The organism is Kangiella taiwanensis, from assembly GCF_020005165.1.
In the GTDB taxonomy this organism is placed as follows: domain Bacteria; phylum Pseudomonadota; class Gammaproteobacteria; order Enterobacterales; family Kangiellaceae; genus Kangiella; species Kangiella taiwanensis.
This window is the reverse complement of the sequence record NZ_JAHCLT010000002.1, coordinates 230,686-288,356: the sequence shown is the minus strand read 5'-3', so window position 1 is coordinate 288,356 and position 57,671 is coordinate 230,686. Positions and strand designations below refer to the sequence as shown.

The following is a 57,671-nucleotide window of genomic DNA, read 5'->3' as shown; positions in this document are numbered from 1 at the left end:
TGTATTTGATATCGAAACAATCCCAGACGTCGAGGCAGGACGCTTATTGAATGACTTCCAAGGCTTGAGTGACGAGGATGTGGTTTCGGCCATGGAGCACTTACGAGTACAGCAGTCGGGTACCACCTTTCAGCCACTCTATTTACACAAAGTGGTGGCCATCTCAGCGGTATTCCGCCATGGCGATAAAGTCAAAGTGTGGTCGTTAGGCGAAGAAGATGCCGATGAGAAAGAGATTGTTCAACGCTTTTTCGATGGCATCGAGCGTTTTGCGCCGACTATTGTCTCTTGGAATGGCTCGGGCTTTGACTTGCCTGTGTTGCACTACCGAGCGATGAAGAATAACGTTACCGCCCAGAAATACTGGGATACAGGCGAAATTGATAATCAATTTAAGTGGAATAATTACATCAGCCGTTATCATAATCGCCATATCGATTTGATGGACCTGTTGGCGTTATACAACCCGCGGGCGAATGCGCCTTTGGATAAAATCGCTTCAATGTTAGGCTACCCCGGCAAGATGGGGATGAGCGGTGCCAAAGTATGGGAAACCTACAACGAAGGCAATCTCAAAGCGATCCGGGACTACTGTGAAACCGATGTTTTAAATACCTACCTGGTGTATTTACGTTTTGAGGTGATGCGTGGCAACTTAACCGCCGAAGAGCTGGAAGCTGAAGAAAGCTTTTTGAAGCAGTATCTGAAAGAAGAAAACCAGCCTCACTTTAACGAGTTTTTAACAGCTTGGGCTGGCGAATAGTTCAAGCTGTTCTTATTAGTAGTAATTATATTTTAGCGACAATTTAAGCAATAGAGACCGAATTTAATGGCAAGAAGACGACGTAGAAAACCGCTACCGAAAGATCCCGTACGCGCAGAAATTCATGCTTTTTCTCATGAAGGCAGGGGAATTGCCTCCGTAGATGGCAAAACAGTGTTTGTTGATAACGCACTCCTTGGCGAAGAAGTATCATTTATTTACACCGAAAAGCGCGGCAAGTTTGATGAAGGCGTCGCCGAAGAAGTTCATCGCGCCTCTGATGATCGTGTGACACCGCCGTGTGTTCATGCGGATATCTGTGGTGGGTGTAGCTTGCAGCATATGAGCAACCCTGCACAGATTGCTCACAAACAATCGGTTTTGGTGGAGCAACTTAAGCATTTTGGGCAATACGACTTAGATCGTGATGATTACGAACTGGTTGAGCCGATGCAAGCTGACGTTCTGGGTTATCGTCGTAAAGCACGCCTTGGCGTTAAGTTTGTGCCGAAAAAGGGTGGTGCACTGGTAGGTTTCCGCGAAAAACGTAGCAGCTTCTTAGCAACGATTGATTCGTGCGAAGTCTTAGATCCTAGGGTCGGCCAGTTAATTACGCCACTAAAAGAGATGATTTCAGAGCTCGATACCAACAATAAAACGGCACAACTTGAAGTTGCCATGGGTGACGACCAAGTCGCGCTTGTTGTGCGACATTTAGAACCGCTCACCGAGAAAGACCATGATATGTGGGTCGAGTTTGGTAAAGAGCATGGTTTGTATATTTACCTACAACCTAAAGGCCCTAAAACGGTTCATAAAATTTATGGCCCTGAAGAGAAAGAGTGGCTCAGTTACAAACTTGATGATTATGGTGTGGAATTACTATTCCATCCAATGGACTTCACACAAGTTAACGCCAGCATTAATCAGCAAATGGTTAAGCGGGCTATCGACTGGCTAGAGCCAAGCAAAGACGATCGTATTCTTGACCTATTTTGTGGCCTGGGTAACTTCACTATCCCACTCGCCACTCAAGTGCAAAACGTTGTTGGCGTCGAAGGCAGCGAAGACATGGTTGAGCGTGGCGGCATGAACGCCAAACACAACAAGCTCGACAACGTCAAATTCTACGCCACAGACCTACAAGCAGACTTCACGCAGGAAGACTGGGCGCAAGAAGGCTTTAACAAAGTTTTAATTGACCCACCTCGAAGCGGTGCATTAGACGTGGTACAAAACATCGCACGCTTTAATCCTGAGCGCATCGTCTATGTTTCTTGTAATCCAGCGACGTTGGCTCGTGATAGTGGTGAATTAAAGGAAAGAGGGTATAAATTAGTAAAAGCTGGAGTGATGGATATGTTTCCTCATACGGCGCATACAGAATCTATCGCTCTTTTCGAAAGAGAAAAGCGCTAAATTCGCTTGATACTTTGTTAAATTGATATTTTGAGTGCTCATTTAGTATTACTAAACTCCGCCCCTCAAAATATCAATTTGCCGCGTCTCAAACGAATTTATCATCTTTTCTTATCGGTCATTATCTTTTCAATGTATAGAACATAGCTAAAGCAGTTTTATATCCCTTTCAGTCAACCTCCGTTATTCCGTGGTTTAGCCACGGACTAAAATCGCATGGAGCGATTTTGAACAGCGAAGCTGGCCTTTGGTGAAATGCAGTATGTATTTCATAATCCAGAGGTTTTTTTAAAGGGAAGTCATAGCCCTGGAGGCATTTCATTTTTTGAGACTACGTCTTCCTTGATTATTAGTCACCGATAAACCACAAAGTTTTAGTTATATCTTTTATTGATTTTAGTGAAGTCCCTTTGGTTATCAAGCAGTGAGACTCGTCTCGAATTACACGAAGGAATACCGGTGTTCCATTGTTTTTATCTTTTAAATGAAACTCCATGTAACTAACTCCATGTTCCTTTCGGGCCACTGCCAACTTCTCGCCTGTTTCATTGACTGCATCTGTAAAAAGCTGAATATTGCAACTCTGATTAATAGTTAACTCTAAGGTGCTCTTATCTTGATAATTACAATAAAGGTTTGCACCGTCGATAAAGGAGTTATTCTTGCTAGGTATTATCATCATACAAGTTTCTGGCAACTCAATTTTCCTGTCGAAAATAAACATCTCGGTTGACATAGCGCTAAATGGTAAAAGAGTTATTAATATAAAAAGAATTTTTTTCATTCTATTCCTTAATGGTCTTTATTTCTTACACCAGATGCTAAAACTTTAAAATCAAGAAACTGATATATACAAGACTTAAAGTATAAAACATTAGCAAATGTAGCTTCGATTAGCTATGGCGCACTACCGGCACTTTCTACGGACGTAATCGAGGGAATGTTGTAGTATTTTGATTTCAAACTTTGAAGTCATTCCTACCTTTCGAGGCTACGCAAGGCATAGCAATTATAATATATCACCTGAGGCTTGACCTAATTACCCCTTAAAGTTAGCCGAGTGAGGCAAAGTTATAGCGTAATTTGGGCAGGGATAGCCCAAATTAGTCAAATCGAGACAGGACGTCGAGTTTGACGGCGCGTGAGTAACTTTGATGAGCGAGGGGAGTGCGAAGCACCTAACGTCCGGGGGGCCTTTCTTTTGGTTACTTTTCTTGGGCATGCAAGAAAAGTGACAAAGACATTTTAGTCACTGGATCCCGCGGTAAGCGACCGAAGGAGTTACCCCTGCATCATTGGGAAACAGAATAACCACTAAACCTTCCCAATAATGACAAATCCTGAAATATCCACTCACTCACTTCCAATAAATTTTTATACTGCTACTATGTTTAATTCATGGATTATGGAGATACCTTTTGTGGGTGTCGTAGCCTAAGAGTCTGATAAAACTCATAAAAAGAACGATTTGTAGCTATGAAGCGTAAAGAACACGACATATTTGAGATTGTTGAGTCTGGGAACTTTGATTTTGAGCAGTGGTTAGCGCTGAATGATTTGTCGTTGGCGGATAATGCGCTTAAGAAATTGCGTAAGGCTGTGAATCTTGCTGAGAAGAATATCTCGAAGACGCCGGTAATTAAGCTGAATACGTTGGCTGCTGGTCTTGAGTTGGCTGAGGTCTTGACGCACTTTAATGCGGATAATGAGACGTTAACGGCGTCGGTTCTGTTACCTGCGGTAATTAGCGGTACTATTGATACGGAAACCTTGAAAAAGCACTGTGGCGCGAGTATTGCTGAGTTGGTGCATGGCGCTGGTCAAATGGAGGCCATGCGCAGTTTACAACAGTCGTCTGGTGCGGAGAACGATGAGCAACAAGTAGAGAGCTTGCGCAAGATGCTGTTGGCGATGGTCAATGATGCGCGGGTAGTATTACTCAAGTTGGCTGACCGTGTGGTGACCTTGCGTCATATCAAAGATGCGAGCTCCGATCTTCAAATGTTGTTCGCTAAGGAAACTAAAGATATCTTCGCGCCTTTGGCGAATCGTTTAGGCATTGGACAGCTTAAATGGGAACTTGAAGATCTCGCTTTTCGATACCTTGAGCCTGATGCTTATAAAAAAATCGCCAAAAGTTTGCGCGAGAAGCGAGTGGCTCGTGAGCAATACATTCAAGATGTTTTAGATTTGTTGAATGAAAAGCTAGCTGAAGAGTCAATCAAGGCTGATGTTACTGGACGAGTGAAGCACATTTATTCGATTTGGAAAAAGATGACCCGTAAAAAGGTTAGTTTCGAAGAAATTTATGATGTGCGCGCGGTTCGAATCTTAGTCGATAAAGTTCAAGATTGTTACGCGACTTTGGGTATTGTTCATGGCAGTTGGCAGCATATACCTAAAGAGTTTGATGACTATGTGGCGACGCCGAAGGAGAACGGTTACCGCTCGATCCATACTGCGGTAGTAGGGCCTGAAGGGAAAGTGCTTGAGGTTCAAATTCGTACTCATCAAATGCATGATGAGGCGGAAAAGGGCATTGCGGCGCATTGGGCCTACAAAGAAGGCACAAACCTTAATAAAGTTGGCGTCGATGAAAAAATTGAGTGGATGCGTCAATTACTAGAGTGGCAGAGCGAGCTGGCTGATACCGCGAGCGACGATTTGATGCAGGAGTTCCAAAGCTCGGTGTCGGAGGATCGTATTTTTGTGTTCACGCCGCAGGGCAAAGTGATCGACTTGCCTTCTGGTAGTACCCCGATTGATTTCGCGTATCGTATCCATACCTCAATTGGTCACCGCTGTATTGGAGCAAAAGTAAAAGGGCGGATCGTGCCTTTGACGCATAAGCTTAGTACGGGTGAAGTGGTAGAAATCATGACTAAGACAGAAGAGCTGCCCAGTCGTGACTGGTTAATCCCTTACAATGAGTATATTGGTAGCACTCGAACGCGTCATAAGATCAGTCAGTTTTTTAATAAGCTCGATAAAGAAGATAATCTTAATGCCGGTAAAGCTTTATTGGAGCGTGAGTTAAGTCGTGCTCATCTTTCCGATACGGATCATCGAGAACTTGCCCAGCGATTGCACCTTGCTAGCGAGCAGGAGTTATATATTAAAGTCGGCTCAGGTGATCTAGGTATCATGCAGGCTCTGAATCGCGCAAAAGAATTTAAAGAGGAAAAAGAGCCTCGCCGAGACATTAAACCAACGCTTCGTAAAAAAACGAAACGTCAGTCGTACAATGATATTTCAGTGTCTGGTGTGGGCGATCTGTTAACTCAAATCGCAAAGTGTTGTAAGCCAGTTCCCGGTGAGGATATTGTGGGCTACATTACTCAGGGACGTGGTATTGTGATACATCGTGAAACCTGTACTCACGTTAAAAAAGCTCATCGCGATCGACCAGAGCGACTCATCCCAGTGAGCTGGGAAGCCGAAGCGAGCAATGCTTATGCTGTTGATTTACGTATCATGGCTATGGATAGAAAGTCTTTACTTAAAGACATTACAACAGTACTCGCGAATGAACAGGCAAGTATTACCGATCTTTCTACGCATAAGCGAAATGAGCAAGTTGAGTTATGGGTCGAAGTGGAGCTGAGTAAGGTCGATGACTTGAATCGTGTCATGATGATGATCAAGCAGCTACCAAGTATTTTTTCGATAGAGCGAAAGACGAACTAATTGATGAAGCATACCGAACGCTTACTGGATATTATGCGCACACTGCGTGACCCCGAAAAGGGATGTCCTTGGGATAAAAAACAGACATTTGAAACTATCGTGCCTCACACTTTGGAAGAGGCTTATGAAGTCGCTGATGCCATTGAAAACGGCAATATGGCTGAACTCGAAGGTGAGTTGGGCGACTTGCTGTTTCAGGTGGTGTTTTATGCTCAGCTAGGCCAAGAGCAAGAGCTATTTGATTTTGAGTCGATTGCTCGGGCCATGAGCGATAAGTTGGTGCGTCGTCACCCTCATGTGTTTTCTGATATGTCGCTTGAATCCGACGAGGCGATTAAGCAAAACTGGGAAAAACTCAAACAACAGGAGCGTCAGAGCAAAAATCAGGCGAATGTTAGTTTGCTTGATGATTTACCACGAAGCTTCCCAGCGCTGTCATTAGCACAAAAGATGCAAAAACGGGTTGGGCGACACGGTTTTGATTGGCCAGATATCGACGGCGTTGTAGCCAAACTGGAAGAAGAGGTTGCGGAACTCAAAGAAGCGATTGCCAAGCAGGACCAAATGCATATAGAAGAAGAGTTGGGCGATGTGTTGTTTAGTTGTGTTAATTTGTCACGCCATTTAAAGGTCGATCCTGAATCAGCACTGCGCAAAAGTTGCCGAAAGTTTGAGCTACGATTTAGAGCGTTAGAAAAGATTATTACAAAACAAGAACTGACCGTTGATACAGCCAGTTTAGAGCAATTAGAAGCTGCGTGGCAGCAAGCAAAAATAGACGTGTGAATCTGGTCATTTCGCTTTTTTTGCAATGATACGATCAAGGTGGTTAGCGAACTTCATGCGGTCGCCATGATCAAGAGGAGGCGGGCCACCACTTTGGATGCCGCTAGAGCGTAGGGTTTCCATAAAGTCCCGCATGGTTAAGCGAGCCTTAATATTCTCTTTGGTAAATAACTCACCACGAGGGCTTAATGCTGTACAGCCTTTACTGATAACTTCGTCAGCGAGCGGGATATCGGCGGTGATGACGAGATCACCCGAACTGGCGCGGCGCACGATTTCGTTATCAGCGACATCAAAACCTGATGCTACTTGTAATGACTTAATAAAAGGTGAAGGTGGGACTTTGATATATTGATTAGCAATAAGGCAAGTGTGGATCTCAGCTCGTTGTGCTGCTCGAAATAGAATATCTTTGATAACCACTGGGCAGGCATCTGCATCAACCCATATTTTCATGCGCAACTCTCGCGAACCAACCAAAAGAGGCATCATATAGAATACCCTGTGTTTTGTCTTGGCTGGGTTTGAATTAAATAGAAAAACTCCTCGCCAATCATCGGACCTTTTTGATATACTGTTTTCCCGTCCTGGGAGTCCTTTCTTCTCAAAGACATACGTATGTAATAACGTCACTTATGCAGTGACTAAGTGCTTTTTGATTTATATAAAGCATTGATTTTCAAAGAATTAGGTATCATAAATCGTAGAGTGACTTGTATGGCATGCCCATAGGCAAGTGATTTGCGGTTTGTATTTTGATATGAGCTGTTTTTACAGCAGCTTTTTAAAACGCTCAAGTAGTTGGATTAGGCTTATGACCAAGTATGTATTTGTAACCGGTGGTGTTGTTTCTTCTTTAGGTAAAGGTATTGCGGCGGCTTCGATGGCAGCCCTGCTGGAATCTCGCGGTCTAAAAGTGACCATGATGAAGCTTGATCCATATATTAACGTTGACCCTGGCACCATGAGCCCTTTCCAACATGGTGAGGTTTTCGTGACGGACGATGGTGCTGAGACTGACCTTGATCTTGGTCACTACGAGCGTTTTGTTCGAAACAGCATGAGCCAACGTAACAACTTTACGACAGGCCGTGTCTATTCTGATGTATTGCGCAAAGAGCGCCGCGGTGACTACCTTGGCGGTACGGTACAGGTGATCCCGCACATTACCGACGAAATTAAGAATAAAGTAAAAATCGGTGCTGAAGGCTACGACGTAGCGATGGTGGAAGTCGGTGGTACGGTTGGTGACATTGAGTCACTACCGTTTATGGAAGCAATTCGTCAGCTTCGTTTTGAAGTGGGCAAAGAAAACGCTATGTTTGTGCACCTGACGTTATTGCCATACATCGCGGTCGCAGGCGAACTAAAAACCAAACCAACGCAGCACTCCGTGAAAGAATTACGTTCGATTGGTATTCAGCCAGACATGCTGATTTGTCGTTCTGACAGAGCAATCCCACCGGGTGAAAAAGCGAAAATTGCATTATTCACCAACGTTAAGGAAAAAGCGGTTGTGTCGCTACAAGACGTCGATAGCATTTACCGTATTCCTTCAGTGTTGTTGAACCAGAAAGTCGATCAAATTATTTGTGAGCGCTTCAAAATTGATGCTCCAGCAGCAAATTTAGCAGAGTGGGAAGACGTTCTATATCGAGAAGCAAACCCTAATGGTGAAGTCGATATCGCCATGGTGGGTAAGTACATGGATTTAACCGAAGCCTACAAATCATTGACTGAAGCTTTGAAACACGCTGGCCTACACAATCGTCAGCAAATCAATATCCATTACGTAGATTCGCAAGACGTGGAAAAGCGTGGCACGGACATGCTGAAAGAGATGGACGCCATATTGATTCCAGGTGGATTTGGTGAACGTGGTGTTGAAGGCAAAATCGCTACGGCGAAGTTTGCACGTGAGAACAATATTCCTTACTTGGGTATTTGCTTAGGTATGCAGGTCGCTGTGATTGAGTACGCTCGACACAAAGCAGGTTTAGAAAATGCCAATAGTACAGAGTTTAACGGTGCGACGGAAAACCCTGTAGTAGGCTTGATTACTGAGTGGATTAACCGCGACGGATCAACTGAAGAGCGCACTGATGACTCTGATTTAGGCGGAACCATGCGACTGGGCGCGCAACCTGCAAACGTGAGGCCAGGAACTAAAGCCCACGATATCTATCAAAGTGATGTGATTAACGAGCGTCACCGTCACCGTTACGAAGTTAACAATAACTTACTTCCAAAGCTTGAGGAGGCTGGCCTTGTGGTATCATGTACTTCAAGTGAGAAAGAGTTGGTGGAGATGGTTGAGCTGAAAGATCACCGTTGGTATGTGGCATGTCAGTTCCACCCAGAGTTCCGCTCTACGCCACGTGATGGTCACCCGTTATTCAGCGCATTCATCGCTGCGGCAAAAGATTACCGCGCTGAGAAAAGCAACGGCTAAGCCGCGGCGCAACATTGGCATAAGCCAAAGGCAGGTATATGAAGTTATTAAATTGGGAAGTGGGTATCGATCAACCGTTTTTCTTGATTTGCGGTCCCTGTGTGATTGAGAGTGAACAGCTCGCTATCGACACTGCTGGCTACTTAAAGGAAATGACGGATCGTTTAGGCATCCCATTTATTTACAAATCGTCGTTCGACAAAGCAAATCGCTCGTCGAGCAAAAGTTTTCGTGGGCCGGGCTTAGAAAAGGGTTTAGAAATCCTACAAAAGGTTAAGGATCAAGTTGGCGTTCCTGTCTTGACGGACGTTCACGAAGATACGCCAATTAAAGAAGTGTCGTCGGTGGTTGATGTGATGCAGACGCCAGCCTTTCTATGCCGTCAGACCAATTTTATTCGTAAGGTTTGTGAGCCGGGGACACCTGTTAACATCAAAAAAGGCCAGTTTTTGTCTCCTTGGGACATGAACAATGTGGTCGAAAAAGCGCGTGAAACGGGTAATGAGCACATCATGGTTTGTGAACGTGGCGCCTCTTTTGGTTATAACAACCTCGTATCGGATATGCGTTCGCTATCAATCATGCGCGAAACAGGCTGTCCGGTGGTGTATGACGCGACTCATTCGGCACAGTTACCAGGTGGGCAGGGTTCATCATCAGGCGGCTTACGTGAAGTGATCCCAGTATTAGCGCGTGCGGCTATCGCGGCGGGCGTGTCTGGTGTCTTCATGGAAAGTCATCCTGATCCAAGCGTTGCCAAATGTGATGGTCCAAACTCTTTCCCGATGTACCGCATTGAGGAAACCCTGAAGGTCATGAAAGAGTTGGACACCATTGTTAAAAAAGCAGGTTTTGCCGAGGACTCCATTACTGACTTTGGTAGTGGTGACCTGCTGTAACCGTATTTTGTTATTTTTTTGTTTTTATTGTGTTCTGAACACTATTTACTTTGAAGATTGAGGGTGTGATTTTGAAGATCAAAAATGTTATTGGACGTGAAGTTCTAGATTCTCGTGGTAACCCAACAGTAGAAGCCGAAGTTATTTTGGAAAACGGCGTTAAAGCAATCGCTTGTTCTCCATCTGGAGCATCTACTGGTTCTCGTGAAGCGTTGGAACTTCGTGACGGTGATGCGTCGCGTTACTTAGGTAAAGGCGTATTGAAAGCTGTTGAGTTCGTTAACAATGACATTAAAAACGCATTGGTGGGAAAAGATGCTTCAGATCAAGCTGCTATCGATCAAGTTATGCTTGACCTAGATGGTACCGAAAACAAAGAAAAGTTAGGTGCTAACTCAATTTTAGCCGTGTCTTTGGCAAACGCTAAAGCCGCAGCACAAGCTTCAGGTAAGTCGCTATACCAGCACATTAACCGTGACGGTAAGTTCGCTATGCCAGTGCCAATGATGAACATTATCAACGGTGGTGAGCACGCCGATAACAACGTTGATATTCAAGAGTTCATGGTCATGCCTGTGGGAGCTCCGACTTTCTCAGAAGGTTTGCGTATGGGCGCTGAAATCTTCCATAGTCTGCGTAAAGTATTGCAAAACAAAGGGCTGAACACAGCTGTTGGTGATGAAGGTGGCTTTGCTCCTGATTTGGGTTCGAACGAAGAAGCGATCCAGGCAATCGTCGAAGCGGTGGACAATGCAGGCTATAAGTTAGGTGATGATGTCGCTCTAGCGCTAGACATCGCATCAAGTGAATTCTATAAGGACGGTAAGTACCACTTGGCTTCTGAAAATAAAGTTCTAAGCTCAGAAGAGTTTGCTGACTATCTGGCTGACTGGGTTGAACGTTATCCTATCGTATCGATTGAAGATGGTATGGACGAAGGCGACTGGGACGGTTGGAAAGCATTGACCGATAAAATTGGTACTAAGTGTCAGCTAGTCGGTGATGATTTGTTTGTGACTAACACCAAGATTTTGCAAGAAGGTATTGATAAAGGTATCGCTAATTCGATTCTGATTAAAGTGAATCAGATTGGCACCTTGACAGAAACATTAGCGGCTATCGATATGGCGCATAACGCAGGTTACACGGCGGTGATTTCACACCGTAGTGGTGAAACTGAAGACACGACAATTGCTGATTTAGCAGTTGCGACAGCTGCCGGTCAAATTAAAACAGGTTCATTGTGCCGTTCGGATCGCGTTGCTAAGTATAACCAGTTGTTACGTATCGAAGGCGAGCTAAATGGTCAGGCACCTTACCCTGGTACTGGCGCATTTAAGTTTCAAAAATAGTCTATAAAACTTAATTTCTGCGTTATACAGCCAGTGAAAAGGTACTCATGTACTTGGGATACACTCCGTTTGTTCACTGGCTGAAAGCCTTGAACTTAAGCTTTCTAGCTCTATTTAGACGTGATTATAAATTACAAGCTTTGCTCTTGTGTTGTAATTAAAACTGCTTTTCGGGTATTGTTTATTTTATGAAATGGGTGGCTCTAATATTGGTCGTAATTTTTACGACGCTTCAATACCGAATCTGGTTCGGCGAGTCCTCATTTCGTGAAATAAAGCAACAGCTTGAAAAAGTAGACAATATCCGTAAAGAAAACAAAGAGTTAGAACTCAGAAATCAAAAGATTGTTGCTGAAATTACTGACCTCCGAGACGGTAAAGATGCTATTGAGGAGCGCGCCCGCTATCAGTTAGGAATGATTAAAGAGGGCGAAGTGTTTATCCGGATTCTAGAGAGCCGTTAGTCGAGAAGCTTATGTCATCAAATCGTATATGGGCTGTCATTCCAGCCGCAGGTATTGGCTCACGGATGAATTCTGATATTCCCAAGCAGTACCTTAAGATTGAAGACAAGACCATTCTTGAGTACAGCATCAATCACTTCCTTGAGCACTCAAAAATCCATAAAGTCGTTGTTGCACTTAATCCTAGTGACGATTATTGGGCAAAGCTCCCTTTTACCGATAACCCTCGTGTCTTGACTACTAACGGGGGGCAGAACCGAGTTGACTCTGTCTTGTCGGCCTTGCAGCTTATTCGTGATATTGAAGGGACTGAGCATGACTGGGTTATGGTGCATGATGCCGCTCGACCTTGCTTAAGCTCACGCCATATTGATGATCTGGTTCACGCCAAAGAGTCATCTCCTGACGGCGCTATTTTGGCGATTGGTGCAATCGACACGGTAAAACAAGCGAATCAACAGCAAGTAATCGACAAAACCATTGATAGGGACACTATTTGGTTAGCGCAAACGCCACAGTTCTTTCCACTTATTAGCTTAAGCAATGCCATCGAGAAAGCCTTAGCAGCTAAAGCTGTTGTGACTGACGAAGCATCTGCGATGGAATTTGCCGGTTATCACCCCTCGCTGGTTATAGGATCACGTAAAAACCTGAAAGTTACAGAGCAAGAGGATTTATTGCTGGCATCAATTTGGCTAAACCATGGCTTGGATTAACTTCAATAGAGCCTTTATAACCAAAATGTCATAAAGGCGTGTTGACAAGGTTGAGTTATCAGGTTTTAATGCACTCATATGAATACATTACTAAGCGAATTACATCACCACCACCATCACGCAAACGTGTTGGCGGTGAGCTATTGTCTTTAATAATGTCATTCAGTTAAAGAATTCAAAAGCCCCGCCATTGAGCGGGGCTTTTTTTTGCCCTTAAAGAAGTGTTCAAGGCAAAGCAAGCATTAATGAAAGAGTAGAGTTAGAGTAAAAACATGAATTTAATCAGTCAATTACATCATCATCACCATCATACACTGCGCGAGCGACGGTGGGATGAGTTGTATTTGACGAAATAACTCTCAGCAAAGAATTCCAAACCCGTTGCTCCGAAAGGACAGCGGGTTTTTTCGTTTTTAGACTTTTACATTTTTATATATTGATATTCAGGAGATACACAATGACTTTGAAAATGGTAATTCCAAAAGGCAAGCTTTACGATAAGGTTGCAGAGCTTTTGTCAGAAGTGGGTTTAACGTTAGTTGGTGATAGCCGTAATTATCGACCAACGCTGTACGGTTGTGATATTGAGGTTAAGTTACTGAAAAGCCAGAACATTCCAGAAATGGTAGCGTTAGGGCAGCATGACATTGGCTTTGCCGGTATGGACTGGATTATTGAGCAGGAAGCCGATGTCGAGGTACTCGAGGACCTAGGTTTTAACCCTGTGAAACTGGTCTCGTGTATTCCTGAGGAGTGGAATTGGGAAGAAGTGAAGCAAAGAAATATTATTGTGGCTTCAGAATACAAAAAAATCGCGAACGACTACCTGTCTAAGTTGGGCGTGCCATTTAAGTTGTTGCGTGCATACGGCGCCACAGAAGTTTTTCCGCCGGAAGATGCTGATATGATTATCGACAACACCAGCACAGGCTCTACCATTCGAGCAAACCGTTTAAAGATTGTCGATACGGTTATTGAAAGTTCGACTCAATTTATTGCCAACAAAGAAACGTTACAAGACCCAGCGAAAAAAGAGCAGATTGATAACTTATTGTTGCTGATGCGTGGCGTGATGAATGGGCGTAAGCGTGTTTTGCTTGAAATGAACTGTGGTAAAGAGACCATTGATAGTGTAGTGAACTTATTACCTGCCATGAGAGCGCCGACGGTGAGTGAGCTGTATAACGCCGATGGATTTGCAATTAAAGCAGCGATTGAGCGCAAGTTAATTAAAGACTTATTGCCAAAGTTAATTAGCGCTGGTGCTACGGATATTCTTGAAACACCGATTCGGAAAGCGCTATGAAGCCTTTATACCAAAACTCCCTGAACAACCAGGCTGCGGGTGGAAGCGTAAGGCGGCCTCTCAAGCTAGACTTCAACGAGCGTTCAGATTGTCGACCTCTTTGGCTAAGCGAAGAAACACTGTCTACAGAGTGTTTGTGGAAGTACCCTGATAAACAGGGGTTGCAAACCCAAGCCAGTCAATTCTACGGTGTGTCTGAAAAGCAGTTACTCTTGACTAATGGTGGCGATGAATCGATTGAGTTGTTATTTAAGTTAGCCTGCTTGCAGCAACGTAAATTGATTTTGCCACTGCCTGCTTTTAGTCAATACCTTGTTGGAAAAGACACTTGGAAAAGCGATATTGAATTAATTGAGCCTTTGGACGATATGCGCATTGATTTAACTTCGGCGCTCGATTGTTTAAGCGACAAATCAATATTAATTTTAACCAGCCCTAATAATCCCACTGGTGAGTTGATTCCTTATGATGAGCTGGTTAAAGCCTGTGAGTTAGCTAAGTCTAAAGACGCGGTTGTGTTTCTTGATGAGGCTTATATCGAGTTTGCCTGCAACATGACAGACGTTACGCTTGAGCTGATTCAGCGCTTTGACAACCTAGTGATTTTACGAACCTTATCAAAGGCCTTCGGTTTGGCAGGAATACGCTGTGGTTATTTACTGGGACAGCAAGCTATGATTTCGCAGTTCACATCATTAGCCATGCCTTTTAACTTGCCTTCTCCGACAATTGAGGTTGCGAAAAAAGCGTTTAGCGAAAGTGCTCGATTGGAAGTCAGCAATTATGCGCAAACTATTGCCCAAAATCGTGAGCAAATTACATCGTTACTCACTGAATCTGGCTTAAAGGTCGTAGACAGTAGTGCCAACTTTGTTTTTGTACAAGGAAGCGACGCTAAGCTGCGCTTAATTAAAGCGGCATGTCAGAAACGCAATATTATCATCAAAACCACGCTATCAGGTTTAAGTGCAAAGCGCGTAGATATCAATGCGATTCGAATCACCATTCCTTTTTACATTAGACCATTGCTCAATGCTCTGTGTTTGGCGCTTAAGCCAGAGTTATTGTGCTTCGATATGGACGGTGTATTGATTGATACCAGCCAAAGTTATGACGAGGCGATTAAGGCAACGGTGAAAGAGTTAAGTGGTGAGTCTGTGACTCAACATGACATTGAGCGCTTGCGAGGTCAGGGTGGCTATAACAACGACTGGGTGTTAGCTCAGGCCTTAACCAATGAACAGTTAGCTGGTTCTGAAAACGTTGACTTTGACAAAGTGGTTGATGTCTTTCAGGGCTTTTACCAAGGTAGCGCTTCACAGGAAGGTTTTAAAGCCATAGAAAAGGCTTTTATGAGTAGAGACTTTGCGACGCGTTTATTTATTACAGGTACTAAAACACTGAAAACAGCCATTGTTACTGGACGCCCGAAAGACGAGGCGATTGAAGGTGCTGAGTTGGTTGGTGCTAAGAACTGCCTGATTATTAGTGACGATGATGTGACTGAGTCCAAACCTAATCCAGAAGGTGTTCAAAAAGCATTGCGCTATTTCGGTAAAGAGAACTGCTGGATGATGGGCGATACGCCTGACGATATGGCTGCTGCGAATGGTGCCGGAGCATTGGCTATTGGTATCGGTAGTGAGAGTTTGTACGACTTTGGGGCTGATCTTGCGCTGGAGTCGGTTAATGAATTAGAGGAGTTGTTATGAGTAATACCATCACCTTAAATCGTGAAACGAAAGAGACCACTATTGAGCTGGGGCTCAATATTAATGGACAACAGAATGTCTCGATAGATACAGGGCTCCCGTTCTTTGACCACATGCTCAATCAATTGGCAACGCACGCCGGCTGGGATTTAACGCTAAAGTCGACAGGTGATTTGGAGGTTGATGATCACCACTTGATTGAAGATGTGGCTATTTGTTTAGGGCAGGCTTTCAATCAAGCATGGCGTCAGCAAGGAAAGATTGTTCGCTATGGTCAGCGCTTATTACCCATGGACGCAAGCTTGCTAATCGTGGCTGTGGATGTCTGTGGACGTGCTTACTCGATCACTGATTTGCCTTTTACAAGGGAAAGTTTAGGCGGTATCGGTACTGAAATGTGGAATCACTTCTTTTATACCTTTGCGATAAATAGCGCCATCACTCTGCACATTAAAACGGAGTACTTTGACAATAATCACCACTTAGTAGAAGCCAGCTTTAAAGGCTTGGCATTTGCTTTAAGAGAAGCGTTACAGGTGAGCGAGCGTGATAACAGTACCAAGGGGATGTTATGAGTGCTGGGTTAAATGGCTCTGTCGAACCTAAAGTGGTTGGCGTTATAAATACCAAAGCAGGGAACTTGTTTAGCTTGTACGCCTGTTTAAAGCGTATTGGCTATACCACTGTACAAATCAATCAACCGAGTGATCTTGAGGTTAATCAGGTCGATGCATTGGTTATTCCGGGACAAGGGCGTTTTGGGCAGGTCATGAAGCAATTGAGTGCCACAGGTCTGGATGCAGAAATTATCGATTGGGTTAAGCAGGATAAGCCACTGCTGGGGATTTGTGTTGGACTTCAGGTGCTCTTTAACCAGTCTGAAGAAGATCCCGGTATTCCTGGGTTAGGTATTTTCCAAGGCAAGGTTGAGCGCTTAAATAGCCCGAAGCAACCGATGGTAGGCTGGTCAAAGCTTAGCTCGGGTATGAGCGACCTGAATGAGAAGATTGTTTATTTCGTCAATAGTTACGGCATTAAAGAGTCTAAGGTAACGGCGGCCACGGTGACTTATGGCGAGCAGTTTGTGGCTGCTATTAATCAAGGCAACATTTGGGCATTTCAGTTTCACCCTGAAAAGTCAGGTGATACCGGCGAGGAGGTCATTAAGCAATGTCTGAGCAGCTAGAGCAAGTTAATAATGGTCTAATCCCAAGAGTGATCGTTTGTCTTGATGTGGCTAATGGTCGCGTGGTCAAAGGCGTTAACTTTAAAGGATTGACCGACATGGGCGATCCAGTGGAGTTGGCGTTGAGATATCAAGAGCAGGGAGCTGATGAAATTGTATTCCTCGATATTAAGGCCACTTTGGAAAATCGTGCTAATGCGCTGGATACGGTTCGTCGAGTAGCGCAAAACTTATCGATTCCATTCACGGTGGGCGGCGGCCTTAATAGTTATGCTGATGTTGAGCAGTTTTTGAATGCCGGTGCTGACAAGGTGGCATTGAACTCGGCAGCGGTCAAAACGCCTACTCTAATTAATGAGATCGCTGAAGGTTTCGGTTCACAGTGTGTGGTTGTGGCTATCGATGTGAATAAGGATGAAACCGATGATTACGCGGTTTACGTCAGCGGTGGTCATGTTCGAACCGAGGTTAATGCTTTTGATTGGTTTAGAGAAGTTGAGAAACGTGGCGCAGGTGAAATTCTTCTGACCGCGATGCACCGTGATGGAACTGGTATCGGCTTTGATAATGAGTTGATGTCGCGTGTGGCGAAAGAACGCAACATTCAAGTCATTGCGTCCGGTGGTGCCTCCAACGAGCAGCATTTTGTCGATACTTTTATGGCGGGGAGTGATGCAGCTTTAGCGGCCGGCATGTTCCACCGAGGAGAGTATAGCGTGCAAGATGTGAAGAAAGCCCTTAAACAACAACAGATTTTAACGCGATAGCGTAACTAGGAGTTTTTAATGTTAATTCCAAGTATTGATTTACTCGACGGTAAAGCCGTTCAGTTAGAGCAGGGCAACCCTGATAGAAAAATTATTGAAGAAGAAGATGTTTTTGGTTTACTGGAGCGCTTCTCTTTGTATGGCGAAGTAGCGATTATCGATCTTGATGCTGCTTTAGGTCGTGGTAGCAACAAAGACTTAATTAAGCAGTTAATTAAAAAATACCCATGCCGTGTCGGTGGTGGTATTCGAGATTATGACACGGCTCGTGAATATTTGTCAGCAGGCGCGAAGAAAGTGATTTTGGGCACTTCATGTCGCTCTGAGTTTGTTAAGAAATTACCCAGCTCGCAACTGATTTTTGCGATTGATGCGAAGGGTGATGACTGGGTGACTCATGGCTGGCAGTCTACTGACACGGTTAAGGTATTGGAGCTCATCGAAGAGATACAAGGCAACTGCTCTGAGTTTTTATACACTCAGGTACAGAAAGAAGGATTGCTACAAGGTATTGATGAAGAGCGCGTTAGGAGTGTTGTTAAAACCTCAAAAATACCGGTGACGGTTGCTGGCGGAATTACAACTTTAGACGACGTCAAAACCATTAATAGCCTCGGAGCTAACAGTCAGATAGGCATGTCGGTGTATACCGGAAAGCTAAAGCTGGATGATGCATTGTTTAGCTGTTTGGACTTTGATAAAGCTGAACTGATGCCAACGGTGGTGCAAGATGTTGGTACGAACCAAGTATTAATGCTGGCCTACTCGACAAAAGAGTCTTTGCAAGAAGCCATCAACAAAAAGGCTGGTGTCTATTATAGCCGCTCTCGCCAAGAGTTGTGGCAAAAAGGGTTAACCAGCGGTAACACTCAAGCTCTTGTTAATATCGATTATGATTGTGACGGAGATACTTTACTGTTTAAAGTGAAACAGCAAGGCAACGCTTGTCACTTTGAGCGTTATAGCTGTTTCGCATCACAGTCGCCGCAATTTGATTTGAATCGCTTAAACCAAGTATTTGATAAGCGACTGCAAGAACTAGACGCAGGCGAACCTCAGTCATTTTCACAAAAGCTGTTCAGTAGCGAAGCTTTGCAAATCGAAAAGCTTAATGAAGAGTGTCAAGAATTGATCGAAGCGCAAGATAATGATGAAGTACGCTGGGAAGCGGCGGACTTAATATTCTTTGCCTTAGTGAATGCGAAAGCAAAGGGTGTAGCGCCAGCGGAAATTATTAGTGAACTGGGAGCTCGAAATGCAGGATAGTGTGACCTCTATTATCGATTGCAAAAAATGGCAACGCGAACAAAGCAACAGTCAAAGCAATGTTGACGTTACGGTGCGCGAGTTACTGGGTCGAATAGAGCAAGAGGGTGACGCTGCTGTAGATGAGATGAGCCAGCAGTTTGATGGCTTTGCGCCAACCTGGATTGAGTTAAAGTCACCTGAGGACTATGAACTTGAGCCTGAACTGTTGCAAGCAATAAAGGATGCGGCCAGCCGTATTGAGGGGTTTGCTCAATTTCAACGCGATAAACTGATTGATAGTACTTACGTTGATGACTGCGGTGAGTTTGGTTTTCGTTACCAAGCGATTGAACGAATTGGAGCCTATATTCCTGGCGGGCGTTTTCCGTTGATTTCAACGGCGCTTATGACCCTCATCCCTGCTAGGTTAGCAGGCTGTCAGGAACGTATTGCGTGTTCTCCTTCGGATCACCCCGCTATTTTAGCGGCAGCAAGTCTCGCGGGAGCGACGGGCTTCTTGAAGCTGGGTGGTGCGCAAGCGATAGGAGCCATGGCCTATGGTTACGACTCAATGAAGCCGGTACAAATGGTCGTGGGGCCGGGTAATCAGTATGTCAACGCAGCCAAACAGCTATTAAGTCAAACCATTCAGATTGACGTGGCGGCTGGACCTAGTGAATTACTGATTTTAGCGGATGAAACGGTCAATCAGGAGTGGGTTATTGCCGATATGGCGGCACAGGCCGAGCATGACCCACAAGCACAAAGTTTGTTGGTTTCGGATAGTTCTGAACTACTGAATAGTGTTGAGGCTTCTCTGGCTAACGATTCAGAGTTGAAGCAATTGCTGGATAAGGAGCAGATCATTTTGCTTAAGGCTGACAACATTGAGCACATGATCGCTTTTAGTAATCAATATGCGCCTGAGCACCTTTTGTTGGCTGATCGTCGAGTTGATCAATCGCTATTGACCAATTTCGGATCTTTGTTTGTTGGCGAAAACAGTGCTGTGGCCTATGGCGATTACTGCTCTGGACCTAACCACACATTACCCACCATGGGTACGGCAAATCGCTCCAGTGGGTTGAGTGTTTTGAGCTTTCTTAAAGTGCAGTCGGTACAAGCCGTGCATGAAGTTGGCCGAAAGAAACTGTCCGCCATGGGAGAAAAAATAGCGGAGGCAGAGCAATTGGTTTGGCATAAACAGTCAATGGCGGTAAGATCTTAAAAATGATGTTTTACGGATCGATATATGTTCAGAATTGGTCATGGCTATGATGTCCATAAATTTGGTGGTGACAAACCGTTAATTTTAGGCGGTGTGTTGTTTGAGGGTGAGCAAGGCCTGCTTGCCCACTCGGATGGCGATGTTGTGCTTCATGCGGTGTGCGATGCTTTGCTTGGCGCAATCGCCAAAGGCGATATCGGGCATCACTTTCCTGATACCAGCGACGAATTTGCAGGTGCTGACAGCAAAGAGTTACTGAAATCCGTTATGGCTTTAGTCTCTAAAGAAGGTTATCAGTTGGGAAATCTTGACGTGACCATCGTTGCACAAGCACCAAAAATGGCGGATAAGATCGAAGGGATGCGAGGTGTTTTATGCGCTGCCTGTGATGCAGATTTCCATCAAGTGAATGTCAAAGCCACAACCACAGAAAAGCTAGGTTTTGTCGGCCGCAAAGAAGGTATCGCGGTTCATGCGGTCTGCCTGCTACAGAGCGCTTCATGAGCGACTTATCGCAAACTCAATGCTATGAGTGGGAGCGACTTCATGGCGATCCTCTGGGTAGTGCAACCTTCAAGTCAAAACCTCAAGATTTTGTCGTCGAAGAAACCTTACGCTTTGAGCTTTCTGGCGAAGGTGCTCATCATTATCTTTATATCGAAAAGCAGAACATCAATACTGACATTGTCGTCAAAAAACTGATGCGCTTTGCTGAGGTCAAGCCCACCGATGTCGGGTATGCTGGTAAAAAAGATCGCTTTGCTGTGGCCAGACAATGGTACAGTGTGCAGTTGCCCTTATTGCAAGAGATTGATTGGAACGAGTTTAACGATGACGAAGTGAAGGTACTCAGCGTCACTCGCCATGATAAGAAATTACGGATCGGCGCTGTTAAGTCGAATCACTTCCAGATTAAACTACGTGACCTTAGCTGTGCCAAAGAAGACTTTCAGCAGCGACTTGGGCTAGTGTCACAGTGCGGTTTCCCTAACTATTTTGGTGAGCAACGCTTTGGCAACGACGGCGCTAACTTAAGCCGTGGTATCGATCTCTTGCTCAAGAATAAGAGACTCAAAAACCGTAATCTGCAAGGTTTGCTGTTTTCAGCGGTGAGGTCTTTTTTGTATAACCATGTGGTTTCTGAGCGAATCAACAAAGGCCTAGCGCAAACATTACTCGAAGGTGACTTCGTTATGCTTAGCGGTTCTGAGAAAGGCTTTGTGGTAGATGATCTAACAGCGGAGCAACAGCGTTTTAAAGAAAACGATGTCCTTTTGACCGCACCACTGGCTGGCTCACGTTCGCAGACCAAGAATGAGGCGTTAACCTTTGAAATGGACAGCTTGGCTGATTACCAAGTGCTTATTGAGAAACTCAGCAATAAGCGATTCAATGAAGAGCGTCGAACTATGCTGTGTTTTCCTCAAAATGTCATAGCAGACTGGCATAATGATACTGACCTTACGCTGTCTTTTGATTTGCCAAAAGGTGCCTTCGCAACCAGCTTTTTGCGTGAGCTGGTAACGTTGAATGAAAATAAGCCGGCTTATACCATGGCCGGTGAGTAAATCCTCTTAACGATTAAATAAGATATGAAAATACTTTTAAGCAATGATGATGGACATTTTGCACCAGGAATTAGCACACTGTTTGACCACTTATCGAAAATAGCTGAAGTCACAACGGTGGCTCCTGACCGTAACCGTAGTGGCGCCAGCAATTCATTGACCTTAGACAAACCGATTCGTGTTAATGAAACCGAGCGAGGCTTCTACTCGGTTACCGGAACGCCGACAGACTGTGTTCACCTTGGCACACACCATCTGATGCCTGAACCACCCGATATGGTGGTGGCAGGGATTAACACCGGTGCTAACTTAGGTGATGACACTTTATACTCTGGCACCGTCGCTGCAGCGATGGAAGGGCGGGCTTTAGGCTACCCAGCGGTGGCTGTTTCTTTGGTTGGCCATAATTGCGAGCACTATGTTACGGCTGCTAAGGTTGCTGTGGATATTATCAAAGGCTTGCAAACACATCCGATGGAACAGAATCGTGTGTTGAATATTAATGTTCCAGATGTGCCATACGATGAATTGAAAGGAATTAAATTAACGCGCTTGGGAAATCGCCACCGTGCTGATACTATAATTCCCGATAAAGATCCAAAAGGTCGTCCTATTTATTGGTTGGGACCGCTGCCAGAAGGCCAGGATGTGGGGGAAGGCACTGATTTTCATGCGGTTTTAAACGGTTATGTTTCTGTAACACCGATCAATGTCGATTTAACGGCATACAATAGTTTTGACGAGCTTGAGGACTTTTTAAAAACTATCGATAACTAATACAGATAATAAATATATGAATGCAACACACATTTCGGGAATTGGCATGACCTCTGCGCGCACGCGCACGCGCCTTGTTGAACGCTTGCGTGCCGAAGGCATTAAGAATGAAGAGCTCTTAAAAATCATAGAGTTAACGCCTAGACACCTGTTTATTGATGAAGGCTTGTCTCATCGAGCTTATGAAGACACAGCGCTGCCAATCGGAATGGGGCAGACCATTTCGCAACCCTATATCGTGGCTCGCATGACCGAAATGTTGATGGAAACGGGTAGCATGAATAAAGTGCTCGAAATCGGCACCGGTTGTGGCTACCAAACGTCAATTCTGTCTAAAGTTGCTAAGACGGTATTCACTGTAGAGCGCATTCGAGCGTTACACATGCAGGCGCGCAAAACTTTAACTGGGATTGGGCAGCATAATATTCAGTATTTATTCGCGGACGGATTCAATGGCTGGCATCAATATGCGCCGTTTGATGGCATTATCGTTACCGCAGCCCCGCCGAGTATTCCTGAGAAGTTAGTGAGTCAGCTGGCCGATGGTGGTCGCATGATGATTCCTGTGGGTACGACAGAAGCGTCTCAGGATTTAGTTCTGGTTCAGCGTAAAGGAACTAAGATAGAGGAAACCTTTATTGAGAAAGTAAAGTTTGTGCCTTTAGTTAGCGGTGTTGCTCGATGAAAATCTTCACGAAAATGTACGATGCTTGCTTGCGTTGGGCTCGTCACCAATATGCGGTATATATTCTAGGTTTTGTTAGTTTTATTGAGTCCATCTTTTTCCCTATCCCCACAGCTGTAATGCTGGCGCCAATGGCGTTAGCAAAGCCAAGCCGTGCGCTATGGCTGGCTTTCGTGGCGACGGTAACTTCGGTGCTGGGTGGCGTCGCAGCTTACTTAATCGGAGCCTTTGCTTTTGAATCCTGGGTATTGCCTTGGATTGTTGAACTAGGTTATCAAGAAACCTATAACCGTGCGCTGGACTGGTTTGCGGAATACGGCGTTTGGGTGGTATTAGTGGCGGGCTTTTCGCCTGTTCCTTATAAAATTTTCACGTTAACAGCGGGCGCTCTGGGTATGGCGTTCATCCCGTTTTTAATTGCATCTATTGTGGCGAGAAGTGCTCAGTTTTTTCTCATCGGCGGATTAGTGAAGTGGGGTGGGGAACAAATGGAGCATAAATTGCGTCAATATGTAGAGTGGATTGGTTGGGGCGTGCTTATTTTGGGTGTTTTAGCCTACATTATTTACAACATCGCCAATTAATGGCTAAATAGTCTTACTTTTCAAAAGGTTGAATTACAGCTTACTGCAATAGGGATAGCTTGTTAATGCAAAAAGAAACAAAAGACATACTGAAGCGTTCAGCGATTCGTTCTTTGTGGATCGTGGCGATTGTCTTAGCACTATACTTTTTGCAAGGGTGTGGTAACCCGAGGTTAGCGCCAGTAGAGGAGCGGCAGGCCACAGGTAATGGCGCGCAACTCCATAGCTTCTACCCACCTACAGAAGTGGATAACAGTCAGCAGTTCTACGTGGTACAGCCAGCCGACACTTTGTATTCCATTGCTTTTCGCTATGGCTTTGACTATAAAACCCTAGCTGAAGCTAACAATATTGATGCAACCTTTACCATTTACCCTGGCCAGAAGCTGGATTTAGAAAAAGCTAGACAGTTTGAAAGTCAGCGTAATATCGATACGTCACAAATCGCACAGGCCGACGATACTTCAAACAGTGTAGCTGCGAGCCGACGAGGTGTGCAGGAAGTGAGCCGTGAAGCGATTAAGACGGTTGAGCGCCCTGTAACTAAGCCTGACGCGACTAAAACACCAGCAACAAAAACAGAGCCAAAGCGTCAGCCGCGCACTCAACCCAAGTCTCAGCCTAAATCCCAGCCGAAAAAAACTGAAACCGTAAAGCAGAAACCAAAAGCGAAACCTGCAACCACTCAAACCTTTACCAGCCGCCCAGTGAAGTATTGGATGTGGCCCAATATGGGGAAAGTGATTGCCCGTTTTTCTGGTGGCAAAGGCTCTCGGGGCATTGATATCGCGGGTAACATGGGTGAGCCGGTTCGAGCCGCTGCGCCAGGGCTTGTGGTTTACTCGGGGCGTGGCTTACGAGGTTACGGCAACTTAATTATTGTAAAGCACAATAACGACTTCATCAGTGCTTATGCACATAACAAGCGCTTGCTCGTGAAAGAAAACGAGATCATCAAAGCTGGACAAAAAATTGCTGAAATAGGTAATACCGACTCAGATATCCCAAAACTTCACTTCGAAATTCGCTTCAAAGGTAAGCCCGTTGATCCGTTGAGGTATCTGCCTAAGCGGTAATCTCAATTCTTTTGTTGAGTACTGAGCACTGATTCTATGTCTTTTATATATACAGACTTTTTCAGAAAGACCTTTTCATTAACCTTTATAGTATCTCCCTTTTGCAGACTTTCATTGAGTCTATACTTTCCAATATAGCTCTCTTCAGCAAAGTAATAAGGCTCTAACAGGTAATTCTTCAATTCTTCCAAATTAACCCCCGCCACTTCACCTACAATGAGCTCGGCAATAAAAAGCTCGCCCATCGAGTCTCTGGCTAACGGGTAGTACCTATGTAATATCCAGCCATCTTTATCCTTCAAAGCTTCAATCAGTGCTATTTGGGACTGATAGTAAGGCTCGCACCATTCACCGGAAACAGAATAAACGCTATAAATATTTTGTTCTAACCCTTCAAGATGCTTCTTACTAAAAAAACGAGACTCCTGTATCCCGCAACTATTTGAGTGTTCAATTCGTTTAATGAGTGAGCCTTTGTATTTAAATAATGGTAAGACTTTATCAAAATTTTCCTCTTGTCCATTAAATGAAGCTTCGTGTTTTTGATAAAAATTTGTACTCATATGCTTTGCTATAAAGACAGCTCTGATATTCGGTTGGTGTTTTTCTACATAGCGGGGCGGCTTTGCAAAATAATAGGCTACAACTGATAGAGCTGTTATAAAAAGTCCTAAAAGTACAATCTGTAGAGTTTGTTGTTTCAATTAAACCTACTTTATTACCTTAATCGCCAACGCATGAATATCCGTTTGCATCATGTCGCCTAGGGCGTCGTAGATCATGCGGTGTTGCTGAATCATGCGCTTGCCTTCTAAAGCGTCACTTTTGATGATAACGGTAAAGTGGCCTAGACCGCCTTTGGCGCCTGCGTGACCGATGTGTTTGTGGCTATCGTCAATAATCTCAAGTTGCTCAGGCTGTAGAGCGTCTGCAATCAGTTGCTGCATCTTTTCGATGCGGGCTGTGTTGTCTGGTGCTTGTTGTGTCATTTCTTGTCCAATCTAGTCTTGTCGGGCTTAGGGTAATACTTTCTTGTAAGGCTTCACGGTAACACTGTCGTAAACGCCTGCTTCGATGTAAGGATCGGCATCAGCCCAGTTTTTGGCTGCTTCGAGTGATTCGAACTCGGCTACAATTAAACTGCCAGTAAAGCCTGCTTCACCTGGATCATTGGCATCAATGGCTGGTAAAGGTCCTGCCATGATCAATCGACCTTCGTTCTTCAGTGCTTCTAAACGTTCAATATGTACTGGTCGCGCTTTAGCACGCAATGGCAGGGAGTTTTCAACGTCTACGGAATAAATCATGTAAAGCATTATGGTAGTCTCATTTCAGTATTAGTTAGATGATTCTTCTTCTAAATGCAAATGTTCTTTGAGCATGACGATACTGATAATCAGTAGGCCAAACAGTAACACAAACATGCTAATCAATTTAAAGTAGAACCAGAAGTCGGTGCTAAAGTTGAAAGCAATGTATAGGTTTAAACCGCCATACATTGCTAACACGATAACCCACATCCAGTTAACTTTTGCCAACAGGTTTTTTGGTGCCGTATCCTTAATCAAGCCGCTCGATTTTGTGAGATCTTGAATAACATATTTTCCTGAGGCTAGTTGCCTAATCAAGATAAATAAGGCACCAGCCCATACAGCGATACTGGTTTTCCATTTGATAAAGTCATCATCATCGAAATAGTAGGCGAGGGCAACCAGTGCTAAGCCCACAAAGAAAAGAGCTATGTGGCTTTTTTTAACTTCCTTCTGAGTAAAGTAGTGTACGATCATCTGCACTAAGGTTAATCCACTCCAGATAGCCGCCGCTAAAATGAGGTTCTTGGTGATGAGATATGCGGCAATAAAACCGACAATCGGATAGTTTTCTTTAAAAAACGTCATATAAATACCTGTTAAAATGCATGCTAAGTTTACCTTATCGCAAAAGGTAGGCAAACTAGCGGTAGCAATATTTTGATGACTTTGATGAGTGAGTACTATGTTACGTGATTTGCACAGCCATACCACAGCTTCAGACGGCAGCTTGTCGCCCGAAGAGCTTATACTGCTCGCGCAAGAGCGAGGTGTGGATCAGCTGGCTATCACGGATCATGACTCTGTGGGTTCTATTGCAGAGGCGTTAGAGGTTGCTAAGGAGTATTCGGTAACTGTTATTCCAGGTGTCGAAATCTCCGCTTCTTGGGGTAGTAAAGGGCAAGATACAGTACACATTGTTGGACTTCAGGTTGATCATACTAGCCCAAGTTTGCAGCGTTTCTTGGGTAGTATCCAAGAGAAACGACGAGAGCGAGCTTTGGATATGGGCAAAAAACTTGAAGCGGCTGGTGTCAAAGGGGCGCAGCCGGATATTGAGTACTTTATTGATAGTCAGCCGATGGTCTGTCGAACGCATTTAGCGCAATACCTTTTGGAGCGAGGCGTGGTGAAAAACTTTGGCGATGCCTTTAAGAAGTATTTGGCAAAAGGTGGCAAAGCTTACGTTAAAGATGAATGGTTTGATTTAGAAGATGCTATCGCTATGATTCGAAAGGCTGGTGGGATCCCGGTGCTAGCACATCCTACCCGATACGGTATGGGCTCGAATAAACTCAAACGGTTAATTGAAGAGTTTAAATCAGTGGGTGGGCAAGCTTTAGAAACGTGTTACCCTAATATTCACCCAGGACAGAAAAATTTGTTAGTGGACTGGTGTCGTCAGTTTGAACTGTATGCTTCGCAGGGTTCAGATTTCCATTCGCCTGATAAGCCATGGGCATTGCTAGGGAAGTTTGCCCCTATTCCAGAAAAAGCGACACCGGTTTGGGAATCTCATTCGTGGAGCAATTGCTAATAATAATTGACTAATAATATGACGCAACTTATTGAAATTCATAACGAAACACCTCAGCCAAGATTAATTAGCCAGGTGGTGGCTAAAATTCGCCAAGGGGCTTTGGTAGCTTACCCGACAGATTCAGGCTATGCATTAGGCTGCCATATTGGTGATAAGAATGCCTTGGATCGAATTCGTCGTATTCGTAATTTAGACAAGTCGCACAACTTTACATTGGTCTGTCGTGATTTATCTGAATTAGCGACTTACGCGCGGGTGGATAATGCAGCATTTCGCTTAATCAAAAATAACACGCCTGGGCCTTACACGTTTATCTTGAGGGCTACTGGTGAAGTACCCAATAGGCTAAAGCATCCAAAGAAGAAAACGATAGGAATTCGTGTTCCAGAAACACCGATTACTCAGGCGTTACTGGACGATTTGGGCGAGCCATTGATGAGTTCTAGTTTGATATTGCCTCAGCAGGAAGAAGGGCAGATCCTAGAGCCGTATGAAATTCATGAGCTGCTTAACGGGCGTGTGGATGTGGTCATTGATGGTGGCTACTGTGGACACGAGCCAACGACCGTGATTGATTTGACCTCTGGGTATCCAGAGGTCGTTCGTGAAGGCGCTGGCGATAGCTCTGCCTTTGAGTAACATCTCAACTGATAAATACCGCGGTCAAGCCGCGGTATAACAGTTTCTCTTAACACTTCTCACCGCTAAATTCTTCGTTCATAGCCTTCTTAAGATCTTCGTCGCTAACATCTTTAACGCGATGAGCAATTGACCAGTTGTGACCAAAAGGGTCAACAAAAGCTGCATAACGATCGCCCCAGAAGGTATCTTGTGGTTCCATTTTTGAAGTTGCGCCAGCGTCTATTGCTTGCTTGAATGCTTCATCACAGCTTTCGACGTAACGATGGATGGTGACTGGACTGCCGCCAAGGGATTTTGGCGACATTGACTTTCCCTCTGGGTTAAACTCAGGAAAGTCATCTACAAGGAAAATATAACCATCGTCGATCTTTAAGCAGGCATGCATGATCTTTTCACCATTGGGGCCTGGGACTCGCTGTAACTCTTCAGCACCAAACGCCTTTTGATAAAAAGCGATGGCTTCTTCGCATGGGTCACAGACCAAGTGTGCTATAGGTGCTTTTAATTCAACTTTTTGATCACTCATTAAATATACTCCTTTATCATTTAGTTTGACGATCAGAGCTCTACGATAGGGGTAAAACCACCCCAAAACATGCGCATACCATCAAACGGCAAGTTTTTCGGATCCATCATGTCGGCGAGCCGCGGATCCTTCATGACCTTTTCGTTGATTTCATCGCGTGCTTGACGTGATTCATAAAGAATATAAGAGAAGATAACCGTTTCACCTTCTTCAAGTTTCACGCTTTGACCAAACGAGGTGACTTTCCCATCGGGTACATCGTCAGCTTTAGCTTCGACGACCTTCAGGGCACCGTACTCTTTCCAAACCTTGCCAGCGCGTTGCGCCATTTCAATGTATTCGTCCAATTTATCTTTAGGTACCGGTAATACATATCCATCAATATAAAATGACATAGTCGATCTCCTTATTTCTCATGTTGGGGAAAGGGGTTTTGCCATGCAGGCAATTGCATCATGTTGTCATGCCAGCGCTTAATTTCAGTAAATTCTTCAAGGGGAATCTTCGCTTCTTCTGCGTAAGGCAGCATAGCGCCGACTGAAAAGTCAGCCAGCGTTAAAGTGTTACCTACTAAATAGTCTTTGCCTCTGAGGTGCTGATTAAGAATTTCAGCGTAGTGTTTAAACTCTTTTTCGTTTTGCTCAATGGCTTCAAGGCTCGGTTCTCCAAAGCCATACTTAGGCTTAATAATGTGCTCAAAATAATAAACGCCAATCGCTGGAAGGAAATGATCCATATCCCAACTGAGCCAGCGCATCACATCGACTTGGCGATGATCCGTCGGCCATAAGTCTGATTTAGCTTCACGAGCGAAGTGGCACATAATTGCTATGGATTCCCAGATATTTCCTTGAGAAGTCTCTAGAAGCGGGACTTTTCCGTTAGGGTTCTTTGATAAAAACTCAGCAGTTTTGTGTTCGCCTTGACCAAGGTCGACTCGGACAAACTCAATAGGAATGTGTAAATGCTTTGCTACAGCGCAGGTTTTATAGCAGTTAGCGGTTTCCTCGTAATACAGCTTCATGCTGACTCCTTATTGTCTGTGGGGGCCTCATTAAGTGAGGTTTGCACGGCTTTCCAAGCAGGGTAGGCCTCCTTGAGCTTTTGACGACCTTGTTTGGTTAATTGCCAAGCTCTGACGCGAGCATCTTCAGTGGTCGCAGGCGTAATCCAACCTTTTTTCTCCATCACGGCAGCGCCTCGCGTCATGGTCGTACGTTCTAATACCAAAAACTCCGCCAACTCGGTGACGGGAGTAGGGCCTTTGAGCTTTAGCGTTGCTAACACTGAAAACTGAGTTGCTCTTAAGCCATGCGGCCGAAGTTTTTCCTCATACAGCCGGGTGATCGCACGAGCTTTGCGGCGTGCTTCTAAACAGTAGCAATCCTTAGTCTCGTAGAACTCAGGATAAGATTGGTCTTTGGCATTGCTCATAAATTAAGTGTATATACACGTAGCTGTGTTTGTCAAGAATTGTTTGTTTTATGAACAATAGATGATAGCCAGTCGACGTTTGCCTTAATTTCAGCGTCACAAAATACAGAAATATAGCGTTTTGGAATGTTCTCGTTATAATGGACGGTCTGAATAAATTTATATAAAAAGCTACTTCAAGGATTTCCATTGAGTTCGATATCTGTTGGCCAAAAGCGCGTTCTATCCGGCATGCGTCCTACGGGACCATTACACTTAGGGCATTACCATGGGGTTTTAAAGAATTGGGCACAAATGCAGCATGAGTATGAGTGCTTCTTCATGGTGGCTGATTGGCATGCCTTGACCACTAACTACGACGATACCTCGCAAATCGAAGGGTACGTATGGGATACGGTGATCGACTGGTTAGCGGCGGGTATTAATCCAAGCTCATCGACTATTTTTGTGCAGTCAAAGGTGCCTGAGCATGCTGAACTTCACCTATTGATGTCGATGACCACGCCATTAGGCTGGTTAGAGCGGGTTCCGACCTATAAAGAGCAACAAGAAAAGCTGCAAAACAAAGACTTATCGACCTACGGATTTTTAGGCTATCCTTTGTTACAGGCTGCTGATATTCTGGTTTACCGCGCGGGCAATGTTCCGGTGGGCGCGGATCAGGTGCCGCACGTAGAAATGACACGGGAAGCAGCTCGTCGATTTAACCATTTTTATGGTAAAGAGCCTGGCTTTGAGGAAAAGGTAGCGGAAGCCATCAAGAAGATGGGCAAGAAAAACGCTAAGTTATACAAAAGCTTACGCAAAAAGTTCCAAGAAGAGGGCGATCAGTCTTCGCTGGAAACAGCGCAAGCCTTGGTCGAAAGCCAAGCCAATATTTCACTGAATGACCGTGAGCGTTTGTACGGTTATTTGGATGGTGCAGGTAAAGTTATTCTGCCTGAGCCTAAAGCGCTACTGACACCGGTATCCAAAATGCCAGGACTTGATGGGCAAAAGATGTCCAAATCGTATGGCAATGCGATTTCGATGCGTGAGCCGCGTGAGTCAGTAGAGAAGAAAATCCGCACCATGCCAACGGATCCCGCGCGTGTCCGTCGCGATGATCCTGGCAACCCAGAGAAGTGCCCTGTGTGGGAATTTCATAAAATCTACTCGTCCGATGAAGTTAAAGAGTGGGTTCAAAAAGGTTGTACGTCAGCCGGAATCGGTTGTGTCGAGTGTAAACAGCCCGTTATAGATGGGGTTTGCGCAGAGCAGCAGCAGTTCCTAGAGCGTGCAAAAGAATACGAAGAAAGCCCTGAAATCGTGCGAAACATTGTTTCTGAAGGTTGTGACAGAGCGCGTGACGTAGCGCGTGAAACGATGGATGATGTTCGTCAGGCCATGGGCTTATCTTATAAATAAGATATACAACGATCACTGAGACCAATAGATGACTGAGCAAACAGGTGAAGTAGACAACGAGCAGCAGACCCAACAGGAGCATCCTGGGTCTGACCATGTTCAGGAAGAAATGCCGTTTGCCTTAGTTGATGGTGAAAAGGTCGAAGAATTTCCCCAGGATTTATATATTCCTCCAGATGCATTAGAAGTTTTCTTGGAAGCTTTTGAGGGGCCTCTGGATTTACTGCTTTATTTAATTAAACGCCAAAATGTAGATATCCGTGACATTCCCATTGCCCACATTACCGAGCAATACATGGAATATGTGGAGTTAATGAAAGCTTTTCAGTTGGAGTTAGCCGCAGAATATTTGGTGATGGCGGCGATGCTGGCAGAAATTAAAAGTCGCGTGTTGCTACCTCGACCACCTGCGGAAGATGAGGATGAGGATGATCCTCGTGCGGATTTAATCCGCCGGCTGCAAGAGTATGAGCAGTTTAAGAAGGCTGCGGAAGATATGGATGAGTTACCGCGTATGGGGCGTGATGTGTATCAGGTTAGTGCCAAAAAGCCGGATATGAACATCATAAAGCCAGAGCCTGAAGTCGACATGAAAGAGTTATTAATTGCTCTTCGCGATGTCTTAAAGCGTGCGGAAATGTTTTCAAGCCACCAAGTTAAATTTGAGGCATTGTCAGTTCGTGAACGCATGGGTAAAGTGTTGGAGCGAATTTCAGCACAATCGTTTACTGACTTCGCTAAACTGTTTGACCCAGAAGAAGGGCGTGCTGGTGTTGTGGTAACGTTTTTAGCGATTATGGAACTAGCAAAAGAATCTCTGCTCGAGATTATTCAAAGTGAAGGCTATGGTCCGATTCATGTGCGTGCTAAAACTAGCGGCAGCATGGAGGGAGAGGATGACATTGAAGAAGCATTGGCAGAAGTAGAAACGACAAGCGATCAAGCATGAGTATGAATATAGAAAAAATTAAGTGCATTATTGAAGCTGCGCTACTGGCTGCAGGAAGTTCGTTATCGAAAGAGCGCATGGTGGAGTTGTTCGCCGAAGAAGAAAAGGTCAAAACATCTGATATTACTAAAGCGTTAGATGCCCTAATTCAAGAGACAGAAGGCCGCGGTGTTGAGCTGGTAGAGGTTGCCACAGGCTATCGCTATCAGGCGCGTCAGGACTACGCAGAGTGGATTGCTCGGTTATGGGAAGAGCGTCCTTCACGCTATTCTAGAGCATTGCTAGAAACTTTATCACTCATAGCCTATCGTCAGCCGACAACCCGTAGTGATATTGAACAGGTTCGTGGTGTTGGCGTAAGTTCGTCTATTATCAAAACCTTATTAGAGCGTGAATGGATTCGTGTGGTGGGGCATCGAGATGTGCCTGGCAAGCCTGCGTTATACGCAACAACCAAATACTTTTTAGACTATTTTGGATTAAAGAGCTTGGACGAGTTGCCTTCTTTAGCTGAAATTAAAGATCTGGATAACTTAAATCCAGAGCTCAAATTTGATGGTGATGAAGAAGCGGCTAATAGCTCAGAAAGTGAACAAGAAGTCGACGCTGATGATACTAACCATGCGGAGCAAGAAGCTGAAGAAGAAACTGGTGAGGAGCACTATAGCGATGAACAGTCGAGTGTAGAGGTTTCTGAGGGTGCGGGCTCTGATGAGGATGATGCGCCTCAAGAGCATATTGACGATGAATCTGACGGAGCAGAAGAAGATAGCAACGCTCAAGAGGCAGAAGTAGGCTCTAGTGAAGGTGAAGAAGAAAGTGACGCCAGCCTCAAGCCGACAGAGCTTCATTAACTTTGATGCTGAATAGTAATATTTGCTAAGCCTATCTAAGTATTTACCCCACACTTTTAATACAATAGGCACAACAATAAGAAAAACACTCCGTATGATTAACGCCACAAATTGGGGGTTGGCTTGAGTATATTAGACAAGATTCGCTCTTCCTTATCATCAGGACGCACAGACAGTGCTGATGATGAGTCAAGTAATGTCGAAAGGCGAAGAAAAAAGCGTGTTAATGCCCGTCCGGGCACAAAAATGTTAATCATTGACGACTCGAAAACCATATGTACTTTGCTTAAAAAAATGTTGGTTCAGAATCAGTATGAGGTTGGAATCGCCCTCGATGGTGAAACTGGACTCAGGTTAGCCAAAGAGCACCAGCCCGATCTGATCTTTCTCGATATTGTTTTACCGGGAATTAATGGTTTCCAAGTCCTTCGGCAATTACGTAAGGATCCCAAAACTCAGCACATCCCGGTCATCATGATCAGTGGCAACGTTTTGGCGACGGAAAAATATTATGCGGAACGTATAGGAGCCGATGACTTTATGAAGAAACCTTTCTCACGTTATGAGGTGTTCCACCGTATCGAGAACTTTATTGGCCTAGATAAGCGTATCAGGCGCATCGTTTCATAAAGACCTTATCCAAAAATAAGTGCAGTTATCCTCGACTGCACGCCTCTAAACCCCTAAAATTGCCTTATTACTGATACTAAATAACCTTTTATGACCAACCAAAGAGCTAACAAGTCCGAAAAGTTGCAAAAAATTCTCGCTAATGCTGGCTTAGGTTCACGCCGAGAGATTGAGAAATGGATTGCGGACGGCAGAGTCAGTGTTAATGGCTCAATCGCGGATTTAGGCGAGCGTGCTACCGATAAAGATACTATCCGAGTTGACGGCCGAGTGATTAAGATCAAGCCATCAGAGGAAGTCTATACACGGATCATCGCATATCATAAGCCATTGGGTGAAGTGTCGACTCAGAAAGATCCTGAGGGGCGTCCGACCGTATTTGAAAAACTTCCTCGAACTAGCTTTGGCCGTTGGATCAGTATTGGTCGCTTAGATATTAATACGACAGGTCTTTTACTGTTTACGAATAATGGCGAATTGGCGCACCGTCTGATGCATCCTTCTTATCAGGTTGAACGAAAATATGCCGTGCGCATTCATGGTGAAGTGACCGACGAGATGCTGAAAAACCTAAGAGAGGGTGTACTGATTGATGGCGATATGTGTCAGTTTAACTACATCCAACCTGGCGGTGGAGAAGGGGCTAATCAGTGGTATGAGGTTGGTTTGTCGGAAGGCAAAAACCGAGAGGTCAGAAAGTTGTGGCAATCACAAGACGTCGACGTCTCAAGGCTTATTCGTATAGAGTATGGGCCGGTAGATCTGCCAAAAAGCTTGAGCCGTGGCCGCTGGATGGATTTGAGTGAAGAACAAATTCAGAAAGTCGCTGATTTAGTTAAGCTTGATGTGAAACCACGCAAAAGCCAGCCTAAGCCTAAAAGCAGTAAGCGTAAAAATATTTGGAAAAAAGGGTAGTTTGACTATCGTTTAGTCATCAAACTGTCACATTACCTAGGTGTGGCTGTGATGCAGATTTGCTATATTTGATAAGTCATTTTTGATTCGGCTATCGTATATGGACAAGGCTTCTACCCAACCGTCACAATCTGCTAACTCAGTAGCAGACATAAAGGCGTTAACTTTTGAAAAGCTTGAGGGAATGAACCTGACTAACCCGAGTCACTACTTGAACCGAGAGTTGAGCCTACTCGCTTTCAATTGGCGAGTATTACAGCAAGCTCTTGACCTCAGTATTCCACTACTGGAACGTATTCGCTTTATCTTCATTTGCAGTAACAACCTTGATGAATTCTTTGAAGTTCGTGTCGCTGGGCTACGCCATGACTTGGCTCGAGGTGATACCAAGCCGAGTCTGAATGGCGCGTCAACTGAGCAAGTCTTAAGAGATATTAACGAACGTGCCCATGCGTTAGTTGATGAGCAATACCGGATTTTTAATGAAGAGCTATTGCCTAAATTGGCTGAGGAGTCGATCCAATTTCTACCGTCACATGAGTGGAATGATGAGCAATATAAGTGGTTAAAAAAATACTTTAAGCAACAAGTCATGCCTGTGATTAGTCCGATCAGCCTTGATTTAACTCATCCTTTCCCACGACTCGTTAACAAGAGTTTGCATTTCCTACTGCACCTACACGGTAATGATGCCTTTGGTCGAGATCTTGAGTATGCGGTATTACACATGCCTCGATCGTTGCCCAGAATTATTGAGCTTCCAGAAAAAGTGGGTGGTTCGAAAGAGCACAACTTTGTTTATTTGTCGTCGATTATTTCAGAATTTGCTGAAGACTTGTTTCCTGGGATGGATATTCATGGCTGTTATCAATTCCGTCTAACGCGAGATAGTGATTTACTACTCGAAGAAAATTCTATTGAAGATTTGGCAAGTGCTTTAAAGCGTGAACTTCAGTCGAGAAACTTCGGTGCTGCTGTACGGTTGGAAGTGGGGAAGTCTTGCCCCAACAAGATCGTTAATTTCCTTTTGCAAAAGTGTAATTTAACGCCTGATGAGCTTTACCGTGTCGATGGACCGGTCAATTTAAACCGTCTTATGTCCTTGCCGGAGTTAGTTGATAGACCAGATCTGAGGTTTAGTGGTTTTACTCCGAAAGTACCAGGTGAGATTGCTCGCCGAGGTGTGTTTGAGGTCATGGCTGAGCGTGATATTTTGTTGCATCACCCTTATCAAAGCTTCCAGCCCGTGGTGGACCTAGTCCGGCAAGCGGCTAGTGACCCATACGTCTTAGCGATTAAACAGACGCTGTATCGTACAGGAAGCCAGTCAGCCATTGTCGAGGCGTTAATTGAGGCTTCTCATGCCGGTAAGGAAGTAACAGCTGTCGTTGAGTTAAGAGCTCGTTTTGATGAGGCTGATAATATTGAGCTTGCCCAAAAACTCCAAGAGGCTGGGGTGTTGGTGGTTTATGGTGTCGTGGGTTACAAGACGCACGCTAAAATGACTCTGGTGGTTAAAAAAGAAGAAAAAAGTAAAAAGCTCACACGATTTGTTCATTTAGGCACGGGTAACTATCATGCAGGAAATGCTCGGCTTTATACCGACTACAGTTTATTAACCTCGAACCCCGAGATGTGTGAAGATGTGCATAAGGTCTTCCAGCAGCTGACAGGAATGGGCAAGGTTTATGAGCTCAACCAGTTATGGCATGCACCATTTACCTTGCATAAGAACATACTCGCAGCCATTGACGGAGAGACAAAAAACGCTTTAGCAGGGAAGGAAGGGCGAATGATCATAAAGCTCAACTCCCTTACTGACCAGTCCCTTATTGAAGCGTTATACCGAGCGTCAATTGCTGGAGTTAAGATTGACTTGATCATTCGAGGGGTATGCTGCTTGTCGCCTGGTATTAAAGGCGTGTCTGAGAATATTCGAGTCCGTTCAATTATTGGGCGTTTCCTTGAGCATTCACGGGTGTACTATTTCTATAATGATGGTGAGAAAAATTTATATGCAGCTTCTGCTGATTGGATGGAGCGTAACCTTTACCATCGTGTTGAAACGTGCTTCCCAATCCTACAGGCAGACATAAAAAAACGCATGCTAGACGAACTGTCATTGATGCTTAAGGATACCCAGCAAAGCTGGATATTACAGGCTGATGGCGAATATCGTCTGGAACCGTCAAAAAACACTAAGCCTAAAGTTCAGCAACAATTGCTTGAGCGTCTTTCGCGTTAGAAACGCATTACACTACACCTCTTTTAAGTAACTATATCGTCGCGCGCTTACGAATCTAGAGTATGTATTGTTAGCCTGATACCGTGATACTCAAGGTAAGCGGCCTCGCGATTAAGCTCGGCTATCACAAGCTGGTGCTCTTCGGCCCAAGAGCTAGGGATGTTGATGGTTAACCCATGGTTGACATCAGCTTTGAATGTTAATGTCTGAATATTGTGTGTGTCACGTTTGACATTAAACAGAATCGCCAAACGCAATATTTGGACCACAGAAAGTAAGGCGGATTGCGGGTCGTACTTATTGTCCAACTGCTCAACAAAAAGCTTTTTCTTTTGATTGGCTATGATGGCAGCTAAAGAGTCCTTCGTTTGTTGGCTAAACCCCGGCATGTCTGCGTATTGAACAATATAGGCACTATGCATTCTTAGCTTCGAAAAGCTGATGGATAAACCGATTTCGTGCAACTGACAAGCCCAATCAAGATAGTTCTTGTAGATAGGATCGTATATTCCCCATAGATCAGCCGTTTGGTCGAATATCAGTTGTGCGCTTTGCTGAACCTGATGAGCGTGCTCTTGATCGACGTTAAACCGTTTCATTAAACTAAAAGCTGTTTGGTGACGTATATCATTCCCTTTGAGTTCTTCAGCTAACTCTAACAAAATGCCTTCCCGTAGGGATGCATCAGCGATATGCATTTTATCAATATCAAGTGTTTCAAAAAGGCCGTAAAGAATAGCTACGCCGCAAGCAAATGTACTTTTACGACTTTCGGTTAAACCAGAAAAACTGACATGATCGAAATGACCAATTTCAATCAGTTTTTGTTTCAAGAACTTTAAATGCTCAAAGGTAATAAAGCCTTGAGCGAGATTTAAGTTGGTTAAAACTTTATAGATCGATTCGATACTGCCAGATGAGCCTAGGCAATGTTCCCAGTTACCAGCGCGATAGAACTTTTTAACCTCAGAGACTTCAATAGCCGTATTAATCACGGCTTGATTAAAGTTTTGTTCGTTGATGACGTCATTTGGGAAGAATTTTTTGGTTGTTACACATCCAAGTCCGAGGCTATCTAACACTTCGGATTCAAACTGTTCACCTAATATAATCTCTGTACTACCCCCGCCAATATCAATCACTAAAGCACGCTTGAGGTCGGGATGATTGTGCGACACACCGTCATAGATCAAGCGAGCCTCTTCGCGACCGGGTAAAATATCAATGCTGTGATTGAGTATTTGCTCAGCTTGCTTAACAAACGTTGAGGCGTTAACGGCTTTGCGCAGCGTAAATGTGCCGACGACAGTAACAAATTGACGATCAATATCTTGAATACGCTCAGCAAAGAGCTGTAAGCAGTTTAGTCCGCGCTGAATAGCTTCGTCGGAAAGAATATCGTTCTGGTCTAGTCCTGCGGCTAGCTGAACCTTTTCTTTTAAGCGACTGATGACGCGAAGTGTGTGCCCATCAAACTCTGCAACAGCTAAGTGAAAGCTATTGGAGCCAAGATCTATTGCAGCAAACTGTACTGGGACAGCTGACTCTACTGTGGAGTCAGCCGTTGTTGCTTTATGTAAACTGAGGTTCTTCAAGCATGCTTCCTTGTATCGAGCTTAAGCTTTTTTGATGAAATCTCTAGCGTCAATGGCTTGTCCGTTAGCTGCTTTCGACGCGTCATCCATTAACCACAAGTAGGCAGGCATGATGTCTTCAGGTGTTGGTAATGTTTCAGGATCTTCGCCAGGATAAGCGTTTGCTCGCATTTTGGTCCGAGTTGCGCCTGGGTTAATGCTATTCACACGGACATTGCTAGTCTCAAGCTCGTCAGCTAATGTCTGCATCATGCCTTCATTTGCAAATTTAGAGGCTGCGTATGCACCCCAGTAGGCTCTTCCTTGGCGACCTACACCTGAAGAGGTGAATACTAACGATGAGCTTTTCGATTTTTTCAGTAGAGGGATGCAGTATTTTGTCAGTAAAAAGGGTGCATTAACGTTGATCTGCATGACTCGCATCCAAGTTTCGTCATCAAAGTGCTCATAAGGGCTTAATAGTCCCAAATCACCGGCATTGTGTAGCAATCCGTCTAAGCGACCAAATTCTTTCTCGATAACTTCCGCGACCTTTTGGTAGGTCTCAGGGTTATTGTCTTGTAAATTTACAGGTAAGTAGGCGGGTTGCGGATAACCTAACGCCTCAATTTCATCATAGACTTTCTCTAGTTTACGCGTATCTCGGGACAATAGAACCACCGTTGCCCCGTTATTTGCATACTCAAGAGCGACTTCTTTGCCGATTCCGTCTGTTGCTCCAGTGACCAAAATGATTTTATCTTGAAGAAAGTTGTCGTTAGGTTGGTAGTTTTGCATGAAAAAGTCTTAAAATGGTTGGATTATTCAGTAAAGTTATTTTACCTTACTTACCTATAAACTGGTAGACAAGCGAAAAATTAGGAAATTCCATGGGCAAGCGAATCGCAGTTGTTGAAGACGAACCATTGTTACAACAAAACTATAGCATGGCTTTAAAAAAGTCCGGCTACGAAGTCGTAGTTTACGAAACGAAGCAAGAAGCAGAAACGGCTTTTGCTAATCGTCTACCTGATTTAGTTTTATTGGATATTGGCCTGGGAAATGAGCATGAAGCAGGGTTTGAGATCTGCCGTAGTTTGCGCCAAAAATCGACCCAGTTACCCATCATCTTTTTGACGGCCTTAGACAGTGATTTAGACATTATCTCTGGATTACGCTTAGGTGCTGATGATTATTTGACCAAGGATATCAGCTTACCGCATCTCTTGGCCCGAATTTCAGCACTATTTCGTCGCTTAGACTCTTTGCAGACCGCTCCTAATGCGAATGCCATTCATGAAGTAGGTTCTCTTGAGATTGATAACGAGCGCTTAAGTGTGAAATGGAACGGCCAGTTAGTCGATTTAACGGTCAGTGAGTTTTGGATCGTCAACGCGTTAGTGTCTCGTCCGGGTCATGTTAAAAACCGTGAGCAATTGATGCAGGCGGTAAAAGCTGTTGTCGATGATAGTACCATTACGTCTCACATTAAGCGCATCCGCCAAAAGTTTCAGCGTATCGACAAAGAGTTCGATTCTATTGAGACGGTTTATGGGATGGGTTATCGCTGGAATCAAGCTTAGTTGGTATAGTCTTTACTGATGAAATCTTTATCTCTCAAATGGCGCATTTTATTGATCAGCTGTGTATTTTTGCTGATCCCGCTAGCGAGTTGGTTGATTGACAGTAAGTTTGAGAGCGACTTAGAGAGAGATAATTTCCAGCAAACCATTCAACAGGCAAATAACCTACGCAGTTTCTTTGAACAGTTAATTCAGCATGATAATAATTTTAGACAAAAGCTTGATACTAATGGTGTGAAGCCTAGTTTACAGGTCGCGCTCCGTGAAACGGGTATTCTAGTCGATGGTTTTTCAGACGAATGGTATCCCTATCATGGTTTTAGTACTAGCATCCAGAACTTTGGTCAAAAGGCTGAGCTGAATTTGGTTGAAGACCAGCAGCACTTTTTTCTGCTACTTAAGGTCGAGGATGATGACATCATTTATCGGAAAAGGCTCGATATGACCGGGCTATCGGATAAGGTTGAGTTACAGCTTGATGGTTATCGACTACAGTTTTCACCGCAATCGCCAGGTCGTGTTTCTGCGTTACGCCAAACCAGTAACGGTTTTATAGACATCAATTCGGTGTATGCGGTTTGGCAGGAGTCAACGCGAGGATATCAACTTGAAGTCCGACTGCCACGTGATCTAGTAGGGACAATGTTCAGTGCAGAAATTCATGATGTAGATAACGGCAATGCTGGTCCAGAGCTACAGGGCTTGTATTCATTTACAAATTTCGAACAAGTTACGCTTAATAGCATGTTGAATGTCGGGGCCCTATCTCGCCTGAGTGCAGATGATTATCGAGTCATGGTAACGAATCTGTCTGGTGATATTGTCTATAGCTATGGCCAGCCTCATCAGGATATTAAAGGACATTGGCGTAATAAACTTTGGTTAAATGACCTAAGTCCGATAGAAACCAGAGGAAGTAAGGTCAGCTTATCCAGCGAAGAGTTAGACAAAACATTGCAAGGCCAAGCTCAGGAGCAATTAATCAGTGAAGGAAAGCTTACGGCATATTCAAGAATACTTGAACCATTGTATGATGGAGAGCAAGTCGTTGGGGCTTTGATTTTAGAGTCATCAGCAATCAACCAAAAGTTATACCTACGTGATTTCTGGTTACGCATGTTGCTCTTAATGCTGCTATTCTGGGTATTGATGGTGTGGTGGTTATACCGCTCCAGTAAAGACTACAGTCGCCGTATTGTTGAGCTTCGAGATATTACCGAGGAGGCTGTCTCGGAACAGGGCCAAATTCGCCATGTCATCGAACGAGAAGAATACTATGATGATGAAGTCGCCGATCTGACAAACACTTTCTCACATCTGACAACTCGCTTGAAGCAGCATCACGATTATCAGGAAAAACTAGTCGCAAGACTTAACCATGAACTGCGCACACCCATCGCGATTATTCGCAGCTCGTTAGATAACTTAAGCATTGAAAACTTATCGGAACTTGATGCACAGATGCTACAGACTGCACAGTCGGGTGCGAGTCGCATGAGTCAAACTTTGAGTCGTCTCAGTGAAGCAACTCGATTAGAGCAGGCGATTAAGAGCGCTGACAAACACACGTTCGATATGATATCAGTGCTGCGTGACTTGACTAGGGCATATGCGACTAACTGGCCAGAGCATCGCTTCGAATTTATATCAGAATTAAGTGACGTCGAATTGAAGGGATCTCGTGATCTTTTTGTGCAAATGGTGGATAAATTAATCACAAATGCTGTTGATTTCGATGATAAATCTAACCCGATAAAGCTTGAGCTTAAGACTGAAGAGTCTCGGCTGGTATTTGAAGTCAGCAACCGTGGCCCCGTGATTGATAAGAAAGCGCTTAAGTCAGTATTTAGCTTAATGCATTCCAGTAGAAAAAACTCAGGTGGGCACTTGGGGCTAGGTCTGTATCTTGCAAAACTTATTGCTAACTATCATAACGGGCATATCGTTGCGAGAAATCATGCTGACCAAGGTGGGGTAAGCATTGTCATTAGCTGGAAAAATAAATATTTTACCGATTGAGCTTTCTGAATTATTATGGTGTTAGGAAGCCTTTATGGAAAAAGACAAAAGAATCACACACCACCAAGAGCTGTTACTGGAAGTTTCGCGAGATCTTCTGAATAGCGACTCAGTACAGCAGACTGCTGACATTATCGTTAAAGCTTTATACTCGAGTATTAAAAGCTTTGACTGTGCCTTTTTTCGCTTCGAACCTGCGCATAATCAACTGATCTGCATCTCCTATGCTAGTAATGACTCAAAGCAAAGCTTTAAACTAAAGCCAATTATGATAGGCGCTGGTGTGGTCGGGCATGCGGCTATGAACCAGGAGTCGATATTAGTGGCGCATAGCTCAGATTGTGATTACTGGCTCCAGTATTTAGATAATACCTGCTCTGAATTAACTGTACCTGTTGTTTACAACAAACAGCTGATAGGGGTTATAGATCTTGAAGATGAAAGGCAAGGGTACTTTTCAACATCACATCAATCGTTAGTAGAGGCAGTCGCTGATTTAGTTTCAGCACATTTAAGTACACAGATTCAAACAGAAAAGCTTCAGGGCCAATTCAGTCAATTACAACACCACAGCCAAGGTATTAATGAGAAAGAGAGCCAACAGCGTCTTATTCTTGATAACATTGTTGATCCTGTATTTGTATTGGATGGGGCATGTAAAATTATCGATATGAATGACAGTGCATCGCTGCTACTTGGAGCTTCTAAGAATGAACTTACTGGTCAAAAGATTCAGCTCTATGAAACTGCTGCAGATGGTAGTAATACCTTACCTTTTTATAAAAAAACGTCTTTTCAGTCACCAACCATCCTTAATGTTGTTTATACCTCTGTATCAGGCATCCCAAAAGAATACGAGTTAGCCATCAATAAACAAAGTGACAATAGATTTATCACCTCGGCAAGAGAAACTCAGTACAGAGAGGATTCTTTTCTAGAGCTTAAAAGCAGTCGAGAGTTTTTAAGAGAAGTCTTAAAAACCACTCCAGATATAGTTTATAGCTTTGACTTAGAACGTGATCAGTTTGTTTTAGGGCAGAGAAGACTATCAAAAATGCTTGGCTACCCAGAGCGCCACTTTTCTGGCTGGAAAGATATTCTTTCCTTAGTTCACCCTGATGATCTCCCTAGCTTGTTAGAAAGAGGGGAGAATATACTTAACTCCTCCAAAGGTGATGTGGTTTTTTCAGAAGCGCGATTAAAGCATAAGACCGGGAAGTATCTTTACTTACAAAATTACGCGGTGGTCTTTCGAAGAGCTGACGATGGAACTCCTATTTCTGAAATCGGCACGGTGAGGAATATCACCGAGCGCAGGGAATTGAAGAAAGAGATCCGTCGGAGAGATCATTATTATAAGTCATTAGTCGAGAATGCATTCGATGGTATTGCTTTATACAATGCAAAAGGTTTTTTGAACTTTGCTTCTGTAAGCGCCCAAAAACTATTAGAGTACGAAGAAAATGAAATCTTGGGGAAGAGTGGCTTAGAGTTTATACATCCAGACGATCTCCCTATAGCCCGCTCGGCTTGGGAACGGGTTATGTCTAGCCCTGGTAATGTCGTGCGGATACCTGAATATCGTATTCTTAAAAAAAGTGGTAGCCCTGTTTGGGTGGAAAACACTCTTGTGAACCTATCACAAGACAGGCACGTCCAAGGGGTGGTTAGTAACTTCAGAGATATAAGCCTCAGAAAGCTGTCCGAAATGTCTTTGCATCGTTTGTCTAACTTCGATCAGTTAACTGAACTGCCGAACCGTAACTCGTTAGTCAGGTATTTAGAGCAAACACTTTCTGTAAAGAATTATAATTTTAAATCGTTATCACTAATCTACTTCGATATTGTGAAGCTGCATTTAGTGAACAATGCCCACGGGAACACTGTTGGCGATGAAGTGATCAAACAGGTTTCAAATACTTTAGGCAGTTATAGCGATGCTTTTGCTTTTCTATCCAGAGCAGGAGATGACGAGTTTGCTGCAATAGTTCTTGATACCGATAACCTGAGTATCACTAAAACTATTGAAAAAATCATGTCATCTTATAACAACATGACTTCGGTAATGGGGCATGAAGTTAAAATCAATCTTAGAGCAGGTATCGTTTCATACCCTCAGGATGCTAATAATGCAGAAGAGCTTTTAGTTTTAGCCGAAAATACGGTTAAACAATTAAAAAGAGGAACAGAACCTTTTTCTTTTTACCACCAAAGTGAAACGGTTAATGCGAAAGAGCGTTTTAAAATTGAAAAAGATATTATTCACGCCATTGCTCTTGACCAGTTCACTTTAGCCTACCAACCGGTACTGTCTCCATACACTGGGAAAATACATTATTTTGAGGCACTACTGAGATGGAAGCATCCTGAGCTTGGTTATATTCCCCCTGATAAAATCATCAATATTGCCGAAGAAAGTAATTTAATACACTCGCTAACCGATTGGGTCTTAGAGTCAGCTATCAAGCAGGTCAAAAGCTGGAAAGAGCATGGTTATTATTTGAAAGTCGCTATAAATATCTCTCCTAAAGATTTTTTGCGAGATAATCTAGTTTCTACATTACAGTCACTACAAAATAAGTACGATGTTTCATCTCAACATATTGGAATCGAAGTCACTGAGAGTGCAGCGATGATTGATACTGGCAAGTCCAAAGCAATTTTAACTGAGCTAAAAAATATGGGGATTACTACGGCGCTGGATGACTTTGGTACAGGATACTCCTCTATCAGTCTTTTGGCTAACCTACCTGTCGCTAAGGTGAAAATTGACAAATCATTCGTTGATAGCTTAGGCAAAGAAGAGCCTTCTCATGAGAATGGCGTTGATAACAATGTCATTGTTGAAAACATTCTTAGACTTGCAAAAAGTTTTAACCTGACCTCTGTAGTAGAGGGGGTGGAGACGATGGAGCAAATAAAGTTATTAATGAGCTACGGCTGTGATTATGTGCAAGGCTATCTATATTCAAAGCCTTTATTTCCTAATGAGCTTTTGAAATACCTTGAAACGCACAAAGCTAACCAAATTTCTGAGCAAGCATAGACATAAGCTCCCTAGGCTGCTCTAAAGTTAGATCTGCCTCCCAACGATCAGTATCATCATCTGGTGTGATGTAACCCCACTTGGCAAGCACCGTTTTCATACCTGCAGCGCGACCAGCAGCGATATCTCTTTCAGCATCACCGACATAAATGCATTGTGTTGGTATTAATCCTGCTTCTTTGCAGGCTGCAAATAGCGGGGCGGGATTAGGTTTTCTTGGTTCAATAGTATCTCCGCTGACCACGGTAGATGCTTCTTTGTCTAAGCCTAGCGCATTCAGTAATGGCTTTGTCAGGAATTCCGGCTTATTCGTCACAATACCCCATTGAATGTTTGCCGTTTTGAGTTTGTGGAGGAACTCCGCTAAACCGTCAAAAAGCTTTGTTCGAACAGCGATGTTCTCACCATAAATATGAAGATACTGTTCCCGCATCGCGTTAAAGTTGGTGTCGTGAGTGTCAATACCAAAACCAATACGCAACATAGCAATGGCGCCGTGAGACACATAAGGACGTATTTCAGAGTAAGGCAAAGGCGCTAGTTGATGCAGCTCTCTCTGAATATTTAACGCTAGGGCCATGTCAGGAGCGGTATCAAGTAGCGTGCCATCCAGATCGAATAACACGCCTTTTATGGTCGGCTTCATCATGCGTGCTAGTGTGAGTTTGGAGTTGTATGGACGATATAGTTGACGTCGACGTTGTCGCTCATCCAATACTTTTTAGTTAATGGGTTGTAGTGCATACCCTCGATGCTTTTGAATTCTAAACCATTCGGGCGGCTCCACGACTCCAGTTCCGAAGGACGAATAAACTTCTTAAAGTCGTGAGTACCTTTGGGCAACATTTGTAGCAAGTATTCCGCACCGACAATCGCGAATAAAAAGCTTTTCGGGTTGCGGTTGATCGTTGAAAAGAAAACGTGGCCGTCTGGCTTAACCAATTTACGACAGGCTTCAATAATGGAGCTTGGCTCTGGCACGTGTTCAAGCATTTCTAAGCAGGTGACAACGTCGAACTGACCTGCATGGTTTTCGGCAAACTCTTCAGCTGTGCTTTGCAAGTAATCAACTTCAACGCCTGACTCTAATTTATGCAATTTAGCGACTTGTAACGGCATTTCACCCATATCAATCCCTGTGACCGTTGCGCCTTCTTTGGCGAGTGACTCGGTTAAGATGCCGCCGCCACAACCGACGTCGAGCATTTTTTTGCCGTGCAGGTTACCCACGCGATCCATAATAAATTTAAGACGAAGGGGGTTAATATCATGAAGGGGTTTAAAGTCACCTTCTTTATCCCACCAACGCGACGCCATTTGTTCAAATTTATTGATTTCATGAGGGTCGACGTTTGCTTGAGTACTGTTTTTTGATTCTGACATGTGATTTGTCCTACGACGGTTGAATCTTAGCGCGCCATGACTTGGCCATATTGAGTAACTTTTCAAGGTTAAGCTGAGTCAGCTTTCCATCGGCTACTTGGAGTTTTCCGTTTACCCACACATGGCTGACTTGCTCTCGACCAGCAGTATAAACGATTTGAGAGACAGGGTCATACATTGGTTGGGCTTGAAGCGTATCTAAATGAATCGATGCAAGATCTGCGGCTTTTCCCACCTCAATCGAGCCGCAGGTTTCTCCAAGACCCAGCGCCTCAGCGCCACCCATCGTTGCGGCATACAAAGTATCTTTTGCCGTGCAAGCTTGAGCTGACCCAGTATAAACCTTGCTCAGTAAAGAAGCCGTTTTCATCTCTGAAAACATGTTAAGGTCGTTATTACTGGCATTACCATCTGTACCCAGAGCAACATTCACTTCCGCGGTTAACAAGTCCTGTATAGGACTGATACCACTGGCAAGCTTCATGTTCGATTGCGGACAGTGAACCACTGAAACGCCATGGTTAGCGATGGTTTCGATTTCGTTACGTTGAAGCTGCGTCATATGCACGGCAATCAGGTTCGGGTTTACCAAATCCAATTCTTGAAGTCGCTTCAAAGGACGCTTACCGTATTGTTTCATACTTTCTTTAACTTCATGAGCGGTTTCATGAATGTGCATGTGCACTGGAATAGAAAGCTCGTTACTCAATGTCGCAATTTTCTTCAGTGGCTCGTCTGAAACGGTGTAAGGGGCATGAGGGGCAAAGGCAAAACTCAGTAAATCGCTGTGCTTATAATCATCACGCAGGCTTAAACCCTTTTTGATGTAAGCCTCCCAGCCAGAGCCCCAGACAGAAGGAAAATCGAATACCAGCATACCGACGCTAGCCCGCATGCCGATGTTTTGGGCAACTTTCGCGGTCATGTTGGGCTGAAAGTACATATCATTGAAGCAGGTGGTGCCAGATAAAAGCATCTCTGCTACTGCAAGTGTCACGCCATCTTCACAAAACTTGTCGTCTACCCATTTTTTTTCCGCAGGCCAAATATGATTTTCGAGCCACATCATGAGTGGCAGATCATCAGACAGACCTTTAAACAAGCTCATGGCAGCATGGGTATGAGAGTTCACGAAGCCCGGGATGAGTACTTGCCCAGGTAGCTTGAGGTGTTGATCGCTTGAGTAAGCTTCCAGTAGCTGTTCGGTGGGTTCTATAGCGACGATTTTGTCCTTATGAATAGCAACGGAGTAGTTGCGAAAAGGCTCGAGTTTACGCTTGCCTTTGTAGCTTACGGGTATTACCCACTCTGGGCTAATAATCTGATCAACAGACTGTAATGATGGCTGATTTGTGCTTTGGTTCAAAGCATTCTCACTTGTTATATCAATGAGTTAACTGCGGCTATTATACCTGACAAAAGATTAATTCATAACCAATCAAATATTTATTCAAAGATCGTTCAAAAAACATACGGATTAAGAGATAAAAATTAGCGAAAAAAAGAGGCCTGTGTTAGAATTATCTGCTTAAATCGAAGCATAATGTCTTTGAGTTTCTAACTATAACTATCAGAATTTAAAGGGTTTTTCAGAATGGGTGAACTTGCCAAAGAGATCCTGCCGGTCAATATTGAAGATGAGCTAAAGGCGTCTTATTTAGACTACGCCATGAGCGTGATTGTCGGCCGTGCACTACCAGATGTTAGGGATGGGTTAAAGCCAGTACACAGACGTGTTTTGTACGCCATGAATGTACTGGGTAATGACTTTAACAAACCATACAAAAAGTCGGCTCGTGTGGTCGGTGACGTGATTGGTAAATACCACCCACACGGTGATTCTGCGGTTTATGACACCATTGTTCGTATGGCTCAGCCGTTCTCGCTTCGTTACATGTTAGTCGATGGCCAAGGTAACTTCGGTTCGATTGACGGTGACTCTGCTGCTGCGATGCGTTATACGGAAGTGCGTATGATGAAGCTGGCGCATCAGCTTCTCGCCGATTTAGAAAAAGAAACAGTCGACTTCGAAGACAACTATGATGGTTCTGAATCAGAGCCAACGGTGCTTCCAACACGAATTCCCAACTTATTAGTCAACGGTTCATCCGGTATCGCGGTTGGTATGGCGACTAATATTCCGCCGCATAACTTGAACGAAGTTATCGACGGTTGTTTGGCGCTGATTGAGAATCCTGATATCACGATTTCAGAGTTGATGGAGTACGTCAAAGGCCCTGACTTCCCGACAGCTGCTATCATTAATGGTCGTGCGGGTATCATCGACGCTTACAATACTGGTCGTGGCAAGATTTACTTGCGTGCCCGAAGCCATATTGAAACTGATGAGAAAAATGGCAAAGACTCTATCGTTGTGACTGAGTTGCCGTATCAGGTTAATAAAGCCCGCCTGATCGAAAAAATTGCTGAATTAGTTAAAGACAAAAAGATAGAAGGTATCACAGGTTTACGTGACGAATCTGATAAAGACGGCATGCGTATGGTGATTGAATTGCGTAAAGGTGAAGTACCAGAAGTTGTACTGAATAATCTATACGCACAGTCTCAGATGCAGAATGTTTTCGGTATTAACATGGTTGCGTTGGATAACGGTCAGCCTCGTTTGTTTAACCTGAAAGATGCTTTAGATGCCTTTGTGACTCACCGTCGTGAAGTAGTGACTCGTCGTACGATTTACGACTTACGCAAAGCACGTGAAAAAGCTCATGTGTTAGAAGGTTTGGCGATTGCGCTTGCTAACATTGACGATGTGATTGAGCTGATCAAAAAGTCGCCGACGCCAAAAGAAGCGAAAGAAGAATTGATGGATCGCCAGTGGGCGCCGGGTCAGGTTGCTGACATGTTGGCACGTGCTGGTACTGAAGCTTGCCGCCCTGAGCATCTACCTGCTGAGTTTGGTTTCCATGATGGCTATTACAAGCTCTCAGAAGAACAAGCGAAAGCTATATTAGAACTACGTTTGCATAAACTGACAGGTCTTGAACACGATAAAATTATCAGTGAATACAAAGACTTGCTTGGCTTGATTGAAGAGCTTTTACAAATTCTTATGAGCAAAGAGCGTTTGCTTGAAGTGATTTGTGAAGAGCTTGAAGAAGTCAAAGAAACTTTTGGTGATGAGCGTCGTTCTGAAATTTTAGACAGCAAACTAGATTTAACCATTGCTGACTTAATCACTGAAGAAGATGTGGTAGTAACGCTTTCTCATGAGGGCTATGTTAAATACCAGTCTTTATCAGACTACAAAGCCCAACGACGTGGCGGTCGTGGTAAATCAGCCACAAAAATGAAGGACGAGGACTTTATCGATCGACTGCTAGTTGCCTCAACGCACGACACTATTCTGTGTTTCTCGTCGCGCGGCAAAGTGTACTGGTTAAAAGTCTTTGAACTGCCAAATGCTGGTCGCGGTTCTCGCGGTAAACCAATCGTCAATGTATTGCCACTAGAAAAAGATGAGAAGATTAGTGCGATCCTTCCTATCCGTGAGTTCTCAGAAGAGCGTTTTGTCTTTATGGCGACAGCGAATGGTACTGTGAAGAAGACATCTTTGGAGCAGTTCTCACGTCCACGTTCGAACGGTATTATCGCGCTGACTATTGCTGATGATGATGAGCTGATTGGTGTTGCGGAAACGTCTGGTGAAGATGAAATCATGCTCTTTAGTGACGCGGGTAAGGTAATTCGCTTTGGGGAAGATGCGGTTCGGGCAATGGGCCGAACGGCGCGAGGCGTACGAGGTATGAAGTTACCAGAAGACGCTAAAGTGATTCAGATGCTGGTGGCAGAAGAAGATTGCTCAATTTTAACGGCAACGGTAAACGGTTACGGCAAGCGTACCGCTGTTGAAGATCACCCGCTACGTGGTCGTGGTGGTCAGGGCGTCATTTCTATCCAGATGAGTGATCGAAATGGTGAAGTCGTCTCAGCTGTGCCTGTGATTGACGGCGACGAAGTGATGCTAATTAGTAAAGGTGGCACACTTATCCGCACAGGCGTCGATGATATTCGTGTCATGGGTCGTAACACGCAAGGCGTGCGCTTGATTCGCTTGGATGATGGCGAGACACTAGTGGGCTTGCAGCGTATCGTTGAACTTGATGTCGACGATGATGAGTTAGAAGACGACGTTGAATCTGAAAGTGTTGAGTCGGCCAGCGTCGAGTCGGATGACGAATCAACAGAAGATTAATTGATAGAAGATTAGGCTATTAGACCTGACAAGAATATTTCGGTAGTCTGGCGCTCAAGGTTATTGTGTTTCTAGATTATTTGAATGGAGAGTGAAATGACTCGTGCATTTAATTTCAGTGCCGGGCCTGCTGCAATACCAACAGAAGTATTAGAGCGAGCGCAAAAAGAGTTATTAAATTGGAACGGTTACGGTTGCTCAGTCATGGAGCTCGGGCACCGTACACCTGACTTTCAGGGGATATTGGATAACACTGAAGCCAAGTTGCGTCAGCTTCTAGATATTCCTGACAATTATAAAGTTTTGTTTATGCACGGCAGTGCATCGCATCAATTCTCTATGGTTCCGATGAACTTTCTGGCGCCAGGTGAAACTGCAAACTATCTTGACATGGATCATTGGTCCAAAATGTGCATTAAGGAAGCGCAGCGCTTTAATGATATGCATATTCAGCAAGGAATCCGAACCAACTCTGATGGTCTACTGGAGCTTGTTCCTGAAGATGAGTGGGAGCTTAAGGATGAAGGTAAATACCTTCATTTTACGTCTAACGAAACCATTGTCGGCGTACAGTTCCAAGACGATCCTGACCGATTTGCAGGAAAGTTAGTCAGCGACATGTGTTCCGATATCTTGTCTCGACCGATTGATATCGAGAAGTATGCGTTAATCTACGCAGGTGCCCAGAAAAACATCGGGCCATCTGGCATGACGATTGTGATTGTTCGTGAAGATTTGTTTGATAGCTTTCAAACAGAGCGAGTTCCTGCTTTATTCCAATACCCTCATGTGTCAGCTAAGGGCTCCATGCCGAATACACCGCCTAGTTTCGGTATTTATTTTGCTGGTCTGGTGTTTGAGTGGTTGTTAGAGCAGGGGGGGATTGAAGAAATGCACCAGCGTAATCTTAAGAAAGCACATATGCTGTATGATTATGTTGATCAATCAGACTTCTATCATTCTCCTGTAGCAAAAGGCTCGCGCTCTTTTATGAATGTCGCTATTCAGATGAAAGATCGCAAACATGAAGAGCAGTTTTTAAGTGAAGCTCGAGAGAACCACTTAATTGCATTAAAAGGTCATAAAACCTTTGGCGGCCTCAGGGCGAGTATCTACAACGCTATGTCTATTGAAGGCGTTGAAACTTTGATTCGTTTTATGGATCAGTTTGAACAGAAGTTAAAGTAAGCTCTCTGCCACTTTATAACAGTTTCTACCTGCTGACTTGGCTTCGTACAAAGCCTGGTCAGCATGGTGAATTAAGTTATTAATCTTAAAATCATTTTCTGGGAAAGACACTGTAATACCGATGCTCGCAGTGTATTTTATCGCTTGCTCGTCAATCGTTACCACTCTATCGGATACGACTGCCAGTAACTTCTCGGCAAACACTTTAGATTGAACTAAGTTAGTGTTGGGTAAGATGAAAGCAAATTCCTCGCCACCAATACGTCCTGATATGTCGCTTTGTCTAATCTGCTTTAGCACAAGCTCCCCAAAGTCTTTTAGAATCGAGTCACCAGCTTTGTGACCATATTGGTCATTAATATCTTTAAAGTGATCCAGGTCGAGAACGACAACACCAAACGTTGTTTCTTGGCGTTTTGCCAAATAGTATTCCTGTTCTGCACGATGAAGAAAGGCGCGTCGATTAAGCAAGCCCGTGAGTTGGTCGAATAAGGCCCATTCTGTCATTTTTTGTTCAAGTTCAATCACGCGAACGAACAAGCCAACTAAATACCAAGATAAAATAGGAGCGACGATTAGTGGAATCACAGCGGCACGAATAAGAGAGCTATAACTATACGTAACCTCTTGAAAAGACTGAAATATATAGTTAAGTCCCACCGCTAAAAGTACTGCAATGATGGAAATCACTATAACGACTTTTATTCGACCTATTTTATAAATGACTGTGCGCATATAAATTATTGCCAAAGCAAATATGCATTACACTCTAATTCACTTTATGGCTTACGGAAAGTTTTTTGTGAACAGCGTCACAAAAAATTACATTTCTTTTAGCCTTTAATCTATATTCACTTTTGTAAATTAGGAAAAGATTTCTTACTGGTGATGATAATCACCATTATAGCTTTTCGTTATAAAGTGCTTATACCTCAACAATAGCAAGATTTTACTCGAGTTGTTTATTAGAAAAAATTAATAAAACCATTTTGGATGCTTGTTAAAGAAAACTCTATGTTCAAATAGGCGTGATTTTGCATATGTAAGCAACTGTTGCAAAGTGTTTCCAAACCTATTAGGTTTTCCATTGCTCAAGATTTAAATTCATAAAAAAATCTAGGGTTTAGTACAAAAAAAATCATCAAACATGAGAGGAGACATGTCTATGGGGAACCATTTTTCCTTTAAAAAGGCCGTAGCGCACACCGCTGTGGTTGTCGCGTTAGGGTTAGGTAGCGCAAGCCTACATGCAGCCAGTAACGTAAATGGTGTTATTGCTGGTGATGTTTCTGTTGGCAATGCAACGGTAACCGTAACTAATGAAAGCACAGGCCTAACACGTACGGTACGAACGGATGTGGATGGCGAATATCTTTTTCCTGCATTACCAGTCGGTTCATATAAAGTCACTGTATCTAAGGATGGGTATCAAAGCTATACACAAAATGTAACAGTAGCTATTGGTACTCGAGCTGATATTGACGTTGACCTTGTTGAGGAGGGTGTAGAAACAGTAACTGTTACGTCTGGTCGCATTCGCTTGGATACCACCACGGCAGAGTCTGCACTAAACATCACAGAAGCTGAAGTAGACGTATTGCCGGTGGGTAGAAATATTACTGCTGTTTCTTTACTTGCACCGGGAACACTGCAGGGTGACTCTGCATTTGGTAACCTACCTTCATTTGGTGGTGCGACAGTAGGTGAGAATGCTTACTACATCAATGGTTTTAATGTGACTAACTTCCGTAATGGACTTGGTGGCAGTACCATCCCGTTTGAGTTTTATGAGGCATTCCAAGTTAAAACGGGTGGCTATAGTGCTGAGTTTGGTCGCTCAACAGGTGGTGTGGTTAATGCTGTAACAAAGTCTGGTACTAATGAGTTTGAGTGGGGAGTCGACTTTTTTTGGGAGCCGGATAGCTTGCGTGACCGTAGAAAAGATATTGTACGCCCTAGTGACGGCACTGTTTTAACAGACAACAGTCGTGATGAAGATGACTTCACAAATGCAGTTATTCATGCGAGCGGTGCGATTGTAGAAGATACGTTATTCTTCTACGCTCTTTACAATCCACGTGATAACGAAACTCAAGATTTAGTCAGTGGTGGCTCTCAAATTCAGACCGGCACTAATGATGATGCTTTCTGGGGAGCTAAAATAGATTGGCAGCTCTCGGCTAACCACTTGGTTGAATACACAGGTTTTTCTGACGGCAGCAGCTCCCAGTTTGTTACTACAGACCTTGACGGATCTAACCCGCGCGTAGCTTTCCAGAACGCTGGTGGCGACAATCATATATTAAGCTATAACGGTCAGTTTGGAGATTTAGGTGTTAGAGCTTTATATGGTCAAAGTGAGTATGACCGAACTGCATACAGCGCATTGGACAATAACCCTCTTATTATCGATATAAGAGGCGGTGTTCGTCGTGACCTCGGTAACTGGGCAAACGGATTAGTAGGGACATCTAGTGATGAAAAAGATGCATTCCGATTGGACTTTGACTGGTATTTAGGTGATCACCAGCTACGCTTTGGCTTCGATGAAGAAAACTATACTGCTTCTGATCTGCAACAATACTCTGGCGGTGTTTATTGGTTATATAACGATGATGCAGGGAGTAGTACAGGAGAAAACGTGAGAGAGCGTTTTTACTTCAATGGTGGTGATTTCGACACTAAGTCTCGAGCGCTTTACATTGAAGATATCTGGAGCCTAGGTGATGTCACTTTAACTCTTGGTCTTCGTAACGAGTATTTTGATAATAAAAATGCTAATGGTAATACTTTCACCAAAATTGATGACCAGCTTGCCCCTCGACTTGGCATGGCATGGGATATTAATGGTGACGGTTCTGCAAAACTATTTGCTAACTATGGTCGCTACCATCTTCCTGTTGCGACCAATACCAACGTTCGTTTAGCTGGTTCTGAGTTTTTCACAGAACAATTTTTTGAGTTAAATGGATTAAATGCTGATGATAGTCCAATCAAAGGTCCTGCTTTAGGTCCTGTCTCAGTATTTGGTAACGGGGAAGTTGCTGACGAGCGCGCCATCGTTAATCAAAATCTAGACCCTATGTATCAGGATGAGTATTCTGTTGGCTATGAGATGGCATTTGAAAATAATGTTACCGCTGGTATCCAGTTCATTCATCGTGATCTGAAGTCAACGCTTGAAGATGTTGCTATTGATGCTGCAGTATTAGACTGGGCTGAAGAAAATGGCATGACTCAGACCGTTGATGGTGAAGACCCAGAAGACGTTTGGACAGGCTTCCATCAGTATGTTCTTACTAACCCTGGGCAAGATATGAGAATTTATCTTCCTGAGTTTGAACAATTTGCTGATTTAAGCGCAGAACAACTTGGTTATCCAGAGTCAGAGCGTAAATATAATGCAATTAAGTTAGACTTTGAGCGTCCATGGGATGGCGATTGGGCCCTGCAAGGTTCGTATGTCTGGTCGCAAAGCTATGGTAACAATGAAGGTTTCGTCCGAAGTGATAACGGTCAAGATGACGCCGGGTTAACAACTTTGTTTGACCAACCTGGACTGCTTGATGGTGCCTACGGTTACTTGCCTAATGATCGTCGCCATACTTTAAAGTTATTCGGGCGCTTTGGTTTAGCAGACGAATGGCAATTGAGCTATAACTTCTTATGGCAGTCCGGTCGCCCTGTGAATGCGTTCGGTGTACATCCTACAGATGCGTTTGCAGCTGCTTACGGCGCTGAGTCATTTTATGAGAACGGCCAGTTGGTGCCTCGAGGTAGTCGTGGCAGAACACCTTCTATTCGCGAGTTAGACTTAGGCTTACAATACAGACCTCATTGGGGAGAAGAGTATGCCCTAACATTCCGTATGGATATGTTTAATGCTTGGACTACAGAGGCAAATCGAGAGGTTGTAGAAACAGCTGAAACTGACTCGGGTAATCCAAACCCTAACTACTTAACGCCAACTGCTTACCAAAGCCCGCGTTCAGTACGTTTAGGCTTTTCAGTTAACTTCTAACTAAAAAGAAGTAACCTATAGATATTTCAGGCCGCCTTGTTGCGGCCTTTTTTATATCTCAGCTCAATATCAAGATTTATGGTTATTTGGGGTGAAAGTTGACACTTTTTCTTGGATAATGTGCGCAAATTTATATGGCTACAGCCTATTTTTCTATCGATAAAGCGCTGAGCGTAAGAATTAAGACGGAGTCTGTTATGAGTTGTGATTTTATACAGTTAGCGAATTCAGGGGTTCAAGAGTTACACCCTTATCAGCCGGGTAAGCCGATTTCGGAGCTGGAAAGAGAACTGGGTATTACTAATATTGTTAAGTTGGCGAGCAATGAAAACCCAATCGGTATCAGCGCCAAGGCGCAAGCTGCGATGGAGAAAGAGTTTTCTGAATTAGCACGCTATCCTGACGCGAACGGCTATTATCTTAAGGCTAAAATCGCTGAACGTGTTGGCGTTGACATCAATCAAATTACCTTGGGTAATGGCTCGAATGATGTTTTAGAGCTGATTGCACGCGTATTTGTTGCTCCTGAGCATGAAGTGATTTTTTCGCAGCATGCGTTTGTGGTTTACCCCATTGTGACGCAAGCAATTGGCGCTAAGAAAGTTGTGATTCCTGCGAAGGACTGGGGCCATGATTTAGAAGCCACGGCCGAAGCGATTACGTCAAATACTCGTATGATATTTATCGCTAACCCAAACAATCCAACAGGTACTTGGGTTAAGTCTGGTGAGCTAAAAGCCTTCATGGATAAGGTGCCAGAAGACATTTTAGTCATTTTAGACGAAGCGTATTACGAGTACGTAGAAGATAAAGACTACCCACAAACGATTCCTTGGATTAAAGACTATCCGAACCTCATTGTGACTCGTACTTTTTCTAAGGCGTACGGTTTAGCCGGTGTTCGAGCAGGCTATGCGGTAGCGAATGAAGAAATTACAGGCCTTATCAACCGCCCACGTCAGCCGTTTAATATGAACTCTTTGGCTTTAGCAGCGGCAGAAGCAGTATTAGATGACCATGAGTACTTACAACGTGCCTTAGACGTCAATAAAGCAGGTATGGAGCAGTTGGAAGCCGTTTTTAGAGAGCTTAACTATGACTATATTCCATCAGTGACTAACTTTATTACCGTGGATATGGGCAAGCCAGCTGGACCGATTTATCAGCACATGTTGGAGCAAGGCGTTATTGTTCGTCCTGTGGCGAACTATGAAATGCCAAACCACCTGCGTGTGAGCATTGGTTTAGAAGAAGAAAACGCCAAGTTCATTCGAGTTTTACGAGAAATGACGAAGTAGGGGGCTGGTTTGAGTGAAACGCCAACGATCCCAGTAGTTACGGTTGATGGTCCTAGCGGTTCAGGCAAAGGGACCATTAGCCAGATATTAGCCACGAAGCTCGGCTACCACTTATTGGATAGCGGAGCTTTGTATCGGCTGACAGCATTAGCGGTCATCAAAAATGATATTGATATCAACCAGGTAGACAAGGTTGCACAAGCCGCTTTGGACTTGGAT

54 protein-coding genes (2 of these 54 only partly in view) are annotated in these 57,671 nt (G+C 44.1%); 38 read left to right on the top strand and 16 right to left on the bottom strand.

Going from position 1 to position 57,671, the window contains the following annotated elements; genetic code table 11:
• Positions 1-763, top strand: the 3' portion of a protein-coding gene (locus KFK88_RS06855; RefSeq protein ID WP_223578054.1) for a 3'-5' exonuclease. 11 nt of this gene lie to the left of the window's left edge; the window shows 763 of its 774 coding nt (coding positions 12-774); its start codon lies off the left edge, out of view; it ends in the stop codon at positions 761-763.
• A gap of 66 nt (positions 764-829) precedes the next feature.
• The gene (gene rlmD / locus KFK88_RS06850; protein WP_223578053.1) at positions 830-2,182 is read left to right on the top strand and encodes a 23S rRNA (uracil(1939)-C(5))-methyltransferase RlmD; all 1,353 of its coding nucleotides are present in this window, start codon (positions 830-832) and stop codon (positions 2,180-2,182) included.
• Positions 2,183-2,531: 349 nt separating this feature from the next.
• Here the strand turns inward: rlmD and KFK88_RS06845 are convergent, their stop codons facing one another.
• Entirely contained in the window at positions 2,532-2,966 is a 435-nt protein-coding gene (locus KFK88_RS06845) for a hypothetical protein (protein WP_223578052.1), read from the bottom strand.
• A gap of 692 nt (positions 2,967-3,658) precedes the next feature.
• Between KFK88_RS06845 and relA the strand changes: the two genes are divergently transcribed.
• Positions 3,659-5,869, top strand: coding sequence for a GTP diphosphokinase (gene relA, locus KFK88_RS06840; protein WP_223578051.1), 2,211 nt, complete (start codon positions 3,659-3,661; stop codon positions 5,867-5,869).
• A 3-nt stretch (positions 5,870-5,872) separates the two neighbouring features.
• A complete protein-coding gene (mazG, locus tag KFK88_RS06835) occupies positions 5,873-6,655 on the top strand; it encodes a nucleoside triphosphate pyrophosphohydrolase (protein ID WP_223578050.1) in 783 nt (260 codons plus the stop codon).
• 6 nt (positions 6,656-6,661) lie between these two features.
• Here mazG and KFK88_RS06830 read toward each other — a convergent pair whose 3' ends face one another.
• The gene (locus tag KFK88_RS06830; RefSeq protein WP_223578807.1) at positions 6,662-7,111 is read right to left on the bottom strand and encodes a YaiI/YqxD family protein; all 450 of its coding nucleotides are present in this window, start codon (positions 7,109-7,111) and stop codon (positions 6,662-6,664) included.
• 358 nt (positions 7,112-7,469) lie between these two features.
• Here KFK88_RS06830 and KFK88_RS06825 point away from each other — a divergent pair, with 358 nt between their 5' ends.
• The 18 genes from KFK88_RS06825 to KFK88_RS06740 all read left to right on the top strand — a co-directional run bounded on the left by KFK88_RS06825 (position 7,470) and on the right by KFK88_RS06740 (position 24,675).
• Positions 7,470-9,107 (top strand): CTP synthase, encoded by a 1,638-nt coding sequence (locus KFK88_RS06825; RefSeq protein ID WP_263296384.1) that lies wholly within the window; start codon positions 7,470-7,472, stop codon positions 9,105-9,107.
• Positions 9,108-9,145: 38 nt separating this feature from the next.
• Positions 9,146-10,006 (top strand): 3-deoxy-8-phosphooctulonate synthase, encoded by an 861-nt coding sequence (kdsA, locus tag KFK88_RS06820; protein ID WP_223578048.1) that lies wholly within the window; start codon positions 9,146-9,148, stop codon positions 10,004-10,006.
• 68 nt (positions 10,007-10,074) lie between these two features.
• Positions 10,075-11,358 carry a phosphopyruvate hydratase gene (gene eno / locus KFK88_RS06815; protein WP_223578805.1) on the top strand — a complete coding sequence of 428 codons (1,284 nt, stop codon included), beginning with the start codon at positions 10,075-10,077 and terminating at the stop codon, positions 11,356-11,358.
• A 188-nt stretch (positions 11,359-11,546) separates the two neighbouring features.
• Complete coding sequence (ftsB, locus tag KFK88_RS06810; RefSeq protein ID WP_223578047.1) at positions 11,547-11,822, top strand: cell division protein FtsB; 276 nt, start codon at positions 11,547-11,549, stop codon at positions 11,820-11,822.
• Between the two features lie 11 nt (positions 11,823-11,833).
• Entirely contained in the window at positions 11,834-12,538 is a 705-nt protein-coding gene (ispD, locus tag KFK88_RS06805) for a 2-C-methyl-D-erythritol 4-phosphate cytidylyltransferase (RefSeq protein WP_223578045.1), read from the top strand.
• A 457-nt stretch (positions 12,539-12,995) separates the two neighbouring features.
• A complete protein-coding gene (hisG, locus tag KFK88_RS06800; protein WP_223578043.1) occupies positions 12,996-13,844 on the top strand; it encodes an ATP phosphoribosyltransferase in 849 nt (282 codons plus the stop codon).
• Complete coding sequence (locus tag KFK88_RS06795; RefSeq protein ID WP_223578041.1) at positions 13,841-15,556, top strand: aminotransferase class I/II-fold pyridoxal phosphate-dependent enzyme; 1,716 nt, start codon at positions 13,841-13,843, stop codon at positions 15,554-15,556. Before hisG ends, KFK88_RS06795 begins: the two co-directional genes overlap by 4 nt.
• Complete coding sequence (gene hisB, locus KFK88_RS06790) at positions 15,553-16,131, top strand: imidazoleglycerol-phosphate dehydratase HisB (protein WP_223578039.1); 579 nt, start codon at positions 15,553-15,555, stop codon at positions 16,129-16,131. The genes KFK88_RS06795 and hisB overlap by 4 nt, the downstream gene beginning before the upstream one ends.
• Positions 16,128-16,742, top strand: a complete 615-nt coding sequence (gene hisH / locus KFK88_RS06785; RefSeq protein ID WP_223578037.1) for an imidazole glycerol phosphate synthase subunit HisH — start codon at positions 16,128-16,130, stop codon at positions 16,740-16,742. Before hisB ends, hisH begins: the two co-directional genes overlap by 4 nt.
• Entirely contained in the window at positions 16,727-17,509 is a 783-nt protein-coding gene (gene hisF / locus KFK88_RS06780; protein WP_223578035.1) for an imidazole glycerol phosphate synthase subunit HisF, read from the top strand. Before hisH ends, hisF begins: the two co-directional genes overlap by 16 nt.
• Positions 17,510-17,527: 18 nt before the next feature.
• Positions 17,528-18,775, top strand: a complete 1,248-nt coding sequence (gene hisI / locus KFK88_RS06775; RefSeq protein WP_223578034.1) for a phosphoribosyl-AMP cyclohydrolase — start codon at positions 17,528-17,530, stop codon at positions 18,773-18,775.
• Entirely contained in the window at positions 18,747-19,985 is a 1,239-nt protein-coding gene (gene hisD, locus KFK88_RS06770) for a histidinol dehydrogenase (RefSeq protein WP_223578032.1), read from the top strand. Before hisI ends, hisD begins: the two co-directional genes overlap by 29 nt.
• A gap of 24 nt (positions 19,986-20,009) precedes the next feature.
• Complete coding sequence (gene ispF / locus KFK88_RS06765; RefSeq protein ID WP_223578030.1) at positions 20,010-20,489, top strand: 2-C-methyl-D-erythritol 2,4-cyclodiphosphate synthase; 480 nt, start codon at positions 20,010-20,012, stop codon at positions 20,487-20,489.
• Positions 20,486-21,553: a tRNA pseudouridine(13) synthase TruD gene (gene truD, locus KFK88_RS06760; RefSeq protein WP_223578028.1), complete on the top strand. Its 1,068-nt coding sequence runs from the start codon at positions 20,486-20,488 to the stop codon at positions 21,551-21,553. The genes ispF and truD overlap by 4 nt, the downstream gene beginning before the upstream one ends.
• A gap of 24 nt (positions 21,554-21,577) precedes the next feature.
• Positions 21,578-22,330, top strand: a complete 753-nt coding sequence (surE, locus tag KFK88_RS06755; protein WP_223578026.1) for a 5'/3'-nucleotidase SurE — start codon at positions 21,578-21,580, stop codon at positions 22,328-22,330.
• 16 nt (positions 22,331-22,346) lie between these two features.
• The gene (locus KFK88_RS06750) at positions 22,347-23,015 is read left to right on the top strand and encodes a protein-L-isoaspartate(D-aspartate) O-methyltransferase (RefSeq protein WP_223578024.1); all 669 of its coding nucleotides are present in this window, start codon (positions 22,347-22,349) and stop codon (positions 23,013-23,015) included.
• Positions 23,012-23,599: a YqaA family protein gene (locus KFK88_RS06745; RefSeq protein ID WP_223578022.1), complete on the top strand. Its 588-nt coding sequence runs from the start codon at positions 23,012-23,014 to the stop codon at positions 23,597-23,599. The genes KFK88_RS06750 and KFK88_RS06745 overlap by 4 nt, the downstream gene beginning before the upstream one ends.
• Before the next feature lie 65 nt (positions 23,600-23,664).
• Positions 23,665-24,675: a peptidoglycan DD-metalloendopeptidase family protein gene (locus KFK88_RS06740; RefSeq protein ID WP_223578020.1), complete on the top strand. Its 1,011-nt coding sequence runs from the start codon at positions 23,665-23,667 to the stop codon at positions 24,673-24,675.
• 2 nt (positions 24,676-24,677) lie between these two features.
• Here the strand turns inward: KFK88_RS06740 and KFK88_RS06735 are convergent, their stop codons facing one another.
• From KFK88_RS06735 to KFK88_RS06720, 4 genes are read right to left on the bottom strand one after another with little or no spacing between them, the layout of a single operon-like run.
• Positions 24,678-25,379 carry a hypothetical protein gene (locus KFK88_RS06735; protein WP_223578018.1) on the bottom strand — a complete coding sequence of 234 codons (702 nt, stop codon included), beginning with the start codon at positions 25,377-25,379 and terminating at the stop codon, positions 24,678-24,680.
• 6 nt (positions 25,380-25,385) lie between these two features.
• The gene (locus KFK88_RS06730) at positions 25,386-25,664 is read right to left on the bottom strand and encodes a BolA family protein (RefSeq protein ID WP_223578016.1); all 279 of its coding nucleotides are present in this window, start codon (positions 25,662-25,664) and stop codon (positions 25,386-25,388) included.
• 27 nt (positions 25,665-25,691) lie between these two features.
• Positions 25,692-25,991: a YciI family protein gene (locus KFK88_RS06725; protein WP_223578014.1), complete on the bottom strand. Its 300-nt coding sequence runs from the start codon at positions 25,989-25,991 to the stop codon at positions 25,692-25,694.
• A gap of 21 nt (positions 25,992-26,012) precedes the next feature.
• Entirely contained in the window at positions 26,013-26,573 is a 561-nt protein-coding gene (locus KFK88_RS06720; RefSeq protein WP_223578012.1) for an inner membrane-spanning protein YciB, read from the bottom strand.
• A 97-nt stretch (positions 26,574-26,670) separates the two neighbouring features.
• On the opposite strand from KFK88_RS06720, the gene KFK88_RS06715 reads away from it, so the two are divergent.
• Entirely contained in the window at positions 26,671-27,522 is an 852-nt protein-coding gene (locus KFK88_RS06715) for a PHP domain-containing protein (RefSeq protein ID WP_223578011.1), read from the top strand.
• A gap of 18 nt (positions 27,523-27,540) precedes the next feature.
• Positions 27,541-28,164 (top strand): L-threonylcarbamoyladenylate synthase, encoded by a 624-nt coding sequence (locus tag KFK88_RS06710; protein WP_223578010.1) that lies wholly within the window; start codon positions 27,541-27,543, stop codon positions 28,162-28,164.
• Positions 28,165-28,213: 49 nt separating this feature from the next.
• Here KFK88_RS06710 and KFK88_RS06705 read toward each other — a convergent pair whose 3' ends face one another.
• Genes KFK88_RS06705 through KFK88_RS06690 form a run of 4 tightly spaced genes read right to left on the bottom strand, consistent with a single transcriptional unit; the run spans position 28,214 to position 30,127 of the window.
• Entirely contained in the window at positions 28,214-28,693 is a 480-nt protein-coding gene (locus KFK88_RS06705) for a VOC family protein (protein ID WP_223578009.1), read from the bottom strand.
• A 32-nt stretch (positions 28,694-28,725) separates the two neighbouring features.
• Positions 28,726-29,088: a DUF1428 domain-containing protein gene (locus tag KFK88_RS06700; protein WP_223578008.1), complete on the bottom strand. Its 363-nt coding sequence runs from the start codon at positions 29,086-29,088 to the stop codon at positions 28,726-28,728.
• 11 nt (positions 29,089-29,099) lie between these two features.
• Positions 29,100-29,717 carry a glutathione S-transferase family protein gene (locus KFK88_RS06695; RefSeq protein WP_223578007.1) on the bottom strand — a complete coding sequence of 206 codons (618 nt, stop codon included), beginning with the start codon at positions 29,715-29,717 and terminating at the stop codon, positions 29,100-29,102.
• Complete coding sequence (locus tag KFK88_RS06690) at positions 29,714-30,127, bottom strand: MarR family winged helix-turn-helix transcriptional regulator (protein WP_223578006.1); 414 nt, start codon at positions 30,125-30,127, stop codon at positions 29,714-29,716. The genes KFK88_RS06695 and KFK88_RS06690 overlap by 4 nt, the downstream gene beginning before the upstream one ends.
• Positions 30,128-30,316: 189 nt before the next feature.
• Here KFK88_RS06690 and KFK88_RS06685 point away from each other — a divergent pair, with 189 nt between their 5' ends.
• The 6 genes from KFK88_RS06685 (at position 30,317) to ppk1 (ending at position 37,127) form a co-directional block, all read left to right on the top strand.
• Positions 30,317-31,534: a tryptophan--tRNA ligase gene (locus KFK88_RS06685; RefSeq protein ID WP_223578005.1), complete on the top strand. Its 1,218-nt coding sequence runs from the start codon at positions 30,317-30,319 to the stop codon at positions 31,532-31,534.
• Between the two features lie 28 nt (positions 31,535-31,562).
• Entirely contained in the window at positions 31,563-32,483 is a 921-nt protein-coding gene (locus KFK88_RS06680) for a segregation and condensation protein A (protein WP_317851547.1), read from the top strand.
• On the top strand, positions 32,480-33,337 hold the full coding sequence (scpB, locus tag KFK88_RS06675; RefSeq protein WP_223578004.1) for an SMC-Scp complex subunit ScpB: 858 nt from the start codon (positions 32,480-32,482) through the stop codon (positions 33,335-33,337). Before KFK88_RS06680 ends, scpB begins: the two co-directional genes overlap by 4 nt.
• A gap of 123 nt (positions 33,338-33,460) precedes the next feature.
• Positions 33,461-33,967, top strand: a complete 507-nt coding sequence (locus tag KFK88_RS06670) for a response regulator (protein ID WP_223578002.1) — start codon at positions 33,461-33,463, stop codon at positions 33,965-33,967.
• 90 nt (positions 33,968-34,057) lie between these two features.
• The gene (rluB, locus tag KFK88_RS06665) at positions 34,058-34,882 is read left to right on the top strand and encodes a 23S rRNA pseudouridine(2605) synthase RluB (RefSeq protein ID WP_223578001.1); all 825 of its coding nucleotides are present in this window, start codon (positions 34,058-34,060) and stop codon (positions 34,880-34,882) included.
• Positions 34,883-35,066: 184 nt separating this feature from the next.
• Entirely contained in the window at positions 35,067-37,127 is a 2,061-nt protein-coding gene (gene ppk1 / locus KFK88_RS06660; RefSeq protein WP_396326650.1) for a polyphosphate kinase 1, read from the top strand.
• Between the two features lie 47 nt (positions 37,128-37,174).
• On the opposite strand, the gene KFK88_RS06655 is transcribed toward ppk1, so the two are convergent.
• Entirely contained in the window at positions 37,175-38,722 is a 1,548-nt protein-coding gene (locus KFK88_RS06655; RefSeq protein ID WP_223577999.1) for a Ppx/GppA phosphatase family protein, read from the bottom strand.
• 21 nt (positions 38,723-38,743) lie between these two features.
• On the bottom strand, positions 38,744-39,499 hold the full coding sequence (locus tag KFK88_RS06650) for a YciK family oxidoreductase (RefSeq protein WP_223577998.1): 756 nt from the start codon (positions 39,497-39,499) through the stop codon (positions 38,744-38,746).
• A 92-nt stretch (positions 39,500-39,591) separates the two neighbouring features.
• Between KFK88_RS06650 and pdsR the strand changes: the two genes are divergently transcribed.
• The 3 genes from pdsR to KFK88_RS06635 are packed head-to-tail and all read left to right on the top strand — an operon-like array spanning position 39,592 to position 45,349.
• Positions 39,592-40,284: a proteobacterial dedicated sortase system response regulator gene (gene pdsR / locus KFK88_RS06645; RefSeq protein WP_223577997.1), complete on the top strand. Its 693-nt coding sequence runs from the start codon at positions 39,592-39,594 to the stop codon at positions 40,282-40,284.
• A gap of 18 nt (positions 40,285-40,302) precedes the next feature.
• Positions 40,303-42,303: an ATP-binding protein gene (locus tag KFK88_RS06640; protein WP_223577996.1), complete on the top strand. Its 2,001-nt coding sequence runs from the start codon at positions 40,303-40,305 to the stop codon at positions 42,301-42,303.
• A gap of 34 nt (positions 42,304-42,337) precedes the next feature.
• Positions 42,338-45,349, top strand: a complete 3,012-nt coding sequence (locus tag KFK88_RS06635) for an EAL domain-containing protein (RefSeq protein WP_223577995.1) — start codon at positions 42,338-42,340, stop codon at positions 45,347-45,349.
• Here the strand turns inward: KFK88_RS06635 and KFK88_RS06630 are convergent.
• Genes KFK88_RS06630 through KFK88_RS06620 form a run of 3 tightly spaced genes read right to left on the bottom strand, consistent with a single transcriptional unit; the run spans position 45,324 to position 48,098 of the window.
• On the bottom strand, positions 45,324-45,998 hold the full coding sequence (locus KFK88_RS06630; RefSeq protein WP_223577994.1) for an HAD family hydrolase: 675 nt from the start codon (positions 45,996-45,998) through the stop codon (positions 45,324-45,326). The two genes, KFK88_RS06635 and KFK88_RS06630, sit on opposite strands and share 26 nt — an antisense overlap.
• A 5-nt stretch (positions 45,999-46,003) precedes the next feature.
• Positions 46,004-46,732: a bifunctional 2-polyprenyl-6-hydroxyphenol methylase/3-demethylubiquinol 3-O-methyltransferase UbiG gene (ubiG, locus tag KFK88_RS06625; RefSeq protein ID WP_223577992.1), complete on the bottom strand. Its 729-nt coding sequence runs from the start codon at positions 46,730-46,732 to the stop codon at positions 46,004-46,006.
• Between the two features lie 10 nt (positions 46,733-46,742).
• The gene (locus KFK88_RS06620) at positions 46,743-48,098 is read right to left on the bottom strand and encodes a TRZ/ATZ family hydrolase (RefSeq protein WP_223577990.1); all 1,356 of its coding nucleotides are present in this window, start codon (positions 48,096-48,098) and stop codon (positions 46,743-46,745) included.
• A 228-nt stretch (positions 48,099-48,326) separates the two neighbouring features.
• Here KFK88_RS06620 and gyrA point away from each other — a divergent pair, with 228 nt between their 5' ends.
• Positions 48,327-50,945: a DNA gyrase subunit A gene (gene gyrA / locus KFK88_RS06615; protein WP_223577988.1), complete on the top strand. Its 2,619-nt coding sequence runs from the start codon at positions 48,327-48,329 to the stop codon at positions 50,943-50,945.
• Between the two features lie 96 nt (positions 50,946-51,041).
• Entirely contained in the window at positions 51,042-52,133 is a 1,092-nt protein-coding gene (serC, locus tag KFK88_RS06610; RefSeq protein ID WP_223577986.1) for a 3-phosphoserine/phosphohydroxythreonine transaminase, read from the top strand.
• On the opposite strand, the gene KFK88_RS06605 is transcribed toward serC, so the two are convergent.
• Positions 52,125-52,868 (bottom strand): GGDEF domain-containing protein, encoded by a 744-nt coding sequence (locus KFK88_RS06605; protein WP_223577985.1) that lies wholly within the window; start codon positions 52,866-52,868, stop codon positions 52,125-52,127. The genes serC and KFK88_RS06605 overlap by 9 nt on opposite strands.
• 430 nt (positions 52,869-53,298) lie before the next feature.
• On the opposite strand from KFK88_RS06605, the gene KFK88_RS06600 reads away from it, so the two are divergent.
• The 3 genes from KFK88_RS06600 to cmk form a co-directional block, all read left to right on the top strand.
• Complete coding sequence (locus tag KFK88_RS06600; RefSeq protein WP_223577984.1) at positions 53,299-56,154, top strand: TonB-dependent receptor; 2,856 nt, start codon at positions 53,299-53,301, stop codon at positions 56,152-56,154.
• A 197-nt stretch (positions 56,155-56,351) separates the two neighbouring features.
• Complete coding sequence (gene hisC / locus KFK88_RS06595; protein ID WP_223577983.1) at positions 56,352-57,452, top strand: histidinol-phosphate transaminase; 1,101 nt, start codon at positions 56,352-56,354, stop codon at positions 57,450-57,452.
• 9 nt (positions 57,453-57,461) lie between these two features.
• A protein-coding gene (gene cmk, locus KFK88_RS06590; RefSeq protein ID WP_223577982.1) for a (d)CMP kinase crosses the window boundary here: on the top strand, positions 57,462-57,671 show its start. It continues 477 nt past the right edge of the window; 210 of the gene's 687 nt are visible here — the first part of the coding sequence; its start codon is at positions 57,462-57,464; its stop codon lies off the right edge, out of view.

What these genes read in the sequence shown, in the direction of transcription:
- ppk1 (WP_396326650.1), top strand. Translation starts at nt 35,067, where the DNA reads ATGAACCTGACTAACCCGAGTCACTACTTGAACCGAGAGTTGAGCCTA.
- surE (WP_223578026.1), top strand. Translation starts at nt 21,578, where the DNA reads ATGAAAATACTTTTAAGCAATGATGATGGACATTTTGCACCAGGAATT.
- ispD (WP_223578045.1), top strand. Translation starts at nt 11,834, where the DNA reads ATGTCATCAAATCGTATATGGGCTGTCATTCCAGCCGCAGGTATTGGC.
- pdsR (WP_223577997.1), top strand. Translation starts at nt 39,592, where the DNA reads ATGGGCAAGCGAATCGCAGTTGTTGAAGACGAACCATTGTTACAACAA.
- KFK88_RS06745 (WP_223578022.1), top strand. Translation starts at nt 23,012, where the DNA reads ATGAAAATCTTCACGAAAATGTACGATGCTTGCTTGCGTTGGGCTCGT.
- KFK88_RS06635 (WP_223577995.1), top strand. Translation starts at nt 42,338, where the DNA reads ATGGAAAAAGACAAAAGAATCACACACCACCAAGAGCTGTTACTGGAA.
- KFK88_RS06795 (WP_223578041.1), top strand. Translation starts at nt 13,841, where the DNA reads ATGAAGCCTTTATACCAAAACTCCCTGAACAACCAGGCTGCGGGTGGA.
- hisB (WP_223578039.1), top strand. Translation starts at nt 15,553, where the DNA reads ATGAGTAATACCATCACCTTAAATCGTGAAACGAAAGAGACCACTATT.
- rluB (WP_223578001.1), top strand. Translation starts at nt 34,058, where the DNA reads ATGACCAACCAAAGAGCTAACAAGTCCGAAAAGTTGCAAAAAATTCTC.
- KFK88_RS06630 (WP_223577994.1), bottom strand. Translation starts at nt 45,998, where the DNA reads ATGATGAAGCCGACCATAAAAGGCGTGTTATTCGATCTGGATGGCACG.
- mazG (WP_223578050.1), top strand. Translation starts at nt 5,873, where the DNA reads ATGAAGCATACCGAACGCTTACTGGATATTATGCGCACACTGCGTGAC.
- rlmD (WP_223578053.1), top strand. Translation starts at nt 830, where the DNA reads ATGGCAAGAAGACGACGTAGAAAACCGCTACCGAAAGATCCCGTACGC.
- KFK88_RS06700 (WP_223578008.1), bottom strand. Translation starts at nt 29,088, where the DNA reads ATGTCATTTTATATTGATGGATATGTATTACCGGTACCTAAAGATAAA.
- hisI (WP_223578034.1), top strand. Translation starts at nt 17,528, where the DNA reads ATGTTAATTCCAAGTATTGATTTACTCGACGGTAAAGCCGTTCAGTTA.
- KFK88_RS06640 (WP_223577996.1), top strand. Translation starts at nt 40,303, where the DNA reads ATGAAATCTTTATCTCTCAAATGGCGCATTTTATTGATCAGCTGTGTA.
- ftsB (WP_223578047.1), top strand. Translation starts at nt 11,547, where the DNA reads ATGAAATGGGTGGCTCTAATATTGGTCGTAATTTTTACGACGCTTCAA.
- KFK88_RS06600 (WP_223577984.1), top strand. Translation starts at nt 53,299, where the DNA reads ATGGGGAACCATTTTTCCTTTAAAAAGGCCGTAGCGCACACCGCTGTG.
- truD (WP_223578028.1), top strand. Translation starts at nt 20,486, where the DNA reads ATGAGCGACTTATCGCAAACTCAATGCTATGAGTGGGAGCGACTTCAT.
- KFK88_RS06845 (WP_223578052.1), bottom strand. Translation starts at nt 2,966, where the DNA reads ATGAAAAAAATTCTTTTTATATTAATAACTCTTTTACCATTTAGCGCT.
- KFK88_RS06725 (WP_223578014.1), bottom strand. Translation starts at nt 25,991, where the DNA reads ATGCTTTACATGATTTATTCCGTAGACGTTGAAAACTCCCTGCCATTG.
- KFK88_RS06650 (WP_223577998.1), bottom strand. Translation starts at nt 39,499, where the DNA reads ATGCAAAACTACCAACCTAACGACAACTTTCTTCAAGATAAAATCATT.
- KFK88_RS06695 (WP_223578007.1), bottom strand. Translation starts at nt 29,717, where the DNA reads ATGAAGCTGTATTACGAGGAAACCGCTAACTGCTATAAAACCTGCGCT.
- hisG (WP_223578043.1), top strand. Translation starts at nt 12,996, where the DNA reads ATGACTTTGAAAATGGTAATTCCAAAAGGCAAGCTTTACGATAAGGTT.
- hisH (WP_223578037.1), top strand. Translation starts at nt 16,128, where the DNA reads ATGAGTGCTGGGTTAAATGGCTCTGTCGAACCTAAAGTGGTTGGCGTT.
- hisC (WP_223577983.1), top strand. Translation starts at nt 56,352, where the DNA reads ATGAGTTGTGATTTTATACAGTTAGCGAATTCAGGGGTTCAAGAGTTA.
- KFK88_RS06690 (WP_223578006.1), bottom strand. Translation starts at nt 30,127, where the DNA reads ATGAGCAATGCCAAAGACCAATCTTATCCTGAGTTCTACGAGACTAAG.
- kdsA (WP_223578048.1), top strand. Translation starts at nt 9,146, where the DNA reads ATGAAGTTATTAAATTGGGAAGTGGGTATCGATCAACCGTTTTTCTTG.
- KFK88_RS06715 (WP_223578011.1), top strand. Translation starts at nt 26,671, where the DNA reads ATGTTACGTGATTTGCACAGCCATACCACAGCTTCAGACGGCAGCTTG.
- relA (WP_223578051.1), top strand. Translation starts at nt 3,659, where the DNA reads ATGAAGCGTAAAGAACACGACATATTTGAGATTGTTGAGTCTGGGAAC.
- gyrA (WP_223577988.1), top strand. Translation starts at nt 48,327, where the DNA reads ATGGGTGAACTTGCCAAAGAGATCCTGCCGGTCAATATTGAAGATGAG.
- KFK88_RS06710 (WP_223578010.1), top strand. Translation starts at nt 27,541, where the DNA reads ATGACGCAACTTATTGAAATTCATAACGAAACACCTCAGCCAAGATTA.
- ubiG (WP_223577992.1), bottom strand. Translation starts at nt 46,732, where the DNA reads ATGTCAGAATCAAAAAACAGTACTCAAGCAAACGTCGACCCTCATGAA.
- KFK88_RS06830 (WP_223578807.1), bottom strand. Translation starts at nt 7,111, where the DNA reads ATGAAAATATGGGTTGATGCAGATGCCTGCCCAGTGGTTATCAAAGAT.
- ispF (WP_223578030.1), top strand. Translation starts at nt 20,010, where the DNA reads ATGTTCAGAATTGGTCATGGCTATGATGTCCATAAATTTGGTGGTGAC.
- serC (WP_223577986.1), top strand. Translation starts at nt 51,042, where the DNA reads ATGACTCGTGCATTTAATTTCAGTGCCGGGCCTGCTGCAATACCAACA.
- KFK88_RS06825 (WP_263296384.1), top strand. Translation starts at nt 7,470, where the DNA reads ATGACCAAGTATGTATTTGTAACCGGTGGTGTTGTTTCTTCTTTAGGT.
- KFK88_RS06730 (WP_223578016.1), bottom strand. Translation starts at nt 25,664, where the DNA reads ATGACACAACAAGCACCAGACAACACAGCCCGCATCGAAAAGATGCAG.
- KFK88_RS06750 (WP_223578024.1), top strand. Translation starts at nt 22,347, where the DNA reads ATGAATGCAACACACATTTCGGGAATTGGCATGACCTCTGCGCGCACG.
- KFK88_RS06740 (WP_223578020.1), top strand. Translation starts at nt 23,665, where the DNA reads ATGCAAAAAGAAACAAAAGACATACTGAAGCGTTCAGCGATTCGTTCT.
- KFK88_RS06605 (WP_223577985.1), bottom strand. Translation starts at nt 52,868, where the DNA reads ATGCGCACAGTCATTTATAAAATAGGTCGAATAAAAGTCGTTATAGTG.
- scpB (WP_223578004.1), top strand. Translation starts at nt 32,480, where the DNA reads ATGAGTATGAATATAGAAAAAATTAAGTGCATTATTGAAGCTGCGCTA.
- KFK88_RS06720 (WP_223578012.1), bottom strand. Translation starts at nt 26,573, where the DNA reads ATGACGTTTTTTAAAGAAAACTATCCGATTGTCGGTTTTATTGCCGCA.
- KFK88_RS06705 (WP_223578009.1), bottom strand. Translation starts at nt 28,693, where the DNA reads ATGAGTGATCAAAAAGTTGAATTAAAAGCACCTATAGCACACTTGGTC.
- hisF (WP_223578035.1), top strand. Translation starts at nt 16,727, where the DNA reads ATGTCTGAGCAGCTAGAGCAAGTTAATAATGGTCTAATCCCAAGAGTG.
- KFK88_RS06680 (WP_317851547.1), top strand. Translation starts at nt 31,563, where the DNA reads ATGACTGAGCAAACAGGTGAAGTAGACAACGAGCAGCAGACCCAACAG.